The following is a 57671-nucleotide window of genomic DNA, read 5'->3' on the forward strand; positions in this document are numbered from 1 at the left end:
TTTGCAGCTTGAAAAACTTGAAACTACTAAATTTACGTATTAAAGCCCAAAAAGAGCAGGTTTTAAAGCTCCATTTTCAACCATAAGCTGTCCATCGCGGACAACTTATGGTGTAAGTCACACACTCCCCTGCCTCTTTGCTGGGGTTCGTTGGTTTTAATCGTAGTTTTAGTCGGATAAAAGATAAGGGTATCTTATTTTGTGTTGCCGGGGCGATCGGGTATACTCAATTATCTAAATTTCATGCGATCGCTTAATTATTGTGAATAACCCTGAACTAAATAACTTACCTCCGATTAAACTTATTCCCTTAGACGCTGAGACTGCATCGTTTTCTGGGCGCACAGCGAGTAGAAGACCACCCACGGATATTCGGTGGGTAAAGGTGCTAGAGTTTTTACGCAGCAACAATCTCGCACCCAACAGCCGCAAGCTTTATGAGCGCGAACTTAAAAGGTTTTTGGCTTGGAGTGAGCTGCATTATCATGAACTACGCCCCCGTCACTTCGCACTATATAAAGAGTATCTGCGGGATGAACTGCGGACTGATGCAGGTAATCCCCTTTCAAAAAGCAGTATAAATGCCGGAGTTGCGGCACTCAAAAGCTTTTTTAAATGGATGTGCTATACGTATCCTGACATTATTGCTACTAATCCCACACTGGGGATAAAACTGGAAAAAGTACCACTGCCACCAGCCCAGAGTTTAACCCCAGAACAGATGGAGCGGGTGTGGTCAGCGTTGGAATTGTTGGGAGAAACAAAACAACGAGATACTGCGCTTGTCCACATCCTTAGTCATGGTTTAAGAGCTGGGGAAGTTGTCGATTTAAATGTTGGGTCTTTTGATGGCAAGCTGCTGTTTTTACCAGATACCAAAACCAATGAACCACGCTTAGTTCCACTGCGAAAAGAGAGTCGGGAAGTTTTAGCAGAGTATTTGCTTACGCGCGAACAGCAAGGAGAGGTGTTAAACAGTCTTAGCCCACTGATGATTTCACACCATGCTTCATACAAAGGTGAACGCTTGAGTTATCACGGCATTTACTTCGCTGTGGAAAAAATCGGTGAAATAGCTCACATTGAGGATTTACATCCTCACTCCTTTCGACATACTTACGCCACTGATTTATTACTGTTGGGTGTTGACCCAGGCCATGCTCGTAAGCTAACGGGACATCAAAGCGAGAAAGCGTTTCGGCGCTATACCCTTCGCAGCGAACAAGAAGCGGCGATCGCTGCTTACTATCGCGCGATTGGCGAAGAAGCGGAGTAAGGTATGCCGAAGCCGTTAGACCCCAAGTGTCAGTTATGTTCTAAACTACCAACAACCCAAGCAAAACTACTGCATGGGCCACAAGGGGATGGGTGCTGGAATCCAAAAGTCTGTCATAATCGCCGCTCATTCTATCGCCACCGCTCCCAGAAGAATTCAGCAGAAATTGATTCAGTAACAGTCGAACCACCAGCAACGTATTTTGCAGTGCTGTATTTGTATAAAGAACCAGGGGATAAACCATTACACGCTATGTCGGCAGAACTCTGGCTAGGGCAAAAACCTGTTTGTCGCCTGGAACCAATTCACTGTTTTGGGCTAACGGCTGGCAAGATCCGCGCCTATACAGATCAGGTGTTGCAGGCGTTTGCGAAACAATATGGTGTTTCACTCTATCAATATAAAGATATGTTTGAGATTACCTCAAGCTACTGCCCAGTGCGACCTTGCCCGTTAAATCCTGAATTGTAGCAATGACCACATACCACCAATTAACAATCTGGGATGTGCTTGATGAGTTGTCCGAATCTCCAGCGACATCCTCACTTGTACCGATGTGGGAATGTTTAGATGCGGAGCTTGAAACATTACCCTTGGAGGCACAGTTATCAACCGCAGCGCTTGCCTTCAGTCAGATTGCGGATATTCTCAAGTCTCGTGCCGAAATGCTGTTGCAAGATACCCGCGATCGCAATAGTTTTTTGGGGCCAATTGTTAGCACCAATCTCTTTGCTGGTCTAGTGCGGACAACAATGCACCTAGATTTAGATGATTTAATTGAACCGGAAACACCACAAACCTTTAGATCGCATGGCCCACACCAATTTTCACATTCTACTGAAGAGGGCGATTCTGTAGTAGCACCAGTTGAGAAAGCGAATGTTTTGGCAATGCTCGATCAGGTGACAACTTTAGAAGATGTCCGCAATTTGGCATCAGATGAAGATGTGCCAAAATGGCAAAGTGCCATCGCCAACTACTTAATAAATGTCAAAGATGAGATTTCTTTAGTTAAACTGCAACGTGCGTTGGAAATGCCGATGGTAGAAGTATGGTTGGGATTATTGCTGGGTGGGTTTACATTAGAACAGCGTGGTGATTTTTATCACAACCAAAGTATCTGGGTGAAAAGCTCTCCAATTATGACCAGCAACATCCTTGAGGTATGACGGTTCTGGGAAAAGCGATTGCCCCAATAAAAAAATCCGGCGTTATGGAGATAAGTGAAAACAGTGATCGCTGTCTTCACACCTCAAGGCTGTTTTATCTATTGGATTTTTAATCGCTATTTACAAGCGAACGCGAGTAGCGTCTCGTAGAGAGGAAACTTGAGCTTTAGGGGGGAGCGATCGCAGTCCGGCGTTAGCGGAGCTTATCGTAAATATCGCCTGTTGCATTGCAAATGATTTATGGCTGCACCAAAGACAGGATGATGCCAACTAGCGAACCTAAAAGTAGCACCATACTGCTGATAGAACTAATGATGCTAAATTACAAATATTGTATATAAATGAATTCTATTCTATGACTAATGAAATTACTGAAAAGCTCAAGCAAGCCTCTGATAGTTTGCTAATGATGAGTGAATCAGAGTATCCTTTTGAAGCTTTTTTGTGGTCTAATCAAGCTCAAGAACCAATGACCGCTCAAAAACTTCTCCAATTAACAGGACATTCCTTAGAAACCTCAGTTGAAGAAGTAGAACTAGATTATTTATTTCATAACTGTGCCCAGGAAAAAGAATGGCACGATGAAATACAAAAACAAAATGTACAAAAGTATCAATCACTTGCCAAAACATTAAAAGATAATCTGATTGATATTCAGGTTTATCGCATAGGCACGATAAGTATTGATGTCTATATTGTTGGTAAAACTTCATCTGGGGATTTAGCCGGAATTTCTACAAAAGTTGTAGAAACCTAACCCAGAAATCATCAGCCTGTCTATAAATACAGACAGGCTTTAAGTTTTAAGTGAGCTAACTATTCTTACAAATTGTCAACTCTAGCTTCAATTGTACTTTGAACAGATGTAGAGACATTAGAGAGCAAATTGTAACCAGTGTTCGTTTCGATAGAATCAACACTGACTCTGTAGTTTCTCCAATCCACATTTCTGATATCTTGTGTATTTGGCATATTGACAGCAATTACTCTTGTGCTAGTATTGACGCTGCTAGCATCAGAATTTGGTGAATTTAATATTACAATAACTTTCCATGTTCTGGTCGGAACTGTAACGTTACCATTAGCAATTGTGTTTTTTGTTCCACTAGAACCTGTTCCACCAGTACCATAGGAACCGGAAATAATATAAAGTTCTTTCCCCTGGTTTACTAAATCTCTAGAATAGTTTTCTAGCGCCGCCCAAGGACCCTGATTATTATCAGGTGATTGAGGAATTATATTCGTCATTAAAAAAGTAGCAGAGTTATTGGCAATAGTATTTGTCCTATCTGCTGAAGCAGTCATGTGTCCTCTGTCAAAGCCACTGCCAGTGTAATCGGAAGAAGTGACTCGGTAGCAGCCTGAAGGTAATGTAGTATCTGCACGAAAATCATCTTGGCGAGGTGCGCTTCCTAACCATGAATTGTTTAACTGCCAACTCACCCAATTTGGGGTTCCTCTAAAGCAGTTATAAGAAACCGCATATTGAGATTTGCTCAACAAAAGATTACTAAAACTACTACCAGCACTACTAGGATTACCCATTCTCAAATGAACACTTGAGGTTTGGGCAGTTAGTGGCTTTTGTAGATAATTAAGCAGAGTGAAAAATATTGCTGTACCAGCAGCAATAGGTAAAATAGCCAGGGAAAACTGAGACTTCTTCATTTGTTACTAATTTATTTGTTCTAAAAAACTACAATTGTTTCTGTTAAAGTTACAGAAATTAAGTAAAACTTACCAATCGTAATATAGCTTTGATTGTATAAACAGAGGTTAAAAAGCTGTGAATATTGCATTAACATCTGGTAATTATTTAGGTGATTATCTGAAATTAAATAAAGTCCCAAATAAGATGAAAAACTTATATATTATTTAGTTTCATAATTAAGCAATGGCGTGGGCGTAGCTTTCCGCCGTAGGCATCGCTCTACTTGTTGTTGTTCATTATTTGTGCTAAGTGCAGCATCAGCAAAGTCTTGTAAATGTAATGCTGCGTGATAAAAGTCTAATAATTTATAAGTTTCAAGTGGGCATTTTAATTTTTTCAGTAAAGGCGAAAAGCGCGTAAGTTTCTGTTCGACTGCTCATTTCACCCCGTCAGTGGTGGCTTTAGTTTTATAAAGTTTCCGTAAAAATACTCCCTTTAATCTTTAATTAACCTAAAGTTTCCGTAAAAATACTTGTTTTAATTTTTAGTTAACCTTTAGTTAGTAATTAATTAACTTAAAACTCATAATTTTGCAGATGTACCTATGATTGATGGTTCATCTAACTCAGCGTGACTACTTCCGGCTAGGCTAATTTAGTCTACCCGACGCAGAGATAAGACAAATCCACACAGCTAGTAACTAGCTGTGTAGAGATATTTTTGTGCGATTGATTAGCAGTAAGGAGTGTCTGCTTGTCTGACTGACATCAAAAAAGTTAAACATTTAACATTCCTCAAATTATGACTATCAAAAAGCTTGTCGGCCTACTAGTTCCATCTGCCATTTTGTTGGGAGCAATGACAACGCCAGCAGCAGCGTTGTCGCTCAAAACTATTGGTACTTATAGTACAGGTATCTTTAATGAAGGAGGGGCAGAAATCCCCACTTATGACCCTGTAACGCAACGGCTATTTGTGGTCAATGGAGGTACTAAGAGTATTGACATCATCAATATTAGTGACCCAACTCAGCCTTCACTATTTAAAAGTATCGATATAACTGCCTATGGTGGCGGGGCTAATAGCGTTACTTTCAAAAATGGCTTACTGGCTGCGGCAGTGCAAGGATCTGTGACCCAAGATCCAGGTAAAGCAGTGTTTTTTAACGCCAACGGTGATTTCTTAAATTCTGTCGCCGTGGGAGCTTTGCCTGATATGCTCACCTTTACACCCGATGGAACTCGTGTGTTAGTAGCTAACGAGGGTGAACCAAATAGTTACAATCAGCCCAATAGCGTTGACCCAGAAGGCTCAGTCAGTATTATAAATCTTACTGATTTTAGTGTAGTTAACGCTGGCTTTACGCAATTTAACAGCCAGATCGATCAGCTGCGAACTGCGGGAGTGAGAATTTTTGGCCCTAATGCTACCGTTGCTCAAGATTTAGAACCAGAATATATCACTGTTTCTGAAGATTCTACAAAGGCTTGGGTGTCGTTGCAAGAAAATAATGCGATCGCCGTCCTCGACCTAATTAACAATCAAATTACCGATATTCTACCTTTAGGCTTTAAAGATCATAGCCTACCAGGAAACGGCATTGATGCCAGCGATCGCGATAATGCTATCAACATTGCTAACTGGCCTGTCTTGGGGATGTACCAACCTGATGGTATAACTTCCTACAAAGTCAACGGCAAAACCTATATTGTCACAGCTAACGAAGGTGATGCTCGTGCTTACGATGGTTTTTCAGAAGAAGTAAGGGTGGGTAATAATGCTTATCAACTCGACCCTACAGCTTTCCCTAATGCTAGTGCTTTAAAACAAAATAGCAACCTGGGTCGTTTAACAGTCACCAACACTCTTGGTGATGAAGATGGCGATGGTTTGTTTGAAAAGATTTACGCTTTTGGTGGTCGTTCTTTCTCAATTTGGGAGTGGGATGAAGCAACAAAAAAACTCAAGCAAGTTTACGACAGTAGCGATGATTTTGAGCAAATTACTGCCCAACTGTTACCGAACTTCTTTAACTCTAATAATGAAGAGAACAACTTTGATGATCGTAGCGACAACAAAGGCCCAGAACCAGAAGATGTCAAAATTGCCGAAATTAATGGTCGCTTTTACGCTTTCGTTGGGTTAGAGCGTATTAGTGGTGTGATGGTTTATAATATTACCGATCCACTCAATCCTACTTTCGTTAACTACGCTAACAATCGTGATTTCACAGTTAGTCCAACCATAAACGATAAAACTAATCCAGAGGTAGGGGACTTAGGGCCAGAAGGTCTATTATTTATCTCAGCCGTTAATAGTCCCAATGGTAAACCTTTGTTGGTGACAGCTAATGAGGTCAGTGGAAGTACAACAATTTTCTCAATTGATGATGTAAAATCTGTACCTGAGCCTGGAACTATCTTTGGATTTTTGGCAACTGCTATAATGGGCATTCTGAAATTTAAGCACAAGAATTAGAACTCTCAACAATAACTATAGAGAGTTGAAATGGAAAATAATTTATTTTTTCCCTTTTGTCAAATTCGGCATCACCGTGCCAATCCGGGAAAATAGTACTAATCGAAAATTTCTTGTGCCTGAAACGACGATTTTTCGTTCAAACTAGATCAAAACTAGCAGCATAACCATAGTTATTTCACAAATTTGATGGTAGACAGCACTTCTTGTAAAGCTTGTCCAATCTTGGTTTTAGCCAAAGCGTACAAATTATCTCTTTCGGCACGGTGATGCCTTGTTTATCGCCAGTATCTCCAGGGGTGCAACAGTACCAAAAAACAGCTTCTTCAAGCCGAAGCTAATGCTAAAAGTAAGAAGCTAGAATTTTGGAATCAATCTCAGCCTGTGATGCATTGGGATTTCCGGCGAGGTAAGAAAACAACTCAAGCAACAAATACGCGATCGCAAACACAACAGTACGATCCATCGTACCCAGATATTTGCGTTCCACCAAATTCGGCTGATTTGAATTGTCCTGATATTCCTTATCGCAGATTTAAAGTGGTTCCACCAGACCCACACGGGTTTGATAGAGATGGGGATGGCGTGGGTTGCGAACGGTGATGAAAAGCCATCAACCTAAATTTTTCTCTAAATATTCTGTCATCATCCGTTTGAGATCAGCAATTAGACTATTAACATCGCCACCTTGAATGTGAATCTCTTGTTCCTGTCCAATGAGATAACTCATACCTTTATAAAGGGCTTTCATTACCCTTGCAATCTGTAATCCCTGGATAGGACTGAGATGAGGTCTAACCCGTAGAAGTAAATTATATATATTGGTTAATATTTCTTGCTCAACTCTTTGAGCCCCTTGGGCCAGCGTAATTTGCCCTTCTTGCCCAGCATTAAGATGTCTAAAGGCCGGATATTGACGTTCAAAAGCAACCATCGGGTCAATCACCCGCGAAACGATAGTAGCAAAATCTAAACCGGAAACATCCTGCTGTAAAACAGTTATTGTATTGTTACTTAATTGTTGTATATATCGCTCTCCCAAAGCAGTTAAGATTGCTTCCTTATTTGAGAAATACTGATACACCGAGCCAACAGAAATACCAGCACGCTCGGCTAAGACATTAGTGTTGATAGCTTCTACTCCTGCTTCGACCAGCAAATCGGCGGCGGTATCTAGAATTAAATCACGTCGTTGCTGACCACGCTTGCCGGAAGGATGGCGACGAGTTTTTTGAGATATTGAATCGTCACATGAAACTGGTGAGTTGGGTGCTTTATTGCTTGGAGATTGACTATGTGAGCTTTTGCTCATATACTGCCTAATATGAATACGAGTAATAGCTCACATTAACAAAGTTGGGACGAAATCTACAAGCAATACAATCACTAGGAGATAAAGAGCATGAATGGTAAAACAGCATTTGTGACGGGAGCAACAGGTTTGCTGGGTAGTAATCTTTGCCAATTGCTAGTTTCACAAGGATGGCAAGTCAAAGGGCTGGTGAGATTTATTGATAAGGCTAAACGTTTTCAGCCAAATAGCCGGGTTGAATTTATTCAGGGTGATATTGAGAATGTGCCTGCCTTTGCTCCAGCATTAAAGGGAGTAGATGTCGTATTTCACACCGCAGCCTTTTTCCGGGAGTATTATCAGCCGGGTGGTCACTGGGAGAAGATGAAACACATCAATGTGGATGCCACAATTGAACTTTTGCAAGCGGCAGAGGCACAAGGCGTAGCAAGAACAGTTTTCACCTCATCCAGTGGCGTTATCCAAACCTATCCCCATCAAGCGGCAACTGAAACCGCCCCTTACAGCAAATTCGCTCAAAAAAACCTCTACTTCAAAACTAAAGTTCTGGCAGAAAAAGAAATTTATCAGTTTCTAGAAACTAGTCGAATGGATGTAGTCATGATTCTGCCTGGCTGGATGATGGGACCTTACGATGCTGCACCGACTTCTGCGGGGCAGTTGGTGTTAAATCTATTGGGCAGTAAACTGCCGGGAATAGTTAATGGTGGTGCTTGTTTGACTGATGTTCGGGATGTAGCGGCAGCGATGATTAGTGCTTCCCAACGAGGAAAACGGGGTGAGCGTTACATCGTAGCAGGTTCCTTAAAAACTATGAAAGATATTGCTTTAGAATTAGAAGCGATTTCCGGGGTGAAGGCTCCGAAGATGGTAATTCCTGATGGGATTGCACTCTCAATTGCATGGTTGTTAGAAATCTGGGCAGGTTTAACAGGTAGTGTCAACCCTATGCCATTTGTTGGTGTCCAAACCTTATTAGAAACAGCGAACTTAAGTTCAGCTAAAGCTATGCAAGAATTGGGAGTCAGTTTTCGACCTTTGACAGCTACATTGAAAGATACAGTTATGTGGTATCAGTCTCAAGGTTATTTACAGAAATGATTGTTTGAACGCAGATTTTATTTGTTCAAACTCCACACTCTCACTTTAGACACGTAGCGGCTTGCCCTTGGACACCGCCAACCTTTGAGCATTCTCAAAAGCTATCTGATTCAGGCATTCCACCCCAGACTGACGCGTATTAACCAAGCCGCTCTTAAGCAGTTCTTCCCTAAAGCTAACCTCAACCCCACCTTTGCCATAAGCCATCACCTCTGCAACAGTTCGCCCTTGCTCATCTTTCGCCACCGGAATGACGGTTAACAGTTAGCTCTTTTTTCTTGGGTGAAGTTCAGTTTAGGCACTAGCAGATTTTGTCACAACTACCACTGTCGGTTTTGGTGGCGCGTTAGAATCTTTACTAGGCCAGTTGGAACCGATGGGGACTTGACGGGTTTGTGTAAATTCTTCCCCAGTTATGGTGGTGACGAGAAATTCCCTGGTTTCTATTGCCTGATTTTTACGAATCCCATTTGCTTCTCCTGGATGCTGTATCGACAAAAACATATTTTGTTCGTCTGGTGTAAAGCAAAGACCTGTGGTTTCACATTCCATCGGCCCCATACCAAAGAGAAAAGCTTTGCCAGCGTTGTCACCGCTTGTGGGAATATACCAGATAGAATTGTTGCCAAATAGACCAGAAATGCTTGTAGGTTTGCCGTCATCGCTTGTGCGACTCTTGACAGCGCTATTAGTTTTTGATGTTGAAATATCTGTCACCATCCAGAGATTCCCATTCCGATCTAGCAGTAAATTATCTGGGTTGGCAAAACCAAAACCACCTGTTGCGGGTTCGCCTCCTGTAGCTATCATTTGCCAGCGAAAGGTGTTAGCGGCGGGATCGTTACCGTCTTCGGTGAGGCGCATTATCCAACCGTATTCATAGGGGGCTTCGCCTTTAGGACTTTTAAATATCCGCAGGTCGGGTCCTCCTTGTTTGTCATGGGAACCGGAGGTGAAGGAAATATATAAGTCGCCGTTAGGGGCAACTTCGGTGTCTTCAGGACGGGCTGTACAGGTTGCACCAACGGCATTAGCAGCGTAGTGTGCATCTATGAGGATTGTGCCTTGTTTTTCTTCGGCATTCCCTGTATACAGGGCATTAAGTTGTTTGAATTTCTGTTTGTACTGGATGATTTCTTCGTCTTTGCGAACTTCTAAATAACCGCTGGGTATGGGGTCAAGAAGTTTTCTTTGGGGCTTTCTAGGGGTGATTTTTTGGTTTGGAGTTACAGGGCCTCTGGGGAGGCTAACTAAATTACCAGCTATATTGCTGGGGATACTTGGGTCAATTGGTGTGTCTGATTTCAGGGCTATCCAGCGTCCTGTACCATCGGGGTTAAATTTGGCGGCGTAAAGCATTCCTTGCTGCAAAAGTTGGGAATTGGCTTTATCTTTGGGATTGCTTACCGTTTTGCTACTGACAAATTTATAGATATGTCCGCCTCGGCGATCACACCCAGAATAAAATGCTAATGGTTTTCCTGTCTCTACCCTTATCCCTACAGCTTCATGGCGGTAGCGTCCCAACCATGTATGTTTTGTACCATAGTCTTGGGGATTAGCAGGGTCTACCTCGACTATCCAACCATATTTATTTGCAGCTAACCCCAAGACATTACCTTGGCCGTAAAATTCTTCATCATCAAAGGCAAAGGGTCGCTTACCGGGGTCAAAAGAAGTACCATCAGCATAGACTGATTCAGGTAGTTGGGTTTGGAAATTTTCCTCGGCACTCAATACTGTACCCCAAGGAGTTGTTCCTCCAGCACAATTAGCAAAAGTCCCAATAATGCGATCGCCTAATTTATCTATGTATCCCTGTCCCTGTTGTTTGCGAAATACCCTAACAGCCGGACCTGTGGCTTTTAAATACTTTCCATCAGACAATCCAGAAATACCACTAATCCGCCTATCGGCTGGTGAGTTAGTCCTTTCCCACTTGCCATTGGCGTTTTTACGAATCGAAATAATACCTAATCCCTGATCTAAAAGTGCTTCCGTACAAATTAGGCGAATTTGTGCTTTAATTGGGTCTTCATCTGGTAAAGCGAAAGCATTAATCTCACTTTTCCCTGATGCTTGCTTTTTCAGCGCCGCCTTTACTTCTTCCAACGGTAGGGATTTACCAATCACCTGTTGGTAGGTTTGCATCCAGGGAAGTGTACTAATATATTCAAAATTTATTGATAGATATCCCTCTTCATCATTAATGGGAATAAAAGACAAGTAATCGTTGTTATAACCAAAGCGAGAATTGCCGACTTGATCTCCCCAACTAGCAATAACTTGATATTGAAAATTTTCTGGTAATACCAAATCATCAACTACTTCATAGGTATTGTAATTTTGTTTCTGTTGTTCTAACTTCAATCCATCTGTTTGTAGAGGAATTGGCCCTTTAATGGGTTGAAAGGTGAATCCAGGCTGAGTTACAGGTGTTGCACCTGGGGATGTTACCGCAGCTTTTCTCTCACAGCCCACTAGCGAACCCAGTGCAGCAGCACTAGCGCTTCCCCCGAATAAAAGTAAAAATTCCCGACGTTTAATACTCATCTGTCCTGTATTAAGATTACTGTTTGTTGGTATATCTTTTATTCTGGTTAATATTTGGGTAAATCTTCTTTGGGTAAGAATTAGCCTTAAAAGAAAAGGTGGGCGTTTGATTTATCGCCAACTATTTGCTCTTAAACAAATGTTAGCCTTCTTATGTCAAGCTGTCGAACGCAAATATAGAACCGTCGAAAAAATCCCAAAAATTGATGGTAGTAAAGACACATACGTAAACCTCCAGTTGGTTCACCTCCTGTGCCATCAACAAATCCATCTTGGAACAACATAGCCATAGTGACTTGCTTGAGCCGGATACCTGGAAACTCGTAAGTCCGGTTCTGAGGGGGGAAGGAGGCAGCAATGCTTCCGCCCTAACCGCCAGAACTTACGCCCTTGGATTAGATGACCTCTTTTCAAGATCCTGTAAAAAAGATCGGGAGATGTGCATAAAAATACTTCATTCCCATGAAATAAGGAAGGAGCTGTTCTAAAGGTGTTATTGCACTAAGAGAGAAAATACCGAATTAAACAAACAGTGTGCAGCACTAAAGCGCATGCCAAAAGTTACAGCTTGCCGAAAGTTACACACACATCACACACCGGAAGCGGAAAATTATATTATGTCCAGACTAATTGTTTCTTTGCCCCCATTAGAAGGCACTTCTGGTTCTGATCTAGTGGTGGGACAAGAGGATAATGCATTCCCAGCAATTGGAATTGAGGTTCTAAAAAACGGAGTCATCGATACTAGAGGAGGTAACGACGCTATCAAGGGTAGTGCCACTGGTGGCGACGAAGATTTCTCGGACGCAGGCACTGGCACTGGCATTGCTAACAGTGGCATCATCAATGCAGGGAAAGGAGATGATACTATCTCTGGCACTGGCACTGGCGGTTTCGACTATCTAGGCTCTGCACCTGGTATAGGTATCTCTAACACTCAAGGCGGCTACATTAATGGAGGAGACGGAAAAGATCTGATCTCCGGGACCGGAAACAGAGGCGGCGATTTTGTAAGAGGCTTTGCTAAAGGCATCAATAATACTCAGGATAGCCGCATTGATGGAGGCTTTGGGGACGACTCTATCTTTGGAACTGGAAATGGACAATCTGGAGTTGCTGGTATAGGAATCTTCAACAGTGGTGGCAGCGATATTAATGGAGGAGAAGGGAAGGATTCCATCAAGGGAACTGGAACTAGTAGTTTTTTTGGAGGAGATGGTACAGGCATCTTCAACAGTGATGGTAGCGTTATTAGTGGAGGTCTTGGAAACGATTCTATTACTGGTATCGGCAAGGGCGGTAACGCGTTAGCATCGCCCGATAGGCTTAATACCCCTTCAGGTAACGGTATAGGAATCTCTAACAGTAAGGGTAGCACCATAAGTGGAGGGCAGGGAAACGACTTAATCTCTGGCACAGGCACCGGCGGTGCAGGGGACAATGGCCCTTTTGGGGATTATGAACCTGGTGTAGGTACAGGCATTGTTAACAGTGGCAGCATCAGTTTAGGCGATGGCAACGATACCCTTGTCGGTACTGGCATTAGTAAAGGCATAGGTATTGTTAATACTAATGGCATCATTTGTGGAGGGGCAGGAGATGATAGCCTTACTGGGTATGGTGCCAAAATTGGCATCCAAGGTGGCACAATTGATGGCGGAAACGGTAACGATTACTTCAAAGCCCGTCTAATTGATGATAGCAGTAATGCCGTTTCACACCAAGGAGGCGCTATTGCCGATGTCGTGATTAAGGGTGGATCTGGAGCCGACACATTTGATGTTGGTTACGGTAATGCCACAATCAATGGTGGTTCGGGATGGGACAAACTAATTCTGCCTGATGTCAAAAGTGATTACACCATTCTAGGCAGCTCGAACAATTACACTATTAAGCGCGATCAGTTCACGTTGAATGTATTGAATGTTGAGGAAATTGCCTTTTTTGGCGTTCCTCCACAGGAAAGTGTGCAAGGCATTACTCTTTAGGGATTTCCAACAAGCACACTAGTTCTGGATGTTCCTCCTTGTTGATGTTTGAAAAGTTTTATTGTAGGTATCAAAAAGTTCTGAACCTCCTAAATTCCCCGGTAAATTGGAGGACTTAGATTCCGGTTCTAGAACATTTTATCGCGGAGTGGGCGCAGTAACAGGGGTTTCCCCCATGAGCGACTAGCTTGGGTATTGGGGGAATCAATAAGTCTTAGATACAGCCAAATACTTTTAAACATCATCTAAGACCGCTTCGTAGCGGAGCTTTTTTTAGCTTACTTTAATACGAATTCTTAAACTACCGTAATTAGATTTTTTACTCTCATAGCAAAATCTATACCTCTCTATACACCAGTCTGTACAAGGGTTGGGGGTTATTCCAAGTAGTGCTAACTTGAAGCGGATTTTTTAGCACTACCTTTGGCATAGCTGCGATGAAGCGATCGTCTACGGTGCGATAAATTCAGCTTCATGAATCGCACACTTGTAAATCCTTAGCTAACTCATAGTCGGCTTCTTCTTATAATTAATACTTAGTATTAAAGTGAAATTATTATCAAATTACCTGCCAGTAATCTTTTTGAGACAACTATCAACTCGAGAATGGGGCTTCAAGCGGTGTAGACTGTCCAGTTATGGCGGCTATAAAAGGACACTCCTCATTCCCTACTCATACCATTTCACGAAAAATCTGATACAGATGTAACCCCTGAAAGCTTCGCTGCATCTAAGTTTTTTAATTGCGTACAGCCCTTTGGGCATGAAAACAGCGTAGCGGTAGCGAGTCCGCGTTCGCGCAGCGTCTCGTAGAGAGCGTCATTGCGTTAGCGGAGCGGGGCGTTAGCAAGAGTGCGAATTGCGAATGGGCGAAAAAGCGAATTGGTATCATCTTTGCCCTGCTTTAACCAAATACCATACCGCAGAGGAATTTACCTGCAAGCGATACCTTCTCTTCTCTTTCAGAGACGCACTCGCGTTCGAGAGGCAATGCCTTTCCTGCGGAACGCACTCGCGTTCGGTACGTCTTCTCTACCAGACGCACTCGCGTTCGACGAACGCCACCGATTCATGGCGGGTACGCCATCGCAGAGTGGAGATATATGCAAATCTAAAGAATTTATTAAATCACTACCCAGGTAAAACAGGTAAAAAATGGGTAGTTCTCTGCTATCTTTAACCAAGCGATTCAGGGATGATTAATTCTATAGAAAAGCGCTGGCACAAATTTTCGGCTGGCATTTAATAAACCGCATATAAAGCAAAGCCCTGAACTTTTATCAGGGCTTTTTAAGTTTAACCTCATCAATTGCAACAAGTATTGAGTTATATACTTTCATTGAAGCGATAAGCCATTCCGGCGTGACAACTCTGCCAGACGCTCCGCGCTCGCTTACCGCTTTCATACAATAAGGTAATTTTTGAATTGCTGCATTAACAATCAAGTTTACTTTGGCTGTCTCCACACAAGGTTATACTCCCTTTCAACAGCCGCTAGCAGCTTTGCCTGCAAGGATGACAGATAAGGTTTGGCTTGCTTCCCCAACCCCTCCAACAGCCAATCTACAGCCTCGTCACGGCTAGCCACTTGATGCAACTGCCGTAACCTCCCACACAACTGCTGCATAAAAAAGCAATCTTCATCAAGTAATTTCAGTGATTTCATCTGTTCGATTTTTACAGTGTAGTCGCCGTCCCATGTCTGGACTGTACAATTGTATTCCCCAACGTGGCTGACTACTCCCCAATAACCCGCTTTACCTCTCAAGTCTGGGTTATCTTTGGGCAGAAGAATGCATATTTCCCCAATGTGGTAAGGATTCGGTACTTTCGTGCTTTCGCGCATCCTATCCACAACATCTTTCACTATGCGACCAGAAGGAATCTTATTCCCAGCTTGCTCTACTGCTTGTTGCCATACATCCGCTTGTACAGTCGGTTCCAACTCAGCTTTTGCCAAAAACCGCAATTGTCGTTCATTTGTCGGCATTGGAATTTGCCGACCAATAGTCGGCAAAAACTTTTGAAGATTTTCATAAACGACAGTAGCCGAAATCTTTAAGTACGCCGCATCACGACTATAACCAAAGCGTTCGCGGCAGTATTCCTCAAAAGTTCGGTGCGTGGAACGGTATAGCCGTCTGTCTCTCAACTCCATTAACGCCTGACCCGCTTCTAAAAATGCACGTTCTACACGGCGTTCCAATTGCAAGCGTAAGCTTTGTTCTTGGTCGGTCAACTCTTTTACTTCAACAGCCGTAACCGTGATAGTTGCTGAAGCTGGGTTTTCGTGCAAAAAAGAAGTATTTTCCTGAGCAGGGTCGGTTGCTAGTTTTGGTTCTTCAGATGTCGCAGGGGTAATTTTCTTGCGTCTAGATGGTGGTTTGTTCATTATTCCACCTCCAGGCTGACAGCAGTCGAACAAATATTGAATTGTGTCATCATGGAATATAGAGTTTTTATTTATGCCCCCATCCTTTAAACAGGTTGGGGTTTTTCATTGCTTTTTATATTTTGCACCGATGAAAGAATACTTTGACGAAAATCAGTCCAATACCACAGTTAACAAGAAAAACTTCAGAAGTCAGGAGCCTGAATTCAATTCTGACTTCTGACTTCTGACAACTGAATTCCATTTCAGCTTATTCTAGAAAATACCCAGGGTAAGCGCATCTCATTTTGTAGCTCTTGATACAGACAAGAAGTTTCAAACTCTATCTAAATATCAACTTTTCATTCAAAATAGGACGAATTGTTGTAAATGATTGAAAAAACATCGGTCAAATCGGTTTTTATGTTTTTTGACCACATAAATACGATAATGTCAATCCTACCCCTTGGCTCAGTGTAGTAATTTTGAACTTATTTGTGCTTTAGGTGAACCTCAAAACTACCGTGTCAATAGGGTTTCAGATGCGCTTACCCTGTAGAAAATACCCTCTTCAACACATGGGTAAAACAACGGCTAATGCTTGATTATTTGACGGCGGGTATTGCATTTTGGATGACTTTGTTTGGAGTACAAGAGTCGTTGTTAGAATTTCGCCTGGGTTATCTCGGTCGCTACTGGTTTATTGCCATTAGTGCTAGCTTACTCCTGAGCTTTTTGCTCTCTGCTCCGATTACTATCACGCTAATCATTAGATTTACAGTAGATCCGTTCACTTTTCCAGGTAATGTTATTCTCTGTGCAATCGCTGCGGTAATATTTGGTGTGATTCTCAGTCTGGCGCAGTGGCTGATACTTCGTCAAACCGAGATGACACCGAGAGTTTTTGCACTAATCAATACAGTTATTGGAACTTTCGTTTACTTTCTACTGGTATGGTTCAATGAGGATACTCTGGAGTGGAGCGGTAATCCCTTTGGCGGCTGGAAAACTGGACTCGTCTTTTTAGCTGGTGGTGCAATTACCGGGGGTGTCACAGGTAAGGCTTTGGATTTTTACTGTGAGCAAGTGGAGCGGCGATTAATTCAGCTTGAGAGAGAAAGAGAAGAAAAAGAAACCAAAGAGAGAGAACGGCTTGAAAGAGAAAGGCTCCAAAAAGAAAAGCTTGAAAGGGAAATTCTAGAAAGGGAAATTCTAGAAAGGGAAATTCTAGAAAGGGAAATTCTAGAAAGAAAAAGGATGGACAGAGAAATTGCTTTGGAGGAAGAAAGAAAGTGGTATGAAGAACATGGTGATGATGATTTCGATTATGAGGATGAAGATCAAGAATAATATTTAAGTATTACTTTACACTGAGTTAGTAGTTCGAGAAAAATTGTATTTAGCGTAAACCACTTGCCCCAAAGCTTTATCTTTCATCAACACTGCACTCTTTCTTTATCAAATTCAACAGCTTCTCTAAAATTTATATCTAGCAGATTTATTTTTTCTTAACCAGTTGTAAAATCTTTAAGCCTATCCCCAACAATTATCTCATAAATTACTTGAATTATTACTTGATTACAGACATAGTAAAACTATTATAATCATCAGATGCTAAATTACCAAAATTGTTCAGGGCGTTATCTTTCCCTATACTCAGGCTCCAGAAGATTCGACAGCTTGTCCTCTAAAGATGTCAAATAGATCGATTCAGCAATTAAAGCAATGGTTTGTCTGCGACACGCTACGCCAACGCCTGCTATAGGTATAGGATGCCTGAAAAGCTATAGAGCGAACTCGGCAGTATTCTTCAAAAGTACGATGTGTGGAACGATACAATCTGCGACAACAAACAGCCCGTCGTAGACATCGTAAGAAGGCGGGGCGTACCCCATCTCACATAAGCTGTATTTTATTTTTGGAAATCCTAATATGCCAATTAGAGGTCTTAATGCTGGAACTTCCAAATGTACGCATGGAGCAGCTTTAATATAGTATAACTGCTTTATTTATATACATCTGTAGATATATATCGATATTACGGTAACTATGGTATACCAGCGAATAAACACATAACAAATTACACAATTCAACTGTCAAGAGTTTTAACAAAGAAACCTCACTGTTGAATCAGGACTTTAACTTTTACACCACTTCTTATAAATACTTAACATTTTTATTTCTTACTATTATAATTTTACAATCCAGGTATAATTACTAAAGTTCTTTATTAATACCGCATGATAAATTCAGTCATAATAGATGCCAATTCTCAAATTGTGAGGTTTTTTACAGTCATATTATTGGAGTTCAGCATGGAACGTGGACTATATAACTCATAAAAATAAATAACCAAACTGACTTGTATGAGATATAAACATCATTGATTACTAGCGTTTGGTATTGGCAGCAATGTATACAACCGCATTCAAATGAATCAAGATATGGTAGAGAATGACGCAACGAGACTTGCCTTAAAATCTGAGCTTCTGCAATGCATAGATAAATTAGGATTACAGCAAAGCCTATTTCCGATTCCTGATGAATCTATTGATAAACTGGTGCGACACTTGGAAAGCATAAATCCGATTCCGCACGCACTTCAGGCTAACTATCTTCCTTCTCTATTTGGTAACTGGCAATTAGTGTATGCATCTCAAGGGACAATTGTCACACGTCAGATCGCATCAATTCCAGATTTTTGGGGTGCAATCAAAATTAAACGAGTGTGGCAAACATTGGCTAGTGGCAGCAATACCAGAAACATCTTAGCCTCTAACAGCGCCCAGCTTGAATTACCTATTTTAGGTGAGTGGCAGTTACAAGCTAATGGACATTGGAAATGGGGCACAGATGAGAAAACTGCCACAGTGTCCTTTAACTCATTTTCCATCCAAGCAACAAAACCTTTTGGGTTGTCTAATTGGAGCTTTCCTGAGCTAAAAATACCAGTATTAGAATTCCTACAAAAAGAGGCTTTATGGATAACCTCCTACTTAGATGAAGAAATCAGGATAGGACGAGGGGCAACAGATAATTTATTTGTATTTCGTCGTGAAGTAACGCCTTCAATCTAGTCCTAACAGAGAAATTTTGCTCACTGAAGTTAATTTTAAGTATAATTGAAAGTTTAGATGAAAAATTTTTCAAATATTTCTTTTACTTTTTGTCAGCATTTAGTTTCGATATCTTATGTGTTATTATCTTCATCTGCAATGGCACAGATTCTTCCAGATAACACATTACCTGTCAATTCTCTAGTTATTCCACAGGATAATATCAGCAATATTAATGGAGGAACGCAAGTAGGAAGCAACTTATTTCACAGCTTCGAGCAATTTTCTTTATCCACAGGTAGCACCGCCTACTTTAATAATGCTTTGAATGTTCAAAACATTGTTAGTCGAGTAACTGGTTTATCTATCTCTAACATTGATGGTTTGCTGAAAGCTAACGGCAACGCTAACCTGTTTCTAATTAATCCTAACGGGATTATTTTTGGCCCCAATGCCACCCTAAATATCGGTGGCTCGTTCTTAGCTAGCACTGCTAACAGGATTAACTTTGCTGATGGCAGCCAATTCAGTGCAAAAACTCCACAAAATCAGCCTTTATTAACAGTGAGCGCACCTATTGGCTTAGGATTTGATGGTAATCCAGGCGCAATTCAGGCTCAAGGTATAGGACACAATCTGACTCTCAATAACCCATTCTCACCATTTATTAGAACCATTAGCTCAAATGGCTTGCGTGTCAAACCAGAGAAGACTTTAGCTTTAGTGGGTGGTGACATAGCTTTAGAGGGAGGAAAGCTTGAGGCGAGTGGAGGGCGGATTGAGTTAGGTAGTGTTGATAAAGGAATAGCACGCCTTAATACAGATGACAGAGGTTGGGCTTTAAGCTATGAGGATGCAGTTAGCTTTAAAAATATTCAACTATCTCAACAGTCAATAGTAGATGTCAGTGGCTCCGGTAGTGGTTTCATTCAAGCACAAGGTGCTGATGTGGAACTAGTTGATGGCTCAATCTTTTTGATTCAAAACCAAGGGAATAAATTATCCGGTGACATTAGTGTAAATGCTTCTGAACAATTGAAAATAGTAGGAACTTCTCGAAATGGAGCAATTCCTACTAGCTTGGTTAATGAAACCTTAGTAGGAGATGGAGGAAAAATTAAAATTTCAACTCAAAATTTAATTCTTCAGGATGGAGCAGCAATCATTACTAAAACCTATAGTGCAGCCAGGGGAGGCGATCTCATTGTGAATGCTTCCGAACTCACTCAAGTTGCTGACGGTTCTTCTTCAATTTTGCAACTACCCAGTAATATCATTACTGCAACCTTTAGCTCTGGAGATAGTGGCAATCTTACACTGGTTACGAAAAATTTGTCTGTACAAGATGGCGGAGAAATCCTAACTTCAACTTTTGGTACTGGCAAAGGTGGGAACTTAACAGTGAATACTCTTGAATCTACTCAAGTAATTGGGTCCTTATCGGGCGCTTCACAGCTTTCTAGTACTATTCTTACTAGAGCTTCTGGCTCTGGTAATGCAGGTAATCTAATCCTTTCAACAGGAATTTTAAGTGCCAAAGATGGAGGTATTATTGGTTCTCTATCTCTTGGAAGTGGCTCTGGAGGGGATGTAACTGTAAATTCTAAAAACTTTATAGAACTTGTTGGAGTAGTACCAAATGTCTTTACTCCAAGCTCTTTGGCTACTGCAACTTATAGCAGTGGTAATAGTGGTAAATTAATAGTTAATACAAAAAAGTTAACGGTTAGGGATGGCGGAATAATTAATACTTCTACTCGTTCAACTGGAAAAGCTGATAGCCTTATAATTAATGCTTCTGATTCTATCGATGTAATAGGTAGAGTTCCAGGTGCTGTAAATCCCAGTCTTATCAATTCATCTGTTATTGATTCCGATAAAGCTTTTCAAGAGCTATATCTCCTGCCTTCAGAATTGAGAGGAGATTCGGGAAGTGTAACGATTAATACTAAGAATTTAAATATTGAAGATGGCGCATTAATTAGTGTCAAGAATGATGGTTCTGGCAATGCTGGGATAATTAATATTAACGCTGATACAATCAACATTTCAAATAACGGAGGTCTTACCGCAACTACTGCTGTTGGTCAAGGTGGAAATATTGCTGTTAACTCAAAATATGTTCAACTAAACGATGCCAGTATTTCTGCGACTGCTGGACAACAAGGTACTAATGGTGACGGTGGCAACATCATCATCAATACAAATATCTTAGTTGCAATAAAAAATAGCAGCATTACAGCGAATGCTTTTGAAGGGCAAGGCGGTAATATTAGAATTGATACCAAAGGACTATTCCTTTCTCCTGATAGCAAAATTACAGCTAGTTCACGGTTCGGATTGAATGGTACGATTCAGATCAACAGCTTATTTAGTAATCCTGTACAGGCTAAAGCAGAACCAGAAGCGATTCGTGCAACTCTTGAAATTGCATCGGTTTGTCAAAGTAGATCAGGTGGAGGGAAAAATAAGTTTGTCGTTACTGGGATTGATAACTTATTACCTAGCCCTAACGATTTGCCATCTAATAGCCCTATTTGGCAAGATAATTCTCTTTCAGGTCTAGCAGCTAACAATAGTTCAGGAGAACTAAAATTCATAGCTCAAGAGGCTACACCAATCATAGAGGCGCAAGCTTTAATAAAGAAATCTGATGGTACAGTCGTCTTGACGGCAAAGTCCGATCAAGTTATCGCCGATGCTGCGTTATTTGCTAGTCTGTGTTCTGCTGAAATAAACTCATCGAAAAATTAATAATATTAAAAAGATCACAAAACGATGATTAAACGTCGAATTTGGATCAAGTATTTGTTTCTAAGCATTTTAGGATTATCTACAGTTGAGAGCAAAGCATTTCTTTCTCCTGTTTACGCTACAAATAAAAAATTACAAAAACACAATCAGGCGCAACTGTTGATCCAAAGAGGGAAAAAGTATCTTGATGAAGGTCGAGCAGCAGAAGCGCTTCAAGATTGGGAATCAGCCACAAAACTCTATCGTCAAATTCACTATGAAGAGGGCGTTACTGGCAGCTTAATCAACCAAAACCTTGCCTTACAAGCTTTAGGTTTAAATCGTCGGGCTTGCAGTACACTTTTGCAAGCTTTAAAGTTAAACGCGGATGCTGATATTTGCGCCATTCCGTCAGAGCAATCTACTGAATCTACAACAAAACTACTGACAGCAGCAATTGAGCAGCAAAAGCTAATGCCTCTAAATCTGTTGGCATGGCATAACCTGGGAGATGTATTACGTACAATTGGTAAGCTAGATGAATCAAAAATAGTTTTGGAAAAAATATTTTTCACTGCTAGACAGGTATCTTCTACTGACACTAGCGGAGTTATGCTCTCGTTGGGCAATACTGAGCAAGCTATTTACCAACAAGCGCGAAATAAATACTACGAAGTAGAGGAGCCTACTTTCAAGAAAGAAATCGTTATTTTGATTCAGCAAGAGGCGCTCAAGTCAATTGACATTTATCAACAGGTACAGAATACGCCAAGAATTCCTCAAATGACACAACTGCTAGCTCAATTACATCAGTTGAGCTTATTGTTAGATTTTGAAAAATGGTTAATAGCGGAGTCCAGAGCAGGTAACACAAAACTAGCTAATACTCATACTAAAATTACTCAACAGATTCAGCCTTGTGTAAACTTAGTGCTGAAAAACTCTTCAGCATTTTCTCAATTGTCGGCTAGTCATTCTGTTTATACAAAATTGAATTTTGCCCTGAACCTGAATCAACTACCAGGTAATCAATTGCATTTAGTAGCTCTTGAATACGCTGAATCCGCTTTACAAACGGCTAAAAGTACCAACAACGAGCGGCTGAAGTCATACAGTTTTGGCGCTTTGGGTAGATTAAAAGCAGGGCAATCAGAAAAATATTTTACAGAAGCTTCAAGTTTAGCACAATCAATTCATGCTTGGGATATTGCGTATCAATGGCAGCAGGAGTTAGGAAATTTATACAAGAAACAAGGAAAGTTTAAACAAGCTCTTGAAGCTTATAGTGCAGCGATTAATAACTTAAGTAAGCTTCGTGATAGTCTTTTAGCAAGCAACGCAGATTTACAGTTCTCTTTCTCGGAAAAGGTAGAACCTGTTTATCGCGATTATATGCGATTGCTTCTAGCATCTCCTAATCCAAATCTGGAGCAAGTTATTCAAACAAATGAACGGCTGCAAATAGCAGAGTTAGAGAATTATCTCAAGTGTGGCAAACTCGATCTTGTAGCTTTAAACGAGCTTCAAAACTTACCTAGTGCTCCAGCAGTAATTCACATTGTTGATTTGGGTAGTCGTATAGAAATACTCGTTCAATCCCCTGATAAATCTCTTCATCATCATTCTGTTGATTCAAAGACAGTTAAAGAGCATATCGAGAATCTATTAAAGAATTTACAAGATAAGAAACTTGTTAATACTGATGAATCGGTGCTTCTTCAACCTTCTCAAGCACTCTATAGCTTGCTGATTGTACCTATCAAGAAATATTTGCCATTGTCAGGAACACTGGTATTCACTTTGGACAAATCTTTCCAAAGCTTGCCGATGGCTTTGCTGCATGATGGGAAAGATTATTTGTTCCAAAACTACAGTATTGCAGTTACTTTAGGGTCTAGAGTTCGCCAACCAAAAGCTTTATCTAAAGAACAGTTCAAAGTTCTCATTGCTGCACTCTCTAAAGTTAGTCCCAGCTTCAACGATCCAAACGCTCCTAAAGACTTGAAAGCGCTACCAGGAGTAGAACAAGAAGTAGCAGATATTAAAAAACAAACTACTTTTTCCACTACCTTACTAAATGAAAATTTTACTAGCCCTCGGCTTGAGAAAGAATTGAGTACGGTCAATTTTCCAATTGTTCATTTGACAACTCATGCTCAATTTAGTTCAGATCCTCATCGGACGGTAATTTTAGCCTATGAGAAGGCAATCAATGTATTAAAGTTTGATAGATTATTAAGAAATAAAACTCAAGCTGATGTAGACGGGATTGAGTTATTAGTTTTAAGTGCCTGTCAAACCGCTAAGGGTAATAAAAGGTCAACATTAGGAATTGCTGGAGTAGCCGCACAAGCAGGAGCAAGAAGTACGTTAGCAACATTATGGCTAGTAGATACTGATTCTACCACTCAGCTTATGAGCGAATTTTACAAAGAACTGAGAAAGGGTGTACCTAAAGCAGAGGCACTGCGTCAAGCACAATTGAGTTTATTGTCAAATCCTGATTACACTCATCCTTACTACTGGGCGGCTTTTGTTCTAGTCGGAAGCTGGCTCTGAACTACTTTGGGACAACTTGCTTACAGTTGTTGAAGACTTTCAAACAACTTTAGGCGCTCCTCCACCTTTTCTAATTCATCTAAGCTCCCACTACTTTGGGCTAACTGCGCTGCCATCACATATTCACGACGAGCCTCATCTGGCAACCATGCCTCTAAATAGCGATCGCCTAATATTCTGTAGAGAGTCGGATTGCTACTACCTGCTACCACTCGTTTCTTTAACGTATTGATTGTTTCATTCAAAAGCCTTTTTGACATATATACAGCATCTAAGTCTAAAAAAGCAGCTTCATCTGGAGGTAGGTTGAGAGAGTTAATTTGCTCTACCTTTTCTAAAATCTGTTTAAGATCACTCTCTGGCAACAAATTGACTACTGATGTATCGGCGCTCACAGGAAAGTCACCCTTACTAGCTATAACGGTAATTTTATAAGCATTCCCATATTGCAATTCTCTTTGCTCTTTAGGATATAGAAGCGTGGCGGTTTTTACTTCTTTTTCCCAGTTCACACCATTACCCTCGACAATTACTGTGTAATTATCAGCTCCAGCGACAGAATACCAAGAGATTACTGGACGAGAATTTAAAATCGAACTGCCATAGGGACTAATTACCGTTGGTGTACCGTTCTCATCACCTGGCCCTTTAGTTTTTGGACATTTATTTCGAGTGGCAGGTGTGCATCGTCTTTTCACTGCTTGTGGTACACATTTGTCAGGTGCATTTGAGATAGAGCCACTTGGTAAATCCAGAAATTTTAGATTCAAGTAGCACAAAATCTTAACTGTGCTTCCATTTGCTACTTGAAGTTTATCTCCCTCACAAAGTTTGCTTCCTGCTCGCCAGCCGAGATCATTATCATTGACAACTCTGGCAATAAAATCACACTTTCGCTCTAATGAATTTAATGAATTGCGTCTTGCTATAGGCTGGAGTTGGGCCAATACACTACTCTCATTAAAAAAAAGAATTATTGACGCGATCACTGCAACTTGACATCTGAAAACTTTTTTCTTTAATCCATTAGTTGGTTTAGATATGGAATGATTTAGCATCAAAAGTACTTATGTAGTTATTTGCTAGTTTTTAGCATATAGGATTTTAATAGCAGAAAAAAGTTTAAGACAGCAATACCAGATTAATATTTGTTCAAAACACGCTCTAATATTTGCTCTCTCCATTTTTGAACCTCTGGCAGACTTGAATTTAATATTAAACAAAATTCCCAATACATTTTAGCTTTGCTTCTTATGTTCAATGCTTCTTGCACTTGTGCTAGTAAGCAATAAGCATCTGTTCGCTCTGGATCTAGTTCCGTCGACTTCTGTAGATTAGTTTTAGCTTCAGCGTAACGCTTTTGCTCTAAAAGCGCCCAGCCCAAATTCTTGTACAACGAAGCCTGTACTTCAGGGTCTTTACCTTTTTGTAACCCTTGCAAAGCTAAAGCTTCTGCTGCACTATAATCACCTATTATATTCTTCAACCTTGATAGATTATTAACGGCTGGAATTGATTGTTCACTACTCTGTATAGCCAATTTATATTCTTGCTCTGCTAAATCATATTTTCCGTGGTCATCGTAAAAGCTTCCCAGACCATAACGAGCTTCCCACATTTTAGGCTGTAATTTAAAAATTATTTGGTAAGTACTCTCAATACAACTTAAATCATACATTTCCTGACATATTAATGCCAAATTATTATAAGCACTCACATTTTTAGGGTTAAATTTGATGGCTAATTCATAATTTTTTCTAGCAAGTTCAGGTTTGTCTTCGTGACGGTCCCCTTGGTCAAAGTAGAATTCTGATACTGAATCAGTTAAATTAGAATTATATTTAATCGCTGCGTTAAAGTCTGACTCAGCATCTATAAACCGATTTTCTTTGTGAGCTTTCTTCCCTTGATTTAGGTAACTGTTGGCTATCACAGGTAACGATGCATATCCCAAGGCAACAAGGGTTAAAGCAAACGTAATGCCTGCACTGATTAGAAATAGCTTCGATTTAACTATTCGATTGATCTTTGATTTAAATGGTAAGCCCTCCAATCGCTGCAAAATTACTTTAGTCGTTTGCGGACGTTGCCCCGGCAAGGGAGCCATTAATTCTTCGATAAAATCAGCAAATGGATTGTCAATCTGCGGTGCTTTATCTCTCCAAATTAGGTTTCCTGTCTTTTTATCTATTGGCAGATCCATCAATTGAATGCCTGTAAGTAATTGCACAAGAGTCCGACCAAGAGCATAAAAATCTGATTGAGGTACTGCTTGACCATTAACTTGCTCCAATGGAGAGTAACGAGGTGTACTGACAGATGTAATTTCGTATCGTCCTCCCCTACCTGTGTTAGATCCCCCACTTCCACTGACTTTTGCCAAGTAGGTATCAGTCACTCGCCGTGCTACACCAAAATCGATTAATGCAAGTTGTCCACTTGACTGAAGAATTATATTAGAAGGTTTAATATCTCTATGAAAAAATTCTGTACGGTGTACTTCATCAAGAATTTCAACTAACTGTCGAAGCCATTGTAATGCTACGGATTGTGAAATTCGCCCATTAGACTCTAACCATTGTTCCAAGTTTTCTCCTTCAAATTTATCCATGATTAAACAATGCAATATTAGAGAGCTATTGTTCGGAATAAAAGTGAAAAAGTCATCTATAGTACTTTTAGGAATGCATGGGTGTTCAATAAGCCGTAAGGTGAGAGATTCCCGCTCAATGAGATCAACCAACTTAGGTGTGTTCCATTTTAAAACTTTCATGACTCGCCGCTTGCACCCAGGATTCCATTGAGTGCCGGTATCGTCCACTTCAAAAACTTCCGTATAGTTAAATGGGTTTTCAGTAAGCTCTCTTAATGGCTTAACTAGACAAATGCGGTCGTTAATTAGCAATGAAGTCCCACAGAAGAGACATTGATTAACGTCATCGGGATTTTGACGTTGTTTGCAAAGAGGGTTGATACAGTAACCCATATTTTAGTATGTATAACGTATTAGTATGTATAACCTAATGCATAATAATTTCCTCACACTACCCCCTGCTGTCGCAATGGAACAACATATAAATTGAGAATTTTAGGCAGCCTCATTTTAAACATCAATGTATACTACCAATAAGTACCTGCATTACTTATATATTTAAGTAGCAAATATTACTGTGTATCATACTTACTAGAAGACTCACTGTTTAGCTGAAATGAAAATTCAGTAGCCAATTTCAGTAAATAGCCTTAAGTGTAAGTGCTAATCTTCCTCTTTTCTCTGACCGTACTCCATCCAGGATGTGTCTACGAAAGTAATTCTTATTGTAAGTAACCGACATTAGAAATTTCTATAGTACTTTTTTGAAAAAAATTAACTATAAAATGAAAAATCAAATATGATTGATACAATGCAATCTCCTCTTAAAACTAAGCCTAATCTATAAAAATGCCCATTTCGGGCATTTACTGTGTAAAAATGATTAACAAGGTTACAGTTTTTAGTACTGAATCGCAATTCCAGCCTCCTACTCACTCCTCCCTTAACCAAACAGGACAGGAGTCACCAAAAGTACTTTTTACGGTAAAAGTTACTTTTGAACTAGCCCTAGCTGTAGTAAATAAGTTAGTATTTGCCAAAAAAGGTAGATATCTATCCGAGGCTGAAATCCTTGTTATAAAGGGAGCGTGGGATGACAATGACTATGAAGAAATAGCAAGTAACTCATCTTACAGTCCTAACTACTTAAAAGGTGGCATAGCCCGTCGATTGTGGGATATGCTTTCTGAAACTATTGGAAATGGCGAACGGGTTGGCAAAAAGAATCTGCGTGATTTTTTGGAACAAGTTACTGAAGAATATTATGCTCAATCTGCGTCAAAAGAGGAGCCGAACTTCCCTGCCAACGACTTAATACAAGTTCTGGGAGGACAACTACCTGATGTGTCTAGTTTTTACGGACGAGTAAAGGAACTAACTCTTTTAAAAGAATTAATAGCTAAACAGCGATGTATATCCTTGGTAGGAGTAGCAGGAATCGGTAAGACTGCATTAGCGGCAAAACTTCTAGCGGAAATTAGTGCAGAATCTCAACCTAGATTTGATTATTTGATTTGGAAATCAGTTGCTCATGCACCACTACTTCAGGATTTAGTAACCGAACTGTTAGATATAATTGAGCCTTTAGAAACACCCTCAAGCTCACCTAAGTATACTCAAGCAATGATTACAATGTTGCTGAAGCAGATGCAATCACGCCGTTGCTTGGTTGTGCTAGATGAATCTGAAGCGTTATTTCAGACAAAAAATTTAGAGCAACGACTAGATTACAGACTATTTTTTCGCCGTTTAGTAGAAGAACAGCATCAAAGCTGTTTGCTCTTGACTAATCGAATTCTGCTTGATGAGCTGAATGATCTGATAGTAGCGAAGCGACCTCTTCGATTTTTTAGAATTGAAGGTTTAGATGAAGATGCGGCAATGCAGTTTTTGTCTGAAAAAGGATTGACTGACACAGAAAAGTGCCATCAATTAATTCAAACTTATCGTGGTAATCCTTCGGAACTAGAGGCAGTAATTGAGAGAATTAATCACTTTTTTTCTGGCAGTACACAAGTATTTTTTCAAAACCCAACAACTCTTGTCAGTAGTAAGTTTGAAGCAATGCTTAATCATGTTTTTGGTCACGTATTGACAGAAATTGAGCGAAAAATTCTGATTTACACAGCAGAGGAGATAGTTTCAACTACAGAATTTATTAGCTTTGCCAAGTTATTAAGTGATATCAGGCAGAGACAGAAAGCGTCTGTGTCAACTTTAGAGTTGATTAAAGCACTAGAAAATCTGGAAAAACAATCATTGATTGAAAGCAGTAAAAATCCAGTTACTAAAGAAATTAGTTTTACTCTCCAGCCAGTAATTAAAAAGTATATCTTAACCGATCCACAAGGATTGGTGCGTGTATCCAATGCTTTGCCAAATTTAGCGGTCGCATCTTAAGCAAAAGCTTTTCATAATATTGCAGGGTAATCTACCCTACACAGAGGTGCTACCAACCCTCGATTACCCCTAAAAGAATCCTTAAAAAACGTGGAGGTCAAAAGCAAAAATCAAAACAACTTTAAACACAGAGGGCATTGTAAGATCAGAACGAACAAAAGATGGAGGTAAATATAGAGGAACACAAAATTTAAAGGACAAAACGTACTTAAGAAGTAACGCTTTGTCCAAGGAGCAAAAAACTAAATAACTCCAGAGCGGGGTTATCTCACAAAAACCAAAGCGGTGGTAGTTAAAGTTTGGCGACTTGATTCCACTAACTGGTCAAAAGAGATTAAGTCCACGCTGCTTCTTGTATTATACGAGAAACCACACGAAAAGTACCAGTTTCGTGTGGCAGTTTTTGCTGTTGAAATTCCTCAAAGGGGCGATACATTAAGTTTGATTAAGAAAAAACCCGAATTTCGTAGTTAAAAACCCTTAGCAGCGCAACAACCCCCTCTGAAGCTTGTAAACCGAGTTATCAGGGGAAAATATTGTGATAAATAAAGAACGCCCCAAGAGCGCAGTAGTAGAGCGCATGGGGTCGAGTGCAGCTTTCGCATGGCAATTTTGTGCTGTGACGAAGGGAAATTTTCGGAATATCCAGGCTAGAGCAAGGGTTTCGCAGCTTGAAAGAGTTCTCTCTAAGGAATTCCGAGGGGAGAACCGATGAACCATACCCCTAAGAAAACGGGGGAAAGGTTAAAGGGAAAAGGGAAAAGGGATGGGGAAGAGTTAACAAATTCTTCCTCCCCTTCCCCTTTGCCCCTTACCCTTGACCCAGGCGCAGCCTCTCCAACTGAATATCCAAACAATCTCACGGCAGCGGAATACCATGAGTTGTTAGCTGGTAGCGCCATTCATCCGGCGCTGATTAAGCCCAACTTCTTCCATGTAGAGGGAGAATCAGTTTATGATTTCCTGTTCATATCTGATAAAATCCCACGCAAGAATGCGGGTCGGGTCACGGATGGATACATAAAAATGTATCAGCACCTATTACTAGGTGGGACGTGGATTCAGTCACTTGACCCATTCAAAAACTGGCAACCGATGGAATGGGGAAGAATTAAGCCCAACTTCCCGCGCTTTGATTGGCAAACAGGTAAACCAGTCAAATACGAGTCACCGCCCAAAACCCCCAACCGCGTTACCTACTTTGATGTCGCTAACCCCATCTGGGACAAAGTTGCAAAGCGTTATTTAATTAAGCGCTATCATTCGCTTTTAGCATTGCGCTTGCTGGATCAACTCAATCCACTAATATTTTGGGAGTGGGTGAAACAGCATCCAGAGATTCCGATAATATTATGCGAAGGGGAGAAGAAAGCCGCTTGCTTGCTGAGTCTGGGGTTTGTAGCGATCGCACTTCCGGGAATTTGGAACGGGCGCGTGGGCAAACAAGATTTTGATGAACGGTTGCATCCTGACTTAGTACCAATGACTCAGGCGGGGCGCAAGTTCATTATATTATTTGATTACGAAACAAAAGCTAAAACCAGGTGGTCGGTGTTTCAAGCCACTGTCCGCACTGCAAAAGCAATCTTAGCTGCTGGTTGTGAATGTGAAGTTGCATTACTGCCGGGGCCAGAAAAAGGCGTTGATGATTTTGTGGTTGGTCGCGGTGAAGATGCCAATGCCCTGTTGACTGCAATCATCGATGATGCCAAATCACTTGCCGATTACCAACGCTCGTATCGGGCTAAAAAATGGGGACTAAGCAAATATAAACCAGATGTCACTATTAATATCAAGTATCTCTCTGAGGCTTTGTGCATTCCTGAACTTGAAGAAAAATGCTTGAGAGTGCCTGAGCTTTATGAGCTTGAAAAGGAACAACTTTTCACGCCATCTATAAAAGGACATCCTCCAAACAAGGAGTCTACCGATTCTGGCGGAGTTGATTCAGACAAATCGAAGAAATCCCCTACCTTCAATTTCCCAAAATCAGGACTAGTCGTACTCTGGAGCGACATGGGTACAGGCAAAACTGAACTTATGCGCTGGTGGCGTGACCAAAACCCCGATGCCAGATTTCTCAACAATGGGCATCGCGTAAATTTGTTGAAAAATCTTGCCGAACGCTTGCGGACGGCGATGTACTCCGACTTGGGTTACACAGGTTTAGCCCAGGCTCAAGCTCTTAGTATTACTATCGACAGCTTGCACAAACTCAATACTCAGTCTCTCACCTACGGCTGCATATTTATAGATGAAGCCTGCCAATACCTTACCCACCTACTGCACAGTAATACTTGCAAACAGCACCGTGCAGCAATACTAGAAGTACTGGAATATATAGTATACAATGCGCCACTGGTCGTCATCGCTGATGCACACATGGATGACCTGACGGTAGACTTCTTTCTTGCAATGCGACCACTCGGTGAAGTCCCCTACATTATCAAAAACGAGTGGCGGAACGGTTCACGCACAATTTATTGGTATGAGGGGGATAATTCAAGCGCCCTAGTCGCCCAAATCTCGGCAGCGCTGATGCTTGGTGAGAAAGTCATGGTTGCAAGTGATTCTAAGCGTTTTATCAAAAAACTCGACAAATCCTTTACTATCAAATACGAAGAATCTAACTCCGAAAAATCACGTATACCACAAAAATGGCGCATTTGGTCGGTTCATTCCGATAATTCTGGCAGTGATGAGAATGTCGCTTTCATCAAAGATATCACCAACGCCGTCAAAAACTTTGATGCCTTGTTCACTTCCCCTAGCCTGGGGACTGGTGTCGATATTTCTGAGTATCATTTTGATTTAGTGTTCGGTGTCTTTCACGGCGTAAGCCAGACAGCTACTGAGTGTGCCCAGCAACTGTACCGTTATCGTCCAAAAGTCCCGTTTCATATTTGGGTGGCCCCGCGTCCTCCCTTTGGTTACAAGGATACAAACGCATCCAAGATTAAAGAGCGCTTGCTCCAAACCAATGAAATGACCGCTTTTCTGTTGCGAATTGACAGAGAAACGGGTAAGCGGGGAGCGGAGAAAGATTGGGCCTTAGATGCCTATTGTCAAATTATGGCTAACCGCCACTATTCTCTCAATAATCTGCGTGATGATCTGCGATCGCTTCTCACAGAAATGGGCAATACATTTATATGTGTGGGCAGTGATTCAGATCCTCAATCCCTTGAAAGTCTAAAAGCGGCAGCACAAGCTTTGGATAGTGCCCACAATTCGGCTGTTGCCAAGGCTAAGAATATTACTTTGAGCGAGTACCGTGCCCGTCAGAGCAAAGATTACCTTGACCCTAATGAAATTTTTGAATGTGAAAAATTCCGCATTTCTGATTCTTACGGCATCGAAGTAACCGAATCACTCGTAGAAATGGATAAAGGTGGTCGCTTAATAAGAGCAATTGCTGGACTTGAGGCAATTTTAGCCCCGCCCGAAGAATCGTTTACTGACCCCAAAACTGGGCAAACTTATCCTACCCCACCAACAATTGTCACCCAAAAAGACCGCACCGAGCGGGACAATTTACCTTTGTGCATCGACTGGGGCAATTACTCGGCACGGTGGCTGGCTAGATTTAACCTGGGGCTGCATCAGATTCTCTTAAGTTTAGTGAGGGGTGAAGAATTTACTGCCTCGGATACCACCTTACTCAAGATGAGGGAGATCGCTATACATTGTGCTGCTCACGTTAAAGCAATTCTTGGGTTTACTATTCCCAGTGACTGTAAGCCTATTTGGTTGCTGGGCACAATGGTAGAGCAGCTGGGGCTAAAACTGACCTTCCGTAAGCAGGGTAAACGGGGTCAACAGGTGAAACTTTTCTCTTTAGATAAAGAGCAATTGGAATTTGCAATGCATGTAATTGCTCATCGTGAAACGAAGCGTAATCAAAAAGAAAACCGAACCTATTATGCTGCCGAAACCCCTGCTGCGTATAATGTAAACCCCAATCAGCAGGCCGTATCCACACCCCCCCTTGATGCTATAGGGAACTCCCATTGCCAAGGGGAGGATACTACCGAATTTGAGTCGCCTCCGACCGATCGCACTACCCTACTTCATTGCGTGGAAATGCTACGCTCTGGTATCAAGCAGGGGGTGGAGGCGATTAAGGGCATCCTTAAGCGATGGGTTGAGGATTTGCGCTGGGAGACGGTGTTGGAGTTGGAGACGGTCGCGGCAAATGAGCTGCGACTTGTGGAATCTCAAGTTCCTGAATTTTATGCCTTGCTGAATGAAGAGGTGTTGCCTATCGAGGCGTGATTTCATGAACTAACTAATATTATTGGTGTTCCCGCTCAAGGGTTTTGTCCGGGCGGCTGTCAGCCGCTCATTCTCCAAGGTTAGCGAATGTATACACAAGTCTGGGGCAAAAATCAACAGAAAATCGTTCTGGTATCGACTGGGGGGATGGTAATAGAGGTATCCTCTGACCAACGACAAATGTATGGTTTCACGCCCTAAGATCCGAAAACTAATGTTATCGGATCTATCTAGGAACGGTCGTTTTGGGTCATATTGAGGCAGTTTTTATATAGGGGAGGTGAGTTCTTTTATTTACAGAGGTAAACGTATTAACACGATGAACTGGTTAACTCAAGGATTTAGGCGTGAATTCACGTCTAAGAAATTTTAGTAAATGTTGCTCCCCTGGAATCGATAATTGAAAAAGGGACACACCATTCGGAACAATCTTTTTTTGTGTAAGAGGCTGATTGGATTTTATGTAGGAACCGAACTAACTCTCGATGCTAACACCAGGGGCAGAAAACTCGGTGCAGAGGATGGCAGATGTTACCAACACTGCCCAAATAGTGGAGCTGTGGAAGAGTAGCAAGCGATCGCCTTCAACCCGGCGTTCTTATGAGACAGATATCCGTTATTTCATTGCCTTTGTGCTAGGTATAAGCCCAAAACTTGTACAGTTGAATGATTTGGACTTGCGAACAGTAACAATGAACGACGTTCTAGCGTTCGCTGATTATCTGGAAACTAAGGAATATGAGAACTCCACCCGCGCCAGAAAACTTGCGGCGATCAAAAGTCTGCTGCGGTTCGCTCTGAAAGTGGAATGGACAAAATTCAATGTCGCCGCCGAAGTACCGTTACCCGAACCCAAGGATAAGTTAGCCGAACGCCTTCTAAGTGAGTTAGAGGTGATGACAATGATTGCCCTGACCCCAAAGGGTCGCGATCGGCTAGTAATCCAACTGCTTTATTATACTGGTGCTAGGGTGAGTGAGATTGCTGTTTTAACCTGGCGCTCGGTACAACCAGGGCGCGATGGCAACGGACAAGTTACACTCTACGGCAAGGGGCAGAAAACCAGAACCGTGGTAATCCCCAAAAGCATTTATCAGGAATTGCTGGCACAAAGAACCAATAATAGTCCCGACGCACCCGTGTTTGTTAGCCGCCAGGGTGGTGCTGTAGGTGAGCGGCGAATCCGTAAGATTGTTGCAGAATCTGCAAAAAGAGCAGGGATTTCTGGTAATGTGTCGCCACACTGGCTGAGGCACTCTCATGCAACACATAGTTTAGACCGGGGGGCACCTGTGCAGCTGCTGCAAGCAACCTTGGGACATTCATCGCTGAACCAAACTAGCCGTTACACCCACGCTCGTCCCAATGATAGCACCGGGCTTTATTTACCAAAGTAAAGTTGTTGTTGGTGTTCGGTAAGCTCAATTTTAATGCGATCGCTTCATCTTCAGGCAAGTCAATTTTCCCGATTTGGGTGGTAAGGCACTTACCCGCTCATAAAGATACGAAAGTACGATCCAGATCCACGCCACACAACGAGCAATTAAGAACAAGGCTGGTATCTTTTTTTTGTAGTTCCCCCTAAAAATACACCTCTAAAATAAAAAACTAAAAATAGGTGAAAAAAATAAACTAATAATGACTTTATAGTTAATAAGTGATGCATTAGGTCAAAGAGCATACTCATAGCATTTAAATACACAAATATTACAGGTGTAGGTTTGGGTTAAAGAAAAGGGGCAAAGGTGCTTATTTTAAAGAACTTGTACAAAATTCTTCCCTGCTTCTGTTGCTTTCATACCAAATCAAGCTTATCGGAATAGCCCGCTATTTAATCGCTATCACGCCATAAAACTATAGAGTCATTTTCAGTTTATTTTTTGAGAGTGGTTTGATTCCTCTATAAAAAATTCTTTAAAAAACGGACGGGTAAAACTTGCTCCCCAAAAACTCAAACTTTTCTCAGATTGATTCCGAACTTGTCCTGAATCAATTTTCAGGGTGAGGGAGATCCAAATAATAAAATGCTATGAGCCTAGCTTTCGCCCCGAACGCGAGTGCGTCTCCCTTTGGGAGAAGGGCGAAAGCGCCTAATTATTTAAAACTGACAACTAATTCTTTAATGGACACCAGGGCTTAAAAGCAGGGGCAACTTTTAGAGACGCTATGCGTAGCAAGATCCCCGTAGGGGTACAGACTTACTGTACTGGATGCAATTATTGCTTTCTTACTCAGCAATCTAACTAGGTACTCAGCACTGTTTCGATGAGCAAAAATTAGATAAAGCAATCCTGCAAGTGTTTAAGCCTGAGATAATTTTTGATCGCCAATGATAGCCGTTGGCAGTAGCATCTCTTTACAAAAACCATCGCTTGAAGAATGCGCTGATACATTTGGCGATGATACTATCAAGGTAATTCATCATGATGAATTACACGATTTAATAAGCGTGGCCAGTCCAAGTTTACCTAGATGATACGTGAACATGAGCAATACAGGGCGTAAAAAAAAGCTGGCATCTTTCAACTGTGACCAAAGGAAGTGGGAGCAGTTTATCGCCTGTTGCAACTCGAAAGGCACAACAGCAACAGCCACGCTGCTCGAATTTATCGATCTCTACTTAGGCGATTCCCAAGATAAGATTGATACAAAAGGTGGTAACGATTTAGACGAACGCCTAGACTCAAAGATTAAGGCAAGTGTTGAGAAGTACTTAGTTACGAGTAACAATAGTAACAGCAGTCCAAGCAATGAAACGATAATAGCTATTTGCGAAAGACTTGATAAGCTGGAGTCAGAGTTTTCAAATGAATCTAATAGCAACCAAACCACAGTAATTGATAATCTCGCCAATTTAGAACAAAAAATTGAAAAGATGACAGCCCAAATGACACAGTTGGCTGAGGCGATCATTAAAATTCAAGACTATCTCAACAACCAACAAAAGCGGGGCCAAAAATCGTACTACAACAATTCATCCTATTCTGGGCAAAGTCCGCGAATGCAACCGTTAACTGAAGAAGGTTTGGCCAAGAGGCTTGGTGTAAGTGAGGAAACTGTACGCAAGGAGCGAATTAATCTTCCCCCACCGCTTTTTGTAGCATGGTGTAAGAACAAGGATAGAGCGGGATTAGGATGGGAATTTAACCAAAATACGGGATTCTATCAGCCAGCAAGTTAGTATTTTATCGAAACAGAATACATGTGTCAGTCGCCAGAATACAGGAAAGGTATTTTGAACTTAATAGTGGATGAATCCAGGGCGTTTTTGCACCCCCACTAAATCTTTTATTTAGTGGTCAAGAAGACAGTGGTGGGTCTGAATCCCCGACTGATAGCGAAGCGTTAGCGAGTCCGCGTTCGCGCAGCGTCTCGTAGAGAGCGTCTTAATTCTGACTCCTGAATTCAGAATAGCTGAATTCTTCTTCAAAAGTTTTTCCATTTCTCAAGGGTGAGACAAGGTTGTAAAGCAGTAGTAGGTATAAATCCAGAGGAAGAAACACCGAAATTGTTTAAAGAAGCAATTTCGTCTTCGGCATTATTAATGGCTACTTGTATAGCTTTGGTTTTATCTTCAGGGGAAAGTTTCTCAATTTTGGCGCTGTCAGGATTTGGAAGGGCAGAACCTTGTCTGAGTGAAAATTCGTTTATTTTGTAAAACTGATCTCCTCCTTGGGGTTTACCCAATAAGAGACAACCTTTAGATTTAACAAACAAACCAACATTTTGCATACTGAAAGCAAAATTAGGTTTACTGATAAACTTCACCTCTTGAACAGGCCCCCAAACAAGGACGGCTTCACGAAAACCTTTAGATGCGACATCTCGACTTTCTTCACAGCCGCTGTGGTTTCGCCCTGGAAAACCGTCACTACAAACTTTCCAATTAACTCTATACAGATCGGGAGTAGTATCAACAAATTTTTTAACTTCATCTGCTTCTGCTTTTTGCTTTGCTGCAATCAACTCAAGTTCTGTAACGCGTGCAATCTGTTCAGGCGTTTTACTCTGGCAAGAGATGATACCACCACCGACGAGCAAAGCTAAAGTGATGGCGATTTGTGAAGTTTTGAAAAGCATACTATTCTCGCTTAATAGCTAACTATTTATTCTCGGAAAAACTGGATAGTAAAAAAGCTAAATTTAGTTCGATTTGGAAAACTAATTTGATGTATTTATGAAATCAATGAGAGCTAAATTTCATTCTAAATAATATATAATAATTTGATTTCAAATAGCAAGCTAAAACCAGCAATTAACTATTGAAAAACTTGAACTTTTGCAATGAATCTATTTTGAATCAGGCAAAAGGGCTAATTCTATAACAGGATGTCAACAAAAAGCAATAGCCAGAAGTACGATATTTTTTTAGACTTCGAGCGATTCCTTTGAAGTGGGGGAATATGCCATAGTGTCTAAGTAAGACTTCAGCATGGGCAACACTCATTCTGGCAAAGTGAATTCTGATTAAAACAGAATACATGCGTCAGTCGTCAGAATTCAGAAAATAAGTATAAATTCTATACGAATTGCGGGTGAAGAAAGGGGTTTAAAACCCCCACAAAACAAGAAAATTTAGTGGTCTTAAATCAGTGATGGATCTGAATTCTCCATTGATTTATTCTGACGGAGTGAATTCTGACGGAGTGAATTTTGATGTATTTAATGTATCTTCTTATAGTAAAAAGTTAACTTTTGCAGTAAGAGGAGGGAGAACAAAAAAGTTAGTAGAGAAATGGTAGAAGTTTGGCGATATTGGGAATTTGAGCATCCATCAAGTTCTGTAGTAAGAGTGATAGCAACACCAACAGGGCTAGAGTTATTTGCAGTGGATGTATTGCAAATAGTAGCTCCAATTTTAATTGATGATTTGGTGAGGTCAATAGAAGTTCAGAAACGATTAGTGATGATGGAAAATAATCAAGTGAGTTTGGTATCAACACTCAGCGCTCTATCGATTCACTCATTAATATCACGAACAAGTGTAGTAGAACACAATGTAGTCAGGCAATTTATGCAATGGGTAAGAACAAATGTGATGCCAGTGTTTAAAAATGATGTCACGATGATTGCAATCGAGCAACCCAAATACTTATTTCAACAAATAGATTATGATCAGAAAGATTCTTTGATTAAGTATTTGTATTTTCAAAATAGTGATTCTTGGTCATCAAATAATATTGATTTATATTTAAAGTTTATTTTAAAAAAGCTTCCATTGCCAGCTAGCTGTCCTCAGACTATTGATTTAAATAGTATTGACTCCAGAACTAGATATTTTCAAGCATTGAAGACAGTACTAAGGTCAGTCAGCAGTTATGAATATGTTTATGAAGATTTGGTGATAAGCTCGGCAAATTTGTTGATAGCTCAATCATTAGATTTATTAGTTTATTACCATTTAAATAAATTAAATGAGTCCGGTTTAAATCAGGTATTAGAACAGGGATTAATTTTACAAGCTATGGGAACAATGGTTAATAAATCAATTGACAATTTCAAGGATTTAAAACCAATGTATTTAAACCTATTAGACTACTTTTCAGCAGAGATGCTAGCACTGGACTGAAGCCCGAAACTGATTAAACATGAAATCGAGGAGAAAATCAGATGACAGATATTTTAAACGATGAGGCGGAGATCCTTAACGGAGTAGAAGAATTACTCTTAGTAACAGATGAAACAACAGAAGCAGAAAGCACAGAAAATATACAGCAGATGCCAGAAGCAGTAACCGCAGGTGAAAAAACAGAAGCAGGAAATACAGTCCTGCCACAAACAAAAACCGCAGTCACCAATAAAAAACACTGGAGTCGGAGATTAGTGATAGTGACAGGAGATAAAGGAGGAGTAGGGAAAAGTACTTTCGCCAGAGGATTAGCGCAAACATATTTGGATATGAAAAAAGAATTTTTGGCTTTTGATGCGGACATATCTAATTCTCATTTAAGCAGATTTTATGGGGATAAATGTTTAGTGAGAGAATTAGATTTTTTTACAGAAGGGAATGTAGACATTTTTCTAGATGATTTGAAAGAGTTAATAGAGGAAAGTCTAGACGCAGAAGGGGCAGTTATCCCCGGAAAGTCTTTATTCTTATTGGAATTACCACCACAGTCCATGAGAATCTTAAAAGATGTTGTACAACAAATGAAATTTTTGTCTACAGTTGATGAATTATATGATATGCGAGTAACAATTGTAGTTGTAATTAGTCGAGTAATGGATTCGGTAAAGCAGTTAATAAGTTTATATGATTTTTGTCAAGACCAAGTAGATTATGTCGTAGTGAAGAATTTGTTCTTCGGTTCGCCAGAAAACTTTGTCAGATATAAAGAATCCTCAGACATAACAGCGATGAAGGATATATTAATAGAAAGTAATATTCCGTTTTTAGAAATAACGATGCCAGATTTAATAGAACACGCTTATGATTATTTAGACAAAAATAGCTTGACATTTAATCAAGGAATAGAGCAAAAAGAAAAGCCATCAGTCAAAGGAAGGGTAAGTACTTGGATTAGCAAATTCAAGGAACAAGTTTGGTTAGCAAAAGGTATTTTAGGATTAGAAAATGTCCCCCGTTTGTAGACGTGTAGTTATGACTGTAGGTGACTCGCGTGTGGGAAAGTCTACAGTTATCAAGTTATTGATTGAACTATTCCTTAGCCAACATCAAGCTGTTAAGATTTATAACCATGATAGCCGTAATAAGTTCAAAGCTTATGAAGGAATAGTGCCAATAGAAAGCTTAAACTTTTTCACAGACAACCCAGATTTGGTATTAGACGATTTACTTAATGACTCATTAGATGTAATTTTTGTAGATATGCCGGGACAGTATATCCAAGAAACCTGTAACTACATATATGAGGCAGATTTTTTTACTGTTTTGGCTGAACTCAACTGGAAACTAACATTCTTACAGCCAATTTCCCATAGAAGTGATTGCATGGAATATTTCTTGCAGCTATTAGATTTTGCAACGGACAATGCTAGTTATGTCATAGTGAAAAATCAACATTTTGATACGAGGTTTAAAGAGTATAAGCAATTAATCCAGCAAAAATTGCCATTGGTTGGGGGCACAGAAATTATATTAACAGCCTTGCACAGAGATCATTATCAAGCAATGGAGGATTTAGCCAAACCTTACTCAGAATGTTTTCATGAGCAATCCCTATATGTGTTGTATCGCTCATATATTTATCACTGGCTAAAAAATTTTTTTAAGACTGTAAAAAATAATCAAGTCGCTAGTATTTACTTAGGAGTGTCAGCAGGTGAGAACATCAGAAATATTGCAGGGGTATTCTGAAGCCGAACAACAGAGGATTGTTGAAACAGCGCATCAAGTGGGGTTAGCGGAAGATGACCCGATGTTTCAAGTCATGGCAACACTTGGCAGATATGAAGAGACAATGATTTCACTGCAAGCACGAATGGAGGCAATGATTGAAGCTTGGGTACTAACAGTCGAAGAGAAAGTGGCGAATACTTCTAAAACAGCCCAATCAATGAACAACACTGTAGTCAGTAATGCTGTGCGTGATGTATTAACTGAACAAATACCGAAGCTGATACAACAATCATCAACATCATCTGCATCCTCAACATCATCGCCACCAAAAGAGATGCGATTATCTACAGGAAATTCTCAGATGCGTTTTTGGTCTATCTGCGCTCTGGTAGGAGGAGTGACAGCAGCCGGTGCGATGCTTGCTTCATTTACAACTTGGAACGTGATGACTAACTTGGGTCAGAACCAATCAGTCATGTTGTCAAACAACGATCTGAAGATTTTACAATGGGTAAAATCTAGCGAAGGTAAGCAAACTTATAAGCTCTTTGTTGAGAATCAACAAACTCTGGCTGCTTGTCAAGAAGAAAATCGCTTGAAAGGATATTGCTTGATTCAAATGCAAAAGAACAAGAAATAATGAACTACCCAATATCTCTCCAGTCTTGGGTTGAAGGTTCTAGGTAGCCCAAACTTTGAGCTTTAATAATGGCATTGACCCGATCTCTAGCTCCCAGCTTCAGAAAAAGGTTGCCAGTGTGGGATTTAACTGTACTAATACTAATAAAAAGTTGATTAGCGATTTCCTTATTGGAGTAGCCACTGGCAATTAATTTGAGAATTTCAATTTCTTGAGTTGTAGGCAACTCATTATATCTTTTGCCTTTAATTTTTGTACTCTGACGATGGTTCAATTCCAGAAATCTCTTGATAATTGCTTGGTCAAGATATTCTTCGTTTTGATAGATACTACGGATAGCGTTTTTAATCGAGTCGATCTTGGTTGTCTTTAAGAAATATGAATCAGCACCACAGGCAAAAGCTTCGTTAATCATATTTTGACTAGAATAAGCACTGAGGATAATAACTTTGGATAGGGTGTGCTTCTTAATCCTGGTTGCGATTTCCAGTCCGTTGATATCTGGTAGCCCAATATCAAGTAAGACAATATCAGGATTTGTTGAGTTGACTAGCTCTAATCCCTCCAATCCGCAGCTAGCCTCACCGCACAGTTCCATGTCTGATTCTTGTGCGATCGCCGTTCTAATGCCAAGTCTACATAGTTCTTGGTCTTCAATTACTACTACCCGAATTGTCATGATAGTCATATTTGCACCGAGAATATTTGCACCGGAAGTTAATCTCTAACCTCTCCTCTTTTTATACCATAAATATTTGAATGGAAGCAGCTAAATTTAGATATATATATTTTTGTTTCTTGCAGAACCAAGAAATAAAAATATTTCTGGATCACCGGAGAATCTTCAACCTAAGCAAGAGATATTATTTGATGATTTAGCTATAATTAGAAATAGTAAATTCTGCTAAAAAGTATTTTATTGAGATCAATTAAATCATGATAAGGAGTGTTTCTATGTCCCAAAAAAAATTAAGAGATAAAATTAATATTTCTGCCTTAGTGCATGATGTATCCAATGCAGTTGTGAATGAATCAATTGTGTTAAAGCAAATGATAGATGGAGAGTACGGTAGTACCTTACAAGAGATAAAAGCAATTCTTGGGTCATTATGGCAGACTAATAACAGAGTTATTCAACTGATAGATATGTATCGAAGCGCTCGTTCAATAGATAGATTTATAGGGGTAAATCCATCTGGGATAGGTGAATTTGATATTTGCGATTTATTGAATAATGTATATCAAGAATATTTGCCGTTAGCAAAATCAAATGGCTTAAAGTTGCACTCCGAAATATGTGAAGAATATAAATATGGAACAAAGGTAAATGGAGATGCAATACATATTTATCGGATGATATCAAATTTGGTAAAAAACGCATTACAATATACAAAAACTGGTGATGTGTTTTTGAAGCTTGTTAACCAGGGTAATGATTTAACGGTATTAATTGAAGATACTGGGATTGGTATTAAGTCAGAAGAACTGGCAAATATATTTTTACCTTTTTACCGCACTGAGGCTAGTACAAACGTGGACTCATCTGGTTCGGGACTAGGGTTATATATTGCCTTAATGGTAGCTTCTTCTCATGGACTAAGGCTATCCGTAGATTCGATAGTTGGTAAAGGCACAACATTTACAGTAATATTTTCCTACAAAAAGGATAAACCTTACGGCTTAGATGATACGATGTTCATAAAAATTGGTCAGGCTCATGCGCTACCTGGACGACACTAAGCTATGGGACAAGATAGAGTATGTAGTTGGATGTTTGATATTTGGGGGGCTGTTTATTGCTGCCGTTATCACATTCAGCACTGATATATTTGAAGCCACATTTTACATATTTCTTGCAACAATAATTGCTCCTTTTGTGAAAATAAATCCAATATTAAGACGGTATCTCTTAATCAGTGGATTTATATTTGGATTAGTCATGGGGTATTTTAGTTGAATGCGCCTAATCTCCTAGATCGGGATTATCATCTTTGTCAAAAGAAAATTCCTGATTTTTATTAGTTTGAATAGGAGGTTGAACTTGTTGTTTTGCAATTCGCTGCTGATTAAAAGCAACAATTTTTTGTGCTTCTTCATTTGAGAGGTTATTGGAGGTAATTGTAAACTCGTTAGTGTGGTCTTTATATGCAGCAAAAGCTTTTTGATTGGATTGGGTTTTGCGGTTAATATTGATAAACTGTATACCTTCTTTAATGAGTAATTGAAGTCTATAAAGAACGCCTTCATAAACGCGGCCTTCATTTTTAGTATCTTGACCTTTAGCAATGATAGTTTGAACAACGGCAGGAATCAGGGACTTTTTGCTAAAGTCATCGCCTTGATGTTGTTTATTAACCTCTTGATTTGCTGGTGTGGAAGGAGTAAAATTAGTGTTTGCTTCCCCTTGAGCCATCATTTGTTGGAGGAATATATGCTTTCTTTGGGTAATTAGATTTTCAACTCTAGAGAAATTATTAGGCTGCTCAGTCACAGTTTTTTCGGGTTGAGATACACCAAACTTTTGAGAATATTCAGCCAGATATTGATTTTTAAGTTGTAGTCTATAATCTTCAACATTTTGAGTACTTTTGGTCAAAATATTTCTTAATTTATCTTCAAGATTTTGACGCGATTGTGAATCCAACTCAATGGGGGATTGTACTGTACTCTGTGGCGCTTTCTCTATCATTAGAGCCAGCCGATAAGCCATCATATTATTCGAGATCCCACTGTTGCGATTAATAGAAGCGATGGTTTCTCTAACATCTGTGGATTGCATAACTAAACTTCCAAGTTGTTTAACTGAGGTTCTGGATTGCGAGGCTGGTTTTGAGTTGGCTTCTGTGTTTCGGCATTTTGGGAAATCTTCGGACTATAAAAATTATTAATCGATTGTTCGCGCAACAATTTTAAATCCTCTGTGATTTCGCTAAGTGGTGGCAAAATAATGTCAGTTTTCCCATAAAGAATAATCTCTTCTTTAGTTTGAATTAAAAATTTAAAATAAAGTTGTGACTGCTCACCTAAAGTTAGTTTAGCATTGGGGTCTTTTTGAAATCGCTCACGAAAACCTTCGTTACCTTGGTTTGCTCCAGATGTCCATCTGACAGAAGTTTCCAGTAAGCTCCAAACTTCAGCTAATGCAGGATGAAGTGGCAAAGGGATATCACGAGTAGCATGAGTATTAGCAGCAGAATTAATTGTTGGGATTTGAAGTTTAGTTGCCAGCAGGCGGAGTTTGTCAATTTCTAATGAGTTAATAGCCATAGAGTGAACTTGATGACTCATTTCTTCATCAGTACGTCTCAATTCTAGGTGTACAGCAACTCTCGTAGTTCCGTTATGTTCAGTTTTTAAAAGCTTGATATCACCACTATTTTCATCATTAGGAGTATAAGTAATGCGATAATTACCTAATTCTAAATCGTGAGAGTTAAAGGCTTCTAGGGTACTTGTAAGTATTCTTAAAACTTCTAAAGATTTAAAACTTTCAAGTATTTTATGAGTGCCATCAGGAGAAAGGGAGCTTAGACTGTTAGCAATTCTCCTGGGGTCTTCATCGAGGGAGGGTAGCTCTTTACCTTGCTTTAAGGTATCTGCAACCGTTAAAAACTCCTGGCGTTCTATAGGTAAAAAATTATCTAAAGGTTTTTGAGTAATATTAATATGATATTGTGAGGCTTCAAACTCCATAATTGGATTATCTAAGTTTGTCGCTTGAGGACGATGAATACTATAAGTAGATTTCTTCTTTTTAATAAGAAAAGTATCGGCACGATAAACTGTAGAGCCATCATCTTGTTGAACGCCATAATTCTTGATAAGCTCTCTGGCAGCAAAAGCAATGTCTTGATTTTGTTTAGCTTCTAAAAACCTTCGAGGAATTGTTTGTTTATAAACTGTTACCTGTTTGATATTGACCCAAGTGTTACCAGTAGGTATGCTGCTAGATTCAAAAGAATCCTTGTTAAGACTAGAGGGTTTTTCAACAAAAGTTTTATTATCCTCTATGGTGTCAGAAATAATTTCGGATTGGCGACGACGGCGTTTCAATAGGTCTAATTCATCTAATTCGTCTAATTCATCGACTGATATTGATTCCGTGTTTTGTGAGTTATGAGTGCTGCTCTGTTCTGAAGGCGGACTAACTTGGGATTGAGGGGCTTCGGGAATAATTACTTGATTATTTGTTTGGGAATTAGTTTGCAAACGAGGCGCAATTTTTGACTCTATCTGTTGGGTTAATAATGCTTGTTGTATTCGTATGGATTTGATAATAGCAGCATACAGAGGGCGAGTACGGGATAGAGGAGATAGAGGACGCAGGGGAGTCAGAGAGGCTTCGGGAATAATTACTCGATCATTTGTTTGGGAATTAGTTTGTGGAAAATCTGCAATTTTTGACTCTGTTTGCTGGGTTAATGATGCCTGTTGTACTTGTATAGATTTGATAGCAGCATACAGAGGGTGAGTACGGGATAAAGGAGATAGAGGACGTAGGGGAGGTAGGGGAGGTAGAGGAGGTAGAGGAGGTGTGGGAGTTGTAGAAGGTGTGAGGAGAATCTCGCTTCCCCCCACACTCTCCACACTCTCCACACTCTCCACACTCTTCGCACTCTTCGCACTCTTAAGCTTTAACTCTTGTCCATTTTTGAGAAAAATAAATTGTCGCAGGTCAGGTAAAGGGTTATTTTGCTGCCAATCTTCAAAAGAAACCGCCAAGGCTTTGAGCTTTTCATAAGCAGCTGCGCCAAGTGCTGCAATCAAATCGTCAATACCTTTTTCTGGCCCGGGTAAAGTGATTATTTTGACAGCAACCCCATGATTGAGCAAAAGTTGACTAGTTTTAATCAAAGCTTTACCGACGTTGACTTGAGTTTTACTTTTGGAATCATGGTCAAAGCAGATTCTAATTTCTCTGTCTGGAGTGGCAAACATGGCAATTTCGGAGCGTAATTTGCTCTCAATTGGATAACCTTGGTCATCTTTAGAGCGATATGCAGCATTAACCCCTGGCAAGCCGATGGCAGCATCACCTTGAGTCAAAATACTAGCAGCTTTCTTAGCGCCTTCAGCAATGGTTACTGGTATATTGTGTTTCCACACAGAAAACCAGAAACCTGATTGGCGATCGCTGGCGCTTGGATTAACGCCAGCTTTCATGTAAATCAGTTCAGCAATATTTTTTGGTACTTCTAATAAGAAGATACTAAGTTCAGCTTTGTAGGGATGTTCATATTTAATAAATTTCCCAGGTTTTTGAGGATCTGGTCTAGGAGAATCAGGCTTGTAACAGCCCCAAAGCTTCTCTTTTGGTTTATCCCCAGGTTGTAAATCACAGAAAGTGCGGGGGTCAACACCACCATTGCACCACCAACCATCAGTAGAATCAAGATATGCGTAAACTTGGAGAGTTTTATCAGTTAAGCGACCAGCATTTTTACGCCCAATCTGGTCACTATACATTAAGTATTCCCAAGATTCATGGGACTGCTCTATGGAATCATAATATAAAGACGTAAAATTAGCAGAGGCAATAATCGGATGAATAGCGCTATCAACTACCAGTTCATGCCAGTGTTTAGGCTCGATATGATTTGGGCGTAAATTAACGAATTCATCCATATTAGAACTCTATTTGGGAGCGAGAATCATCAGAGGTTAAAGAGTTGTTTGTCCTGGAGTCGGTTATAGATGTATTCGTTGATAATGATTCTGTAGAAGCTGGCGAATGCTGAGGAGCGTTTGTATTTGCTAAAGATTGTTCGACAATTTTTTCAACTTCTTTAGCTTCATCTGGGTCTACTGTTACAAAATTATTAGTTTTTGGATCAACTTTTGTCCAAGAATAACCTCCACCTTCATCAAGGTTAAGAGCATAAGTATCTTTTCCAAGTTCAATTCTTGCTCTTTTATTCCATTGTTCTACAGTGTCAGCGCAAACATATTTTATTAAAGGTGCTATGACATTTCTGGCAAAATAATCGCTGCTTTTAGCATAATTGGAAACCAGTTGTAAATGCCGTTCATCAAACATATTTCACCTCAGTTCCCATGTTGTTTTATTGAAGGAGGCAGTTCTTGCTGGAGTCAGAATGGGCGTTTACCCGGATTTCTCACCACATCTCGAATAAGGCTGCGCTTGAGCAGGGGAGCAGGTTCGCTAGTGGGAGCAGAGGAGAGTTCAACGTGCCAAGTTCAATCCCCTCTGCCCCTCTGCCTCTCAAGGTTGTGAGAAATGCGGGGTTAGCCCATTCTGACTTCTGACTTCTACTTCCTGCCTAGTGCCTGACTTGATAATATTTATTAAAGATTTTTGTAAAACGTCATACTGCTGTGGTTTAGCACCGAGACAATTTAAATCAATCACTTCCCCCGATGCCATCACGCGATTAAAAATAAGATGAAATTCTAAAGAGTCTTGATGAAATTTTAAGAAAGTGACATATTGTAAATCATCCCAGCCGATACCTTGGATATATTCATTGAGAATTTGTTCAGAAACATCTGAGGATAGAGTAATTGGGAAACTTTTCAAAGTAATATGAACATAAATTCCGACCTTTTTCAATCTTGGTCTTTGCTTGCTAAAAACTTGATAACTATTAATTATCCAAGCGGGAGCATGAATGTTAACAAGATGACCGGAATGAATGGTCAATGTCTGCATTAATTGGTTAATTATCTCAAAATCAGAAAGAGCATATTCTTTAATCATCATTCTCATTGTTTACTATCCCTGGAATTGGAATCTGAGTATCTTTGTCTAGAATTGATTTAATTTCTCCAACACTTAAAACTTTATTGTTATGATTGTTGTCTTGTTTGACAGGTAAAGGGAAATGCTTATTGACATCATCCACCCTCAAATCTAAGTCGTGCTGAGTCGGATATCTTTGGGTACTTCTGCGAGCTAATCTACTGACAACTGGCTTCCATTTTTTTTCGTTGTATCTGTCGATATCGCGGAGAAATTGAGGAATATTGATGCTTTTTAACTGAGGAACAGACCCCTCTTTTGTATTGGAGTATGCAGGATTGATAAAAACACACTTCCCAGCTGGGAGCTTCAAAAACTGGGCGGACTCAAAGAGCTTTTTAGTTTTCTCTTGATCGCTAATGGTATTATTGCTCTTTCCACCACCAGTAGAACGGCTTTTGTGTTTGTACCTAATTTCTTCATCTCCCAGAAACGAAGAAAACAATTGTGCTGATTCGTTCTCTCCAGGATTAAAAATAAATTTCGTACTGCAAGCACCAAGGATAGTCTTAGCAACTTCCCGACCATAATTCTTTTCCAACTGCCCCATATTCTGCCAGCCGAGGATGCCGCAGAAACCCTCACTTCGTGATTCATTTAACCATCTGAATAAATCGGGCAGATACAAGGAAGGTAATTCATCCAATGCAACTATCAAGGGGTCAGAGCGTTTTTTGGCTATATTTCGGGCGATGGTCATGTGGAGAACGCTAGTCATCAAGGGTGCAACAGCATCGCGGCGCTCTCTGTCTAAACCAAAGATAATCATTTGTTTACCCTTGATTGAGAGTGGTAAAGTCGTTTTACCAATAAAGCAACCCAGTGTGTTTTTGGCCATGAAGCGGGTAAACATGATACTAGCTGTGGCAACAATGCCAGCAACAGTTTTCTCACTTGCGGCGGAACTGAACAACTGACCAAAGGCAATCTTGACCCAAGGGTTGAGATTAGCAGACATTAACCGCGCAATCATCTGCTCACTAGACAAGATGGCAGCACTGGTCATGACATCTGCTCTATCTCCAAATTCTTTGGTTAACATCAATACAGCTTGGGTTAACTGATCCCCAGACGGGCCGAAAAATCCATCTTCATTAGAATTATTCAGAATGCGGAAGTTTTTATTGATGACCGTGGCAATCTGCCGAGCGTTTTCAGCGTCAGAAGAATTTCTTAAAAAATCTAGAGGATTACAAACTTCTGATTCGGGAAAACCAGGGGCAAAAATATGAACATCGTAGCCAAGAACTTTAGCATAAGCAGCGATTTTCGCCTGAGATGGATACTTAAAGTCATATAGTAAAATAGGAAACCCTTGGTCAATTGCGGAGAACAACATGGGATTAATGGCACTGAAAGTTTTCCCACTTCCGGGTGCGCCAATGGCAGCAGTTCCCCTTTGTACTTCTGGTACATAAATCGGTACTCCTCCACTACCAATTTGCTTTTTTGCACCTTTGAATTGATGTCTGCCAATATACAAAGCTACACTATCACATCGGGGATAGGCTATTTGTTGCAATGCTTTTTTCTTAGCTGTACTGCTCTCCTTTCTGCCTCCCCAGTAGCTAGTAGCAATCTTCTTTTTACTACTGCCATCCCCCAAAAAGACTCTCATTAAAATGTAAGCACCAACTAAACTTAAAACTGTCAGTCCATTTGGTGTAAACAAAGCATTGGTATACTTGCCAATGCTGTCATGAGGATTTTGAAGCTGCTCAAATCGAAAGGGTTGATTACTTGGCGAAGTAGTCAAATTATTGCTCATAACGTAACAATTCAGGAGTAACAATAGTTAATTGGGGACGGAATGGCACGCTTGTTAAGCGTAAATCATTGATATTCCTGGCTAGGTTCCACATGAATCTTAGTGGCATTCAATCGGGGACGCTAGAAGGACTACCAAAAATAATTGGGTCTTTTTCATGGTAAGTAATAAATGGCACTGGCCCGATAAAATAGGGGGTACAAGTCCGACCAACAAAAGGAATAGTCTTGCAGAAACGGAAAAACATAGCAGTGTTAACGGAACCCCTTGATTCATCTATATCCCAAACAACTTGTTTAAATGATTTACCAAAGGGATGACGACCTGTTGGCTCAAGACCCCCATTAGCTACAGCTAAAATTCCATAGCCACCTTTTACTTTCTGAACTTTTCCCGAAATCCATTGCGCTCCAGTAGTCTTACCAAGACCTGAAGCTTCAAAGTGGGCGCAATTATTTTGATTACAAGGGATATTAAAACCCTCTTGATAACTGCCAGAGATGCTGCGAATCCGGTTAGCTTCTATATCTCCTAAAGGCAAATCTACTTGACCAACGAAAGAAAGATCCGGCTCTGGTACGCTAGGAAAATTATTCCAAGATAAATCCTTCAATCCAGGGATGTCTGAAATGAGAGTATCTTGCCAATTAGCAAATTCATCAAATGATGAGTTTTCAATTCCCGGAATCGATGTCAGCTTGTATTTAGATAAATCAATTTCACTGCCGAGAGGGATATTGTCTAAGTTGTAATAATTAGCGACATTACCAATTCTTTGATTAGTGCTGATACCCATTTGGCGAAAAAAGTCAGCTATTGGCGCTACACTACTGGCTGATTGATTAGCTAATTCAGGTATAGCCTTGACTAAATCGCTAAGGGTTTGACTTTTAATGACTCCAAAATCGTCAAGATTTAAACCATCTAAATCAATAGCTAATGCCTGAGAGATCGTCGATAGGGTAAGCTTTTCAATATTCAAATTGGCATCTTCAAAATCACCAAGCTCCATAAAATCGCCAATACTTTGTCCAGCTTGCCAAGTTCTAGTCTGATTACCTCTCACGGATGGGTAAGTCACATTACCAGATTCAGATACAATCATGTCTTGAAACTTCATTTTTGACCAGTCTGGAATCAAGCCATTATTGCTACTGACAAATGGGACTTGTGCCGAGGCTTTGGGCAGTATAAATCCAATTACCTGATTCATAATTCCATATTTCCAAAAACTGTGAATAAACAATCCTCCGAGCAACCCAAACAATATTAAATAGCGAATCATGTCAAAACTAATTTTGGGCGAACGCTTTGATGATTTCATATTTGTCCAAGCTCGATTAATTTGTTAACTAATTTAAGTGAGACACCAGCAATATCTGCCGCAATAGACATTTGCTCTCCAGCTTGAAAATGAGTCAAGAATTGCTCAATCCGATTGTGAAGTTCATCAGATGAGGAGAGCAAACCATTACTAATCGCTACGCTCATCCCCGCCCTGATTTGTTTTGTGGTATTGATAGTTTGTACTAGGGGTGATAATAAGGGTCGAGTAGCTGTTGAAGATGGTTTATCCGAGATAATTGACACTTGACTGTATTCAGGACGGGAATTGGATGGGGTAACTTGAAAGTGGTAAACTTTGCGCGAGCCAGAAGTAGTTTGAGTAATCACTGTAAGCAAAGTTGCACTTGTTTGTGGCAGTCCTGGAACCGGAAGCTTTTTGATCCGGCGTAAGTGAAGTAGTCCAGCACTACTGTTTTGACAGTTCTGGTCGATTCCCTCTAAACAACCATCAGTGTCAATCAAAACTTGTGAGGGATCGTCAATCCACACCCGCTTTACCATCTCATTGACTTCATAAAATGAAATTGATACGCCCGAACCATTCCAGACCTTAATTTTTTGCAGCTTGGCAGTACTGCCACTAACCTGAGATTGCTTTATGGTGCGGACTGTGCTTTGAGCATAGGTTTTGACTGGAACTAGACACACTGCCAAAAAAGCAGCAACCCCAAGCTGGAGCGCTGTCATGAGTTTTAACTTCTTCATGGCAACTCCAGAGAACGGTTCACCAAAAAGATAATCTTCGTCCCTTGTGGGATATACCAAACATTGGGGCGAGGGGTGATTTGTTGGTTAGAAGTTTCTGCACGACGAGTAATAATGTCACTAAGCTTGCCAAAAGCACCTTGTAAAAATGCCCCGCCAATATTGCGCTGGCTGTTTGAAGTCGTGCTAGAGCTAAATGTCCCTGTAGCAGAATTAACTACACTGCTCGTAGAATCAGATTGATTCAGGATAGTTCCTACTTGACCCAAACCACTGACTAATCCCACAGTCAAGTCAGAACCTCCCCCTTTCTTATCTTGGAACTGTTTAGCTATCAAGGGTTTGCCGCCTTCTCCTAATACAGAAATTGCACCGCTACTAATTGGGTACTCAGTGTTATCTTTGATAATGCTGGTGACTTGCACACTTGCATAAGAGCCACCATTAACCTGTAGGGGTTCAACGGCCAATAAAGTGCCTTTATGAATTGCCACATTTCCATAGTTGTCATGCAAATCAGCCGTTAATCTAGCAACATAGCGTTTACTATCATCTGGATCTTGCTGTTGTTGGAAGCGATTTTCGCTTTGCTGCTTGACGACTGAAGTCACTAAAATACCATTTGCGAATTCCCCGACAATTAAATAGCGAGTTTTACGCTGTTGCAGAATTTGGTTTTCTTGAGGCAAGTAATTAGCATCTGCTATTTGTTTATCAGATTTAGAATTGGCTGACCAACGAGGGCGAATTTTCTCAATTTCTGTGGGTGTACTGTTAGAGAAGTTAGGACGTGTTTGCTGTGTTGTATAAGCACTATTAGGTGGCTGTAGTTGAATTCGTGTTGTACTCGGTGTTTGAAAGGATGTTGCCTCTGTTGATATCTGCTGGTTATTTGAAGTAGGTGTATAAGCGATTTTTCCGTAAGATCCTAAGCTGCGAAGTCGATTAAATTCAGCTATCACGTCTGTTGGCGTTTCTGTTTTCGGCGTAACAGTCCTAACAGGATTACTAATTCTTGGCAATATTTGATTACGAGGTGGTGATGAAATAGTCGAGTTAGTTCTACTCGGAACGTAATATCGTCTAGGGCTAGGACTTTGTGTTTGTGCTACAGGTCTAGCTGTTGATGGTGGTGGTGAAGCTGCAACACTTACAGGCTTACTATTAACAAAAACTTCTTCCTTACTCTGATTAATTTTATTCAATTCATCTTCTTGTTTATTCAAGGCTAATTTGGCATAGACATCACCATCTTGTTGCTCGACTTTCTCCAAAGCTGGGGATGTTTTATCAGCTTTAGCAGTTATCGCTTCTGGACTTCTACCAGGATTGAAAATGCCATTGAGAAAATAAAAGATTACTAAAAACCCGAAGCCAAAAGGAATAGCGATTATCCCCAATCTTGACCAAGGAGAAGTACTGACAGTGTGCTTGGTAATCGATGGAAATTCTTCAGAGTCTTCCCGGTTAGGCTTTTCTCTCCTTTGTCCATCATTTGTATCCTCTGAAAATCTCAAGATTTGATCTATAGTCAAATTCTGGTGTTCGTTTTTTAGTGACATAATTATTAAAGGAGGCAGGAGTTGAAAGGCAGGAGGCAGGAGGTCGATTAGAGGGAGACTTAAACCCAAATGGGCGAGGCAAAAAGGCTTTATTTTTAATTCCAAATTTTTCCTTCTGCCTCCTGCCTCCTCCGAAGGGTTATTAAGGTTTTAAATCATTGATTTGTGTAATTTCTAAACCAGCGCTACGAGCTTCATAGATTTTCCGAGAAAGTTCAGTGAGAGCAGTAATTTCTCGTGGCGTATTCACTGCTTCTACAGTTACAGTCTTATTGAAGGTAATTCCCTGTCCCGTATTATCAGAAGTTGTAAAAGTCACAATAGTTGCGACGATATCTACTTGCCAGACCCCATCTCTAATTAATCGCGGCTCTCCAATATAACGAGGAATTAAAGATGCTTGCATATTTCCTTCAAATATTTTGCTGGGGGTGAGTTGTGCCAGCTTTTGTAAAAAGGCTGCTCGAAAGTTCTGATTTTCACTAATTGCAAAAGCAGCTTCATAAGCCTTAGTTGTAACTTTCTTTTTTCCACTTGCTGCGTCAATATCTATTCCTTTGTCTTGCTTGGTAATTGGTTCTCCCAAGTCGTTGTAAATTTTAACTAATCCATCCCAGCTAAACATTCTAGTGAACGTATCGCCAACAAACTTCTTAATTACTTCTGGTGAACGTTGATTTTCGTCTACTGATTTAGCAGTAATAGTTTTGCCAGAATCTAACTGTACTAAAGCTAATTGCTTTTTACTTAATCCTCTGATTGCTCCATAATTAAGAAATTGCAATAGTAATGAAAGTATTGCACAAGAAAATCCTACTAATGAAATGATTCCAATTCTTGTTGGGACTGATTTATTAAATTGCAGTAGTTGTAATGGCTCTAATTTTCGGTTTTTCGTGTTGACCATATCTCTTATTTCCTAGACTTCGCCAAACTAACACCTCTAGTGATTATTGCAATGCCTGCTTCTGCAACAATCGCACCATAAGTCTCTGAGGCTTTATTAATTTGTTGTAGCAGCGCTAAACCACCACCTGCGGCTAATCCCGTAGCCAAGAAGGGAGCGCAAATCCCAATTGTAAACAGGAAGAACATCGGTTGATCTGCTTGAGAATCAGAGATTAGTTGTCCAGCAAAACCAACAATCATGTTAAAAGAGAGTTTACCTATACCAATACTGAAATAACCAATCAGCCAAGTGTAAATTGATTTCGCTCCGTAAGGTAATAAAGAACCTCCAACAGCAAGCGGGCCGAGAAATGCTGTAACTAACATTGTTAATTCAATTGCCCATTGATATGAACCATTCATCGACAGCATCACTAATGAAATTGTTGAAGTCACGCCGGAACCAATAAAGCCACTAATGGAAGAAAATAATATCTGAATGGGATTTTTCTTCTCTCTAATTGCCTCAATCGGAGCTTCGATGACTTTATCTATTGCACTCGAAAACCATTTGAAAGGGCCAGTATTTTGATCGAAAGCTGACGGGTATTTCTGGCTTAGGTCTTCTTTAGCCTGTTGTAAACAAGCAATTGCTTCATTCGGCTGTAATGAAGAACTGCGACATCTTTCAATTGCTAATCCGATAGCACTACGAGCAGCTGATAGCCCTGCTGCTTTTTGAAATGCAACTCTTAAATCTAGCCCATCAGCCGTTTGTACCAATACCATATTATTTACATTGTTGATGTAGTTCCTAATCCCTAACGTCGAGTTTCCTAGTACTTCGCCATGATTTGACAACAACACCACTACAATCAAAGGCCAGATAAAATCAGTGAAAGCTCGTTGTTCATCACCATTGAGCATTTGCTTTGTCCACTCAATCATGAAAAAGGTTAATGTCGCAACCGCAAATAATACTCCTACCTTACATATAGTTTCGTACAGTTGCCCATTTAAAGTCCTATCCCATAAATCATTAAATCCTGCTGATATGAATACATTTGTTTCAGATGCTTTTTTGACTAACTCACCACCAAGCACTTGCTGCGCTAACAAATACATACAATAATCCTTTTTTTTGCGTAAGAGGTTTAGGGAATTGCAAACCCCGGATTTCTCACCATCCATCGAAGGGAGGAGTAAGGAGTAAAGTCTTCACTTATTACTCATTACTTAGTATTTCCTATTACTCATCATTCAACGAAAAGGAGCTTGTGATAAATGCGGAAAACACACTTTCTTCAGGGTGAGTAAGTAGGATCTAACACAGACATAGCAGCAACTTCGAGATTGAGAGAAATTAATCCTTCTTCTCGAATGTCCTCTTTTTGACGATTTGCTGTTAATTGTTCTGCAATTTGGGTCAGCATCATATTAGACTGTGCGGTATCAGAGCGTGATTGTAATGAATCAGTGCGCTGTTGTGCCAGCATCGAAACCACCAGACCATTTTGGGCTGCTATTACTTTTAAAATATTCTGTGAGGCATTCATATCTTGCGCTTCCTGTCCCAGGTTTGAGGCATCTTGAGCCGTTTGTGTAGTTTGATCAATTTTGTTGGCAGTATCTTGCTGACCAAGTTGCCCTAATACACCAGATACTGATGCTTTAGTAATTTCTCGCTGTAAGTCTTGTGCTTGTGTCGATGCTGTTGCCCAATCAGAGTCCGATGCTAAAGATATTTTCAAACGCTGACCACTTTCAACTGGATCTGGCGCACCCATTACACCAGTAGCCCCATTAATTGCGGAATTAGCATCCTCTTGGGCTGCTGCCCATAAATTATTAATTTTATCTGAAGCTATACTGCTAATTTGGCTCATTTCGCTCTGAATCTGACTCCTAATTGAAGCCAAAAAAGTATTTAGGTCTAGTGATATTCCATAACTCGGTGCAGTAATTAATAGAGTCGTAACTCCACTAGATATAATGACGGCTAGACTAATCTTTTTAAGTCGCTTCATACTGAAATATTCCCTTTTTTAAATTGATGTGATTACCAAAGTTTTAGAACTTAAACTCTTAAGTAATTCTTGGGCTGTTGAAGATAACGGCTCTCCCCGAACCATTCTGATATAATCTTCAGAAAACATGACTTGTCCTAGTATTGGATTATCTTGATATTTTTTCAGGAATAAAGTTCGTAATTCTTGCTCATAAGGGTTATTAGCGACTGCGGCCAATAAACAATAGGCTGGATAATAACGGCAGAATGTAAGTTTGCCTGAATCATCCAATAACCACTGTGAGTAAATGCCGGATTTCGTTGGATAGAAAGCCTCTGTACTATTGGTTTGAATGATTTCGTAAGGATATTTAAATCTATCAACAAAGGGATCTACTGCCGATGATTGGATTCTCCCGATCAATCGGGTTGTAATATTGGCGAAGATTTTCGCTGCGGCTTTGCTTTGGTAAATACTTTCTGGTTCTTGAGCCGAGAGAATTACTCGTATCCCTGCTTTTGCGCCATTGGCACACAACCGCCCAATTAACTCGGCGATCGCCTCGAATTGGAATAAAATCGGCGCTTCATCCAAGAAAAAGATACTGGCTTTAGAAGACAAAGCACGTCGAAGGGCTGCGGCATAAGCTGATAAAGCTAAAATCGCTGCATCTGCCTCACTCGATAAATTCCGCAGCGCAAATACCAGCAACTTAGCATCAGTTCGGAAAGTTGAGGGACGACTAATTGATTCTCCAACTCTGGTTGAGAGCCAGTACTTTAATCTCAACCTGATTTGCTCCAAGGCTGATAAAATTTCCTGGCTATTGCTGGCTATAGAATCTATCTTGAGAAATGCTGGCGAACAATAATTCAAAAAATCTTGTAATGTGGGAGTGTCGAGCCAAGCTTTAGTGCCAACTCCTGCGGCTAATGCCAACTTATACCGGACTTTGATTTCATCATCATTAAAAAACGTTTTCAAAGCTAGGGCAATGATAGATTCAATATTAGTAATCATGGAAGGGCTAACGCCAATGACGCTAGTTCCAATCACCATTGTGATTAAGACTGATTTCAAGAATTCCTTAAAATCATTCAATCTTTCATTAATGGTTTCTTGATCCATCCCCCTCAAATTAGGTAGTTCAAACAAATTATTCGACTCTTTGGAAATA

The 57671-nt window shown here is 40.3% G+C and carries 45 protein-coding genes (1 of these 45 running past the window's edge); 23 read left to right on the top strand and 22 right to left on the bottom strand.

Annotation, left to right across the window (positions count from 1 at the left end; translation table 11 throughout):
* Positions 1 to 259: 259 nt before the first annotated feature.
* The 4 genes from H6G96_RS29990 (at position 260) to H6G96_RS30005 (ending at position 3202) form a co-directional block, all read left to right on the top strand.
* On the top strand, positions 260 to 1276 hold the full coding sequence (locus tag H6G96_RS29990) for a tyrosine-type recombinase/integrase (RefSeq protein ID WP_190916489.1): 1017 nt from the start codon (positions 260 to 262) through the stop codon (positions 1274 to 1276).
* Between the two features lie 3 nt (positions 1277 to 1279).
* Positions 1280 to 1747: a hypothetical protein gene (locus H6G96_RS29995; RefSeq protein WP_190916386.1), complete on the top strand. Its 468-nt coding sequence runs from the start codon at positions 1280 to 1282 to the stop codon at positions 1745 to 1747.
* Positions 1748 to 1749: 2 nt separating this feature from the next.
* Positions 1750 to 2445: a hypothetical protein gene (locus tag H6G96_RS30000; RefSeq protein WP_190916388.1), complete on the top strand. Its 696-nt coding sequence runs from the start codon at positions 1750 to 1752 to the stop codon at positions 2443 to 2445.
* 355 nt (positions 2446 to 2800) lie between these two features.
* Positions 2801 to 3202 (top strand): nuclease A inhibitor family protein, encoded by a 402-nt coding sequence (locus H6G96_RS30005; RefSeq protein ID WP_190916390.1) that lies wholly within the window; start codon positions 2801 to 2803, stop codon positions 3200 to 3202.
* Between the two features lie 65 nt (positions 3203 to 3267).
* On the opposite strand, the gene H6G96_RS30010 is transcribed toward H6G96_RS30005, so the two are convergent.
* Positions 3268 to 4113: a DNA/RNA non-specific endonuclease gene (locus tag H6G96_RS30010; protein WP_190916392.1), complete on the bottom strand. Its 846-nt coding sequence runs from the start codon at positions 4111 to 4113 to the stop codon at positions 3268 to 3270.
* Positions 4114 to 4897: 784 nt separating this feature from the next.
* On the opposite strand from H6G96_RS30010, the gene H6G96_RS30015 reads away from it, so the two are divergent.
* Together H6G96_RS30015 and H6G96_RS30020 are read left to right on the top strand one after the other, a co-directional pair.
* Positions 4898 to 6574, top strand: coding sequence for a choice-of-anchor I family protein (locus H6G96_RS30015; protein WP_190916394.1), 1677 nt, complete (start codon positions 4898 to 4900; stop codon positions 6572 to 6574).
* A gap of 387 nt (positions 6575 to 6961) precedes the next feature.
* Positions 6962 to 7177 carry a hypothetical protein gene (locus tag H6G96_RS30020; RefSeq protein WP_199339796.1) on the top strand — a complete coding sequence of 72 codons (216 nt, stop codon included), beginning with the start codon at positions 6962 to 6964 and terminating at the stop codon, positions 7175 to 7177.
* A gap of 10 nt (positions 7178 to 7187) precedes the next feature.
* Here the strand turns inward: H6G96_RS30020 and H6G96_RS30025 are convergent, their stop codons facing one another.
* On the bottom strand, positions 7188 to 7886 hold the full coding sequence (locus H6G96_RS30025; RefSeq protein ID WP_190916398.1) for a TetR/AcrR family transcriptional regulator: 699 nt from the start codon (positions 7884 to 7886) through the stop codon (positions 7188 to 7190).
* Between the two features lie 90 nt (positions 7887 to 7976).
* Here H6G96_RS30025 and H6G96_RS30030 point away from each other — a divergent pair, with 90 nt between their 5' ends.
* Positions 7977 to 8987 (top strand): SDR family oxidoreductase, encoded by a 1011-nt coding sequence (locus H6G96_RS30030; protein WP_190916400.1) that lies wholly within the window; start codon positions 7977 to 7979, stop codon positions 8985 to 8987.
* Positions 8988 to 9032: 45 nt separating this feature from the next.
* On the opposite strand, the gene H6G96_RS30035 is transcribed toward H6G96_RS30030, so the two are convergent.
* Positions 9033 to 9233, bottom strand: coding sequence for a hypothetical protein (locus H6G96_RS30035; RefSeq protein WP_190916402.1), 201 nt, complete (start codon positions 9231 to 9233; stop codon positions 9033 to 9035).
* 48 nt (positions 9234 to 9281) lie between these two features.
* Entirely contained in the window at positions 9282 to 11540 is a 2259-nt protein-coding gene (locus H6G96_RS30040; protein WP_190916404.1) for an alkaline phosphatase PhoX, read from the bottom strand.
* A gap of 617 nt (positions 11541 to 12157) precedes the next feature.
* On the opposite strand from H6G96_RS30040, the gene H6G96_RS30045 reads away from it, so the two are divergent.
* Both H6G96_RS30045 and H6G96_RS30050 read left to right on the top strand, forming a co-directional pair.
* Positions 12158 to 13528 (top strand): calcium-binding protein, encoded by a 1371-nt coding sequence (locus H6G96_RS30045; protein WP_190916406.1) that lies wholly within the window; start codon positions 12158 to 12160, stop codon positions 13526 to 13528.
* 852 nt (positions 13529 to 14380) lie between these two features.
* Positions 14381 to 14671 (top strand): hypothetical protein, encoded by a 291-nt coding sequence (locus tag H6G96_RS30050; RefSeq protein ID WP_190916408.1) that lies wholly within the window; start codon positions 14381 to 14383, stop codon positions 14669 to 14671.
* 137 nt (positions 14672 to 14808) lie between these two features.
* Here H6G96_RS30050 and H6G96_RS30055 read toward each other — a convergent pair whose 3' ends face one another.
* Together H6G96_RS30055 and H6G96_RS30060 are read right to left on the bottom strand one after the other, a co-directional pair.
* Positions 14809 to 14994, bottom strand: coding sequence for a hypothetical protein (locus H6G96_RS30055; RefSeq protein WP_190916410.1), 186 nt, complete (start codon positions 14992 to 14994; stop codon positions 14809 to 14811).
* Entirely contained in the window at positions 14976 to 15920 is a 945-nt protein-coding gene (locus H6G96_RS30060; RefSeq protein WP_190916412.1) for a hypothetical protein, read from the bottom strand. Before H6G96_RS30060 ends, H6G96_RS30055 begins: the two co-directional genes overlap by 19 nt.
* Before the next feature lie 576 nt (positions 15921 to 16496).
* Between H6G96_RS30060 and H6G96_RS41665 the strand changes: the two genes are divergently transcribed.
* The 4 genes from H6G96_RS41665 to H6G96_RS30080 all read left to right on the top strand — a co-directional run bounded on the left by H6G96_RS41665 (position 16497) and on the right by H6G96_RS30080 (position 24247).
* Complete coding sequence (locus H6G96_RS41665; RefSeq protein WP_242063444.1) at positions 16497 to 17249, top strand: hypothetical protein; 753 nt, start codon at positions 16497 to 16499, stop codon at positions 17247 to 17249.
* 1094 nt (positions 17250 to 18343) lie between these two features.
* Positions 18344 to 18976, top strand: a complete 633-nt coding sequence (locus H6G96_RS30070) for a PAP/fibrillin family protein (protein ID WP_190916493.1) — start codon at positions 18344 to 18346, stop codon at positions 18974 to 18976.
* 57 nt (positions 18977 to 19033) lie between these two features.
* On the top strand, positions 19034 to 21709 hold the full coding sequence (locus H6G96_RS30075) for a filamentous hemagglutinin N-terminal domain-containing protein (RefSeq protein WP_206757681.1): 2676 nt from the start codon (positions 19034 to 19036) through the stop codon (positions 21707 to 21709).
* Between the two features lie 24 nt (positions 21710 to 21733).
* Entirely contained in the window at positions 21734 to 24247 is a 2514-nt protein-coding gene (locus H6G96_RS30080; RefSeq protein ID WP_190916416.1) for a CHAT domain-containing protein, read from the top strand.
* Between the two features lie 20 nt (positions 24248 to 24267).
* Here the strand turns inward: H6G96_RS30080 and H6G96_RS30085 are convergent, their stop codons facing one another.
* Both H6G96_RS30085 and H6G96_RS30090 read right to left on the bottom strand, forming a co-directional pair.
* Complete coding sequence (locus tag H6G96_RS30085) at positions 24268 to 25194, bottom strand: hypothetical protein (protein ID WP_190916418.1); 927 nt, start codon at positions 25192 to 25194, stop codon at positions 24268 to 24270.
* A 194-nt stretch (positions 25195 to 25388) separates the two neighbouring features.
* Entirely contained in the window at positions 25389 to 27233 is a 1845-nt protein-coding gene (locus tag H6G96_RS30090) for a serine/threonine-protein kinase (protein ID WP_190916420.1), read from the bottom strand.
* A 486-nt stretch (positions 27234 to 27719) separates the two neighbouring features.
* Between H6G96_RS30090 and H6G96_RS30095 the strand changes: the two genes are divergently transcribed.
* The 5 genes from H6G96_RS30095 to H6G96_RS30115 all read left to right on the top strand — a co-directional run bounded on the left by H6G96_RS30095 (position 27720) and on the right by H6G96_RS30115 (position 36696).
* The gene (locus H6G96_RS30095) at positions 27720 to 29240 is read left to right on the top strand and encodes an NB-ARC domain-containing protein (protein WP_190916422.1); all 1521 of its coding nucleotides are present in this window, start codon (positions 27720 to 27722) and stop codon (positions 29238 to 29240) included.
* A 285-nt stretch (positions 29241 to 29525) separates the two neighbouring features.
* Positions 29526 to 29714 (top strand): hypothetical protein, encoded by a 189-nt coding sequence (locus H6G96_RS30100; protein ID WP_190916424.1) that lies wholly within the window; start codon positions 29526 to 29528, stop codon positions 29712 to 29714.
* A 237-nt stretch (positions 29715 to 29951) separates the two neighbouring features.
* A complete protein-coding gene (locus H6G96_RS30105; protein WP_242063445.1) occupies positions 29952 to 33515 on the top strand; it encodes a plasmid replication protein, CyRepA1 family in 3564 nt (1187 codons plus the stop codon).
* 485 nt (positions 33516 to 34000) lie between these two features.
* A complete protein-coding gene (locus H6G96_RS30110; RefSeq protein ID WP_190916426.1) occupies positions 34001 to 34912 on the top strand; it encodes a tyrosine-type recombinase/integrase in 912 nt (303 codons plus the stop codon).
* Between the two features lie 1088 nt (positions 34913 to 36000).
* Entirely contained in the window at positions 36001 to 36696 is a 696-nt protein-coding gene (locus H6G96_RS30115) for a hypothetical protein (RefSeq protein ID WP_190916429.1), read from the top strand.
* A gap of 245 nt (positions 36697 to 36941) precedes the next feature.
* Here the strand turns inward: H6G96_RS30115 and H6G96_RS30120 are convergent, their stop codons facing one another.
* Complete coding sequence (locus H6G96_RS30120; RefSeq protein WP_190916431.1) at positions 36942 to 37595, bottom strand: hypothetical protein; 654 nt, start codon at positions 37593 to 37595, stop codon at positions 36942 to 36944.
* 655 nt (positions 37596 to 38250) lie between these two features.
* Between H6G96_RS30120 and H6G96_RS30125 the strand changes: the two genes are divergently transcribed.
* Genes H6G96_RS30125 through H6G96_RS30140 form a run of 4 tightly spaced genes read left to right on the top strand, consistent with a single transcriptional unit; the run spans position 38251 to position 41455 of the window.
* Positions 38251 to 39084, top strand: coding sequence for a hypothetical protein (locus tag H6G96_RS30125; RefSeq protein WP_190916433.1), 834 nt, complete (start codon positions 38251 to 38253; stop codon positions 39082 to 39084).
* A gap of 41 nt (positions 39085 to 39125) precedes the next feature.
* Positions 39126 to 40106: a hypothetical protein gene (locus tag H6G96_RS30130; protein ID WP_190916436.1), complete on the top strand. Its 981-nt coding sequence runs from the start codon at positions 39126 to 39128 to the stop codon at positions 40104 to 40106.
* Between the two features lie 10 nt (positions 40107 to 40116).
* On the top strand, positions 40117 to 40833 hold the full coding sequence (locus tag H6G96_RS30135; RefSeq protein WP_229558184.1) for a hypothetical protein: 717 nt from the start codon (positions 40117 to 40119) through the stop codon (positions 40831 to 40833).
* On the top strand, positions 40799 to 41455 hold the full coding sequence (locus H6G96_RS30140; RefSeq protein ID WP_190916440.1) for a DUF6753 family protein: 657 nt from the start codon (positions 40799 to 40801) through the stop codon (positions 41453 to 41455). Before H6G96_RS30135 ends, H6G96_RS30140 begins: the two co-directional genes overlap by 35 nt.
* Before the next feature lie 4 nt (positions 41456 to 41459).
* Here H6G96_RS30140 and H6G96_RS30145 read toward each other — a convergent pair whose 3' ends face one another.
* Entirely contained in the window at positions 41460 to 42143 is a 684-nt protein-coding gene (locus H6G96_RS30145) for a response regulator transcription factor (RefSeq protein WP_190916442.1), read from the bottom strand.
* 266 nt (positions 42144 to 42409) lie between these two features.
* On the opposite strand from H6G96_RS30145, the gene H6G96_RS30150 reads away from it, so the two are divergent.
* Complete coding sequence (locus H6G96_RS30150; RefSeq protein WP_190916445.1) at positions 42410 to 43195, top strand: HAMP domain-containing sensor histidine kinase; 786 nt, start codon at positions 42410 to 42412, stop codon at positions 43193 to 43195.
* 223 nt (positions 43196 to 43418) lie between these two features.
* On the opposite strand, the gene H6G96_RS30155 is transcribed toward H6G96_RS30150, so the two are convergent.
* The 12 genes from H6G96_RS30155 to H6G96_RS30210 form a co-directional block, all read right to left on the bottom strand.
* Positions 43419 to 44099, bottom strand: a complete 681-nt coding sequence (locus H6G96_RS30155; protein ID WP_190916447.1) for a hypothetical protein — start codon at positions 44097 to 44099, stop codon at positions 43419 to 43421.
* Positions 44100 to 44236: 137 nt separating this feature from the next.
* Positions 44237 to 47080, bottom strand: a complete 2844-nt coding sequence (locus tag H6G96_RS30160) for a DUF3854 domain-containing protein (protein WP_190916449.1) — start codon at positions 47078 to 47080, stop codon at positions 44237 to 44239.
* Position 47081: 1 nt separating this feature from the next.
* A complete protein-coding gene (locus tag H6G96_RS30165; RefSeq protein ID WP_190916451.1) occupies positions 47082 to 47492 on the bottom strand; it encodes a hypothetical protein in 411 nt (136 codons plus the stop codon).
* Between the two features lie 186 nt (positions 47493 to 47678).
* Positions 47679 to 48176, bottom strand: coding sequence for a hypothetical protein (locus tag H6G96_RS30170; RefSeq protein ID WP_190916453.1), 498 nt, complete (start codon positions 48174 to 48176; stop codon positions 47679 to 47681).
* Positions 48166 to 49983 carry a type IV secretion system DNA-binding domain-containing protein gene (locus H6G96_RS30175; protein WP_190916455.1) on the bottom strand — a complete coding sequence of 606 codons (1818 nt, stop codon included), beginning with the start codon at positions 49981 to 49983 and terminating at the stop codon, positions 48166 to 48168. Before H6G96_RS30175 ends, H6G96_RS30170 begins: the two co-directional genes overlap by 11 nt.
* A 109-nt stretch (positions 49984 to 50092) precedes the next feature.
* Positions 50093 to 51307: a hypothetical protein gene (locus H6G96_RS30180; RefSeq protein ID WP_190916457.1), complete on the bottom strand. Its 1215-nt coding sequence runs from the start codon at positions 51305 to 51307 to the stop codon at positions 50093 to 50095.
* Positions 51304 to 52035 (bottom strand): hypothetical protein, encoded by a 732-nt coding sequence (locus H6G96_RS30185; protein WP_242063446.1) that lies wholly within the window; start codon positions 52033 to 52035, stop codon positions 51304 to 51306. The genes H6G96_RS30180 and H6G96_RS30185 overlap by 4 nt, the downstream gene beginning before the upstream one ends.
* A complete protein-coding gene (locus tag H6G96_RS30190; protein ID WP_190916459.1) occupies positions 52032 to 53597 on the bottom strand; it encodes a TrbI/VirB10 family protein in 1566 nt (521 codons plus the stop codon). The genes H6G96_RS30185 and H6G96_RS30190 overlap by 4 nt, the downstream gene beginning before the upstream one ends.
* 142 nt (positions 53598 to 53739) lie before the next feature.
* Entirely contained in the window at positions 53740 to 54504 is a 765-nt protein-coding gene (locus tag H6G96_RS30195; RefSeq protein ID WP_190916461.1) for a hypothetical protein, read from the bottom strand.
* 5 nt (positions 54505 to 54509) lie between these two features.
* A complete protein-coding gene (locus tag H6G96_RS30200; protein ID WP_190916463.1) occupies positions 54510 to 55610 on the bottom strand; it encodes a hypothetical protein in 1101 nt (366 codons plus the stop codon).
* Between the two features lie 179 nt (positions 55611 to 55789).
* Positions 55790 to 56512: a hypothetical protein gene (locus H6G96_RS30205; protein WP_190916465.1), complete on the bottom strand. Its 723-nt coding sequence runs from the start codon at positions 56510 to 56512 to the stop codon at positions 55790 to 55792.
* Positions 56513 to 56530: 18 nt separating this feature from the next.
* On the bottom strand, positions 56531 to 57671 hold the end of the coding sequence (locus tag H6G96_RS30210; protein WP_190916467.1) for a hypothetical protein. The gene runs 1682 nt beyond the window's last position; the window shows 1141 of its 2823 coding nt (coding positions 1683-2823); the start codon falls outside the window, past its right edge; the stop codon is at positions 56531 to 56533.

It is taken from the genome of Nostoc sp. FACHB-892, assembly GCF_014698795.1.
In the GTDB taxonomy this organism is placed as follows: domain Bacteria; phylum Cyanobacteriota; class Cyanobacteriia; order Cyanobacteriales; family Nostocaceae; genus Nostoc.

What these genes read in the sequence shown, in the direction of transcription:
- H6G96_RS30000 (WP_190916388.1), top strand. Translation starts at nt 1,750, where the DNA reads ATGACCACATACCACCAATTAACAATCTGGGATGTGCTTGATGAGTTG.
- H6G96_RS30145 (WP_190916442.1), bottom strand. Translation starts at nt 42,143, where the DNA reads ATGACTATCATGACAATTCGGGTAGTAGTAATTGAAGACCAAGAACTA.
- H6G96_RS30075 (WP_206757681.1), top strand. Translation starts at nt 19,034, where the DNA reads ATGAAAAATTTTTCAAATATTTCTTTTACTTTTTGTCAGCATTTAGTT.
- H6G96_RS30030 (WP_190916400.1), top strand. Translation starts at nt 7,977, where the DNA reads ATGAATGGTAAAACAGCATTTGTGACGGGAGCAACAGGTTTGCTGGGT.
- H6G96_RS30015 (WP_190916394.1), top strand. Translation starts at nt 4,898, where the DNA reads ATGACTATCAAAAAGCTTGTCGGCCTACTAGTTCCATCTGCCATTTTG.
- H6G96_RS30070 (WP_190916493.1), top strand. Translation starts at nt 18,344, where the DNA reads ATGGTAGAGAATGACGCAACGAGACTTGCCTTAAAATCTGAGCTTCTG.
- H6G96_RS30170 (WP_190916453.1), bottom strand. Translation starts at nt 48,176, where the DNA reads ATGATGATTAAAGAATATGCTCTTTCTGATTTTGAGATAATTAACCAA.
- H6G96_RS30010 (WP_190916392.1), bottom strand. Translation starts at nt 4,113, where the DNA reads ATGAAGAAGTCTCAGTTTTCCCTGGCTATTTTACCTATTGCTGCTGGT.
- H6G96_RS30040 (WP_190916404.1), bottom strand. Translation starts at nt 11,540, where the DNA reads ATGAGTATTAAACGTCGGGAATTTTTACTTTTATTCGGGGGAAGCGCT.
- H6G96_RS41665 (WP_242063444.1), top strand. Translation starts at nt 16,497, where the DNA reads ATGCTTGATTATTTGACGGCGGGTATTGCATTTTGGATGACTTTGTTT.
- H6G96_RS30110 (WP_190916426.1), top strand. Translation starts at nt 34,001, where the DNA reads ATGCTAACACCAGGGGCAGAAAACTCGGTGCAGAGGATGGCAGATGTT.
- H6G96_RS30025 (WP_190916398.1), bottom strand. Translation starts at nt 7,886, where the DNA reads ATGAGCAAAAGCTCACATAGTCAATCTCCAAGCAATAAAGCACCCAAC.
- H6G96_RS30125 (WP_190916433.1), top strand. Translation starts at nt 38,251, where the DNA reads ATGGTAGAAGTTTGGCGATATTGGGAATTTGAGCATCCATCAAGTTCT.
- H6G96_RS30200 (WP_190916463.1), bottom strand. Translation starts at nt 55,610, where the DNA reads ATGTATTTGTTAGCGCAGCAAGTGCTTGGTGGTGAGTTAGTCAAAAAA.
- H6G96_RS30020 (WP_199339796.1), top strand. Translation starts at nt 6,962, where the DNA reads ATGCATTGGGATTTCCGGCGAGGTAAGAAAACAACTCAAGCAACAAAT.
- H6G96_RS30090 (WP_190916420.1), bottom strand. Translation starts at nt 27,233, where the DNA reads ATGGGTTACTGTATCAACCCTCTTTGCAAACAACGTCAAAATCCCGAT.
- H6G96_RS30135 (WP_229558184.1), top strand. Translation starts at nt 40,117, where the DNA reads ATGACTGTAGGTGACTCGCGTGTGGGAAAGTCTACAGTTATCAAGTTA.
- H6G96_RS30190 (WP_190916459.1), bottom strand. Translation starts at nt 53,597, where the DNA reads ATGTCACTAAAAAACGAACACCAGAATTTGACTATAGATCAAATCTTG.
- H6G96_RS30120 (WP_190916431.1), bottom strand. Translation starts at nt 37,595, where the DNA reads ATGCTTTTCAAAACTTCACAAATCGCCATCACTTTAGCTTTGCTCGTC.
- H6G96_RS30005 (WP_190916390.1), top strand. Translation starts at nt 2,801, where the DNA reads ATGACTAATGAAATTACTGAAAAGCTCAAGCAAGCCTCTGATAGTTTG.
- H6G96_RS30060 (WP_190916412.1), bottom strand. Translation starts at nt 15,920, where the DNA reads ATGAACAAACCACCATCTAGACGCAAGAAAATTACCCCTGCGACATCT.
- H6G96_RS30175 (WP_190916455.1), bottom strand. Translation starts at nt 49,983, where the DNA reads ATGAGCAATAATTTGACTACTTCGCCAAGTAATCAACCCTTTCGATTT.
- H6G96_RS30095 (WP_190916422.1), top strand. Translation starts at nt 27,720, where the DNA reads ATGATTAACAAGGTTACAGTTTTTAGTACTGAATCGCAATTCCAGCCT.
- H6G96_RS30105 (WP_242063445.1), top strand. Translation starts at nt 29,952, where the DNA reads ATGAACCATACCCCTAAGAAAACGGGGGAAAGGTTAAAGGGAAAAGGG.
- H6G96_RS30180 (WP_190916457.1), bottom strand. Translation starts at nt 51,307, where the DNA reads ATGAAATCATCAAAGCGTTCGCCCAAAATTAGTTTTGACATGATTCGC.
- H6G96_RS30160 (WP_190916449.1), bottom strand. Translation starts at nt 47,080, where the DNA reads ATGGATGAATTCGTTAATTTACGCCCAAATCATATCGAGCCTAAACAC.
- H6G96_RS30205 (WP_190916465.1), bottom strand. Translation starts at nt 56,512, where the DNA reads ATGAAGCGACTTAAAAAGATTAGTCTAGCCGTCATTATATCTAGTGGA.
- H6G96_RS29995 (WP_190916386.1), top strand. Translation starts at nt 1,280, where the DNA reads ATGCCGAAGCCGTTAGACCCCAAGTGTCAGTTATGTTCTAAACTACCA.
- H6G96_RS30195 (WP_190916461.1), bottom strand. Translation starts at nt 54,504, where the DNA reads ATGGTCAACACGAAAAACCGAAAATTAGAGCCATTACAACTACTGCAA.
- H6G96_RS30130 (WP_190916436.1), top strand. Translation starts at nt 39,126, where the DNA reads ATGACAGATATTTTAAACGATGAGGCGGAGATCCTTAACGGAGTAGAA.
- H6G96_RS30185 (WP_242063446.1), bottom strand. Translation starts at nt 52,035, where the DNA reads ATGAAGAAGTTAAAACTCATGACAGCGCTCCAGCTTGGGGTTGCTGCT.
- H6G96_RS30045 (WP_190916406.1), top strand. Translation starts at nt 12,158, where the DNA reads ATGTCCAGACTAATTGTTTCTTTGCCCCCATTAGAAGGCACTTCTGGT.
- H6G96_RS30115 (WP_190916429.1), top strand. Translation starts at nt 36,001, where the DNA reads ATGAGCAATACAGGGCGTAAAAAAAAGCTGGCATCTTTCAACTGTGAC.
- H6G96_RS30150 (WP_190916445.1), top strand. Translation starts at nt 42,410, where the DNA reads ATGTCCCAAAAAAAATTAAGAGATAAAATTAATATTTCTGCCTTAGTG.
- H6G96_RS30165 (WP_190916451.1), bottom strand. Translation starts at nt 47,492, where the DNA reads ATGTTTGATGAACGGCATTTACAACTGGTTTCCAATTATGCTAAAAGC.
- H6G96_RS30080 (WP_190916416.1), top strand. Translation starts at nt 21,734, where the DNA reads ATGATTAAACGTCGAATTTGGATCAAGTATTTGTTTCTAAGCATTTTA.